The organism is Chromobacterium sp. Ag138, assembly GCF_055181315.1.
Genome location: NZ_JBUPWA010000001.1, coordinates 2,522,732 through 2,564,339, shown reverse-complemented (window position 1 = coordinate 2,564,339; position 41,608 = coordinate 2,522,732). Strand labels below are relative to the sequence as shown.

Sequence of the window (41,608 nt, the reverse complement as noted above, 5' to 3'; positions counted from 1 at the left end):
AACTACACCTTTGACGCCAACGGCGGCATGGGTGGCGACAAGTCGACCTACGCCTGGGGCGAGAAGGGCCAGACCGACCCGGCCCAGGGCGAGACGGTGGCCAGTTCCGGCCAGGTGCCGGCCCACACCATCGCGCCGGCCGACGCCGGCAAGGTGCTGGAGGTTGGGGTGCAGGCGCAGAACAGCGCCAAGGTGGTGGGCAACATCGCCAAGCTGGCGACCGATGGCTCGGCAGCGGACGGCAACGAATCCGAAGGCGGCGACAACGGCAAGCCGCTGGATCCGCAGGCCCAGCCTATCGTCAAGGACCTGAAGCTGCAGGGCAAGCTGGAAGTCGGCCAGGACCTGACGGCGAACTACACCTTTGACGCCAACGGCGGCATGGGTGGCGACAAGTCGACCTACGCCTGGGGCGAGAAGGGCCAGACCGACCCGGCCCAGGGCGAGACGGTGGCCAGTTCCGGCCAGGTGCCGGCCCACACCATCGCGCCGGCCGACGCCGGCAAGGTGCTGGAGGTTGGGGTGCAGGCCAAGAATGGCGCCGGCAAGGTGGGTAATGCGCTCAAGCTGGCGACCGATGGCTCGGCAGCGGACGGCAACGAATCCGAAGGCGGCGACAACGGCAAGCCGCTGGATCCAGAAGCCAAGCCATCAATTATGCAGTTGGAAATCGATGGAGACGCAATGGCCGGGCAAGTCTTGACTGCTAAGTATCAGTATCAAGCGAACTATGGCTTCGGTAAGGACCAATCTCGCTATGCCTGGGGTATGGAAGGGGAGACCAGCGCGGTAGTGGGGCAAGGTCAGAGAATTGAAGAGTCGGGGGTAGTTCCTGGGCATGAGCTTAAGTTTGAGGACGCGGGTACGGTGATTGAAGTGTCCGTCCGGGCGGAAAATTCGAGAGGAAAGGTGGGAAATACAGAGACGACTAAGACTGGAAAGATCAAGTCGGAGAAGTTGCCGGTTCCCGGCGTCGGTGATTTTTACCTGATGTCCGGTTGGGATGATGCCAAGCGTCAGAATTGGTCAGGTGCGGATCAAATGTGTTCGGCAAGTGGGATGAGGTTGCCCAGCAAAGATGAATTGGTAAAGCTTTATCAGCAGTATCCGAATAATACAATTAATACCCAGTATGGTTGGCCCACGGCCTTCACCGGCACCGGCAACACCCTCTACTGGTCGTCCACGTCGGACAGCACGGGCAATCACTACAACGTCAACCTGAGCAGCGGCAACGTCAACTACCACTACGACAGCTACGTCATTCGTGTGGCGTGTGTCCGCTAGCGCTTGATACTTGTTTCTTGATTCTTTGTTTATCCGCCGGGCGTGAGCCCGGCGGGGCGCGTGGGAGGGAGTATGGGATTGCAATGGGGTGAACGTTTGGCGATACAGCAGCGGGATGTGGGCATTGTGCTGTTTCGGGAAGGATTGTTTGCCAGGATGTATGAAGTGGGTGCTTGGCGCTTTGTCCGCCAAGTGCGGCCGTTGAAGATATCGGTGCGAAGGATCAAGAAATTGGGGCAAGACGTAGTGTATTGCGGCTTGCCGATTGCTTCACTGCCTGCAGTGGGCGTGGCGTTGGAGCGTTATGACGAGGTCAACGCTTGCTGGCGGTTGCCTGTGGGCTAAGCGGATGTTGCAGAGTTTGACGAGTGGCGGTGTTTACAGTTGAAAGCGGCGCATGCTGTGGCCGGAGCCGTGGCGGGGTTCCCGCCCGGCAACGGCTCGCTGGCGAGCGCGGGGTGGTTGGAGCGGCTCGCGGCGATAGACCCGACGGATCTATCGCCGATGGAGGCGTGGGCCTGTTTGAACGCATTGCGGCGGGAGGCCTTGTTGAAATTGGGCGAGAGCGGCAGTCCGCAGATTGGAGGCTGTCGCATCTTTAGGAAGTTTCAAGAGAGCTTCCAAGTGGGCGAACCACTATGCATGTAGAGCTGGATTGCTGTACGTTGGATATACTAGATACTGACCTTCGCACCACGTGGATCGAACAGATTCTACACTCGCTTTCCTTGGGGCTCCCCATCTAGCCAAGACTAAGGTCGCGCCCCTGTCAGCAAGGATACAAACCATGCAAAAGCCCGAACCAACCGTCCCCGTGGAGATGTCCCCCTCAACGGCCTATGACGCTTATGTACGCCGAGCAGTCCAAGCTGCCATAGATGATCCTGCACCCGGAATACCGCATGAAAAAGCCAAAATCGATTTTGCCAACAAGCGTGCAGCACTACTGAGCCGCTTGGCTGGTTGAACGATAGTACCCGTAAATTACCAAAGCTCAATGCTCTATCCGGCCACACTGAACTGACCCAGCACTTACCTTACCTGTCCTTTGGTATAAGTCTGTCAATTTTACTGACAAGCTTGCTTGTTACAGTTCTCACAACTCCATAGAATCCTAATTCTCTTTCTGCTCAATGACATACCCTCGCCAACGAGGGTATTTTTGTTTGGGGTGCCGATGGATCTGAATGCACTGTTGGCCAGCTTTGCTTCCGCCTTTGGCCAAGAACACCGAGCCTTGATGCTGCAGCTTGGCACAGGGCAAGTTTCCGCTGAACAGTTGCTGCCGCTCAGCCTGGACGGTGAGGAAGGCGTGTCCCGTCCTTACCGCTACACGCTGACCTGCCTGTCGCCGGATGGGGGGATTGAGCTCAAGACCCTGCTCGGCCAACCCGCTCGAATCGGCGTTGCCGATGCGGATGGCGACGAAGTTATCCGCTGCGGTGTGGTCAGCCAGGCCAAGCTGACGGGATCGGATGGCGGCTTCGCCAAGTACGAGCTGACCATAGAGCCACCCTTCGCTCTACTGCGCCATCGCCGAACTTCCCGTGTGTTCCAAGACCTGTCCGTCCCGGACATCATCAAGCAGATTATTGAAGAGCATCAGGAAGCCAATCCTGCCTTTGCCTGGGTGCAGACGCTGGATATCCAGGTCAAGCCAGCCCAGCCCCGCAGTTACACTTTGCAGTATCGCGAGAGTGACTTCGATTTCATCGTTCGCCTGCTTCACGAGGAGGGCTACGCCTGGCGCTTCGTCCATCTGGACGACGATGGGCCGCAGGTGGAGTTATCTGTATTCGATGACGCTCACAATTTGCCCGCCTCCAAATTGGAAAGGGTGCGCTTTCACCGCAGTGACGCCACCGAGGAAGAAGATGGCCTCACCGGCTGAGAGGCGACACGGCAGATCGTGCCCGGTGGCGTTGCATTAGCCAGCTACGATTACAAGCCGGTCTATACCCAGCAAAGCCGGGATGACAGCCATGTCGATCAGGGCCAGACGGGTAAGACGCTGCAAAGCAGCCTGAATCACTACGATGCGCCAGGCCTCTACTACGCCGGCAACGAGGAACAGCTGGGCCGCTACGCCCAGCTGCGTCAGCAGGCCAACGACCTGCAGGCCAAATCCTTCAGCGGCAGCGGATCGGTGCGCGGACTGCAGCCGGGCGAGTGGTTCCGCCTGGATGATCATCCCGCCCATGATGGTGATACGGCGGAGAGTCGGGAATTCGTCGTCACCGGCCAGGCTTTTCAGGTAAGGAACAACCTGCCGCAAGATCTGGCGCAGCATATTGGCACGGAGACCGATGCCACCCCATTTGCCACGTCCATCCAGGCCCAGCGCCGCGGCATCCCGCTGACCCCAACCTATGCCGGCACTGAGCTGACCAAGCCCAAAGCGCTAGGCGTGCAGACTGCCACCGTGGTTGGCCCGGCCGGCGAAGAAGTCCACACCGACGAACAAGGCCGCATCAAGATCCAATTCCACTGGCAAAGGGCCGACGAACATAAAACCATCGGCGCGGCGATGGACGACAAATCGTCGTGCTGGGTGCGGGTGGCCATGCCCTCGGCCGGCGCCGGCTGGGGCCATCAGTTCCTCCCGCGTATCGGCCAGGAAGTGTTGGTCGACTTCATAGAAGGCGACATCGACCGACCCGTGGTCAAAGCGGTGGTCTACAACGGCAGCCACCCGACGCCCGACTTCAGCGGCGCCGGCGCGCTCCCCGCCAACAAGACGCTGTCCGGCATCAAGTCGAAAGAGCACCAGGGCGGCGGCTACAACGAGCTGCTGTTCGACGACACCCCCGGTGAAGTGCGTGCCAAGCTCAGCAGCGAACCCGGCAAGACCCAGCTCAACCAAGGCTATCTCGCTCACCCCCGCAGCAACGGCAAGGCCCAGGCGCGCGGTGAAGGTTTCGAACTGCGCACCGACAACCACGGTGCCATCCGCGCCGCCCATGGCCTGTTGTTGTCCACTGAAGCGCAGAACGGCGCCGGCGGCAAACAGCTGGCGCGCGAGCATGCGCAAAGCCAGCTGCAATCGGCTTTGGCACTCAGCCAGGCCCTGGCGGAAAACGCTACTGAGCAGCTGGCCGACCCCATGGAAACCGGGCCGGACGAGATTGGCGACGACAATGCCAAGAGCGGCAAAAAGGACCAGGGCCATATGCAGCACCAGTTGGATGCCCTGGAGGCCTGGGAAGCGGGGAGCAATACCGACAAAGATGGCAAAACCGCCAAGGAACAAGCGGGACAGCAACCGCAGCTGATCCTGTCCTCGCCAGCAGGCATCGCCAGCCTGACCGAGCAGAGCCAGACACTGGTGGCCGGAACCAATCTGAACTTGGTTGCCCAGCGCGATGCCAATCACACCACCGGCCGGCGCTGGATTCACAATGTCGGCAAGCACATCAGCCTGTTCGTAGCCGGGGTAAAAGACAAGGTGGCGCTGAAGTTGATCGCAGCCAAGGGCCAGGTGCAGATTCAGGCACAGAGCGATGCGATGGAGATCACCGCGGATAAGGACGTGACCATCACCTCTTGCAAAGAACGCATCACGGTCGCGGCCAAGGAAGAGATCCTGATGACCTGTGGCGGCAGCTACATTCGCATCGCCGGCGGCAACATCGAGGTGCACTGTCCTGGCACGGTCAGCATCAAGGGCGCGCAGCACAACCTGAGCGGGCCGGCCAGTCTGAACTACAGGATGCCCACCTTCGGCAAGGTCTATAGCGGCCGCTTCCAACTGCAAAACCAGAAAACCGGCGAGCCGTTGATTGGCCAGGCATACGCCATCAAGCAAGCCGGCGGCCGCACCATCAGCGGTTACACCGACCAGCAAGGCTGGACGATGACCGCCATGAGTCGGCAACCTGAAGGCATGAACTTGCAGGTCCTGGAAAAGGCTCCGGCCAAAACGGAAACCTTGCACCTGGCAGGCGGCGGCCCGCATGAGCTGGAGCTTGAAATGCGTGATGACGCTCAGCAAGGATAAATCGCATGACCACCCTGACACCTAAAATGGCCGGCAACGGCGTCACGCGTTTGGAAGAGGACCGGCAGTTTGCCAAGCTGCCCGTCTCGGAAAACAAGCCCTACCTGCAACCCAAGGCCGAGGCCGCGATCAAGGCCCCCAGCGTTCGCACCGGGGTGAGCAAGTCAGGCAGGACGATTACCATCAATGCGCGCCAAGTGGTGATGAGCGGCTTGATCATTGCCGATGAGTGGCTGCACGAGTTCTTGTGGTACTACAAGGCTGAGGTCTGTTTTGACATGCCGGTCAATCCGAAGGGTGTGCCCAAACCTTTTCTCAGCACCACCCAAGGCAACGATCCAAACCGCCGACATTCGTTGACGCCTTTCCCGAAAGGCATGCGCAAGGGCTGGTTGCGCCGACCGGACTTGATCATTGTAAAAGACAAGGCGGTGCGTTGGCCTGGGCGCGCAACGGCAGATCATGATGGCGTCGCACATGGGGATAACTTGCATCGCGTTGTCGAAGTTAAATTCCCGGGTGACAGCCTGAGTGATAGCCAGGCCAAAGCCTATGAGAAAATCGCAGGTGGACGTGATCGTTTCACGCTATTGCACGTGATTCCCCCGGGCGAGAAGCAGAGGCAGACTCAGCCCGTTACCAAGCCTACCCCGGTGCTCGTGCCCAGGGCCGACGGCATACCTCGTGGCGAGAACCGTCGGGTGCCAGTGTATGGCCCACAGCCTTTGCCAGATCCGGCCTTTTACGAAACCTGGTTGGATGAGGCCAAGCAGTTGGTACACAGCTTGGCGGAAGATGGCAAAACACTCGCTAAAGACCTGCGCCAAGCGGTTGGCCAATTGTCCGAGAAAGTGCAGAAAGAGTTGAGGCAACATGCGCCGTGGTTGTTTACCGCGGGCCATTGGTTGCAGGATAAGGCCAGTGAGACCTGGCACTTCGTCAATGAGCAGGGACAGCGTATCGCCAGCTGGACGAATGCCCAATTGCGCGCAGCCTGGGCAGAGATTCAGCGTTGTACCGATCTGACCTTGGAAACCTTGCGGCAAATAGACTGGACGCAAGTCCTGCTGGACATTGGCAAGGGCCTGCTAGCCCTGGCGGCCATCGTCGCCGGGGTTGTGGTAGTGTTCATTCTCGGTGGGTGGCTGGTGGCGGCATTGGCCGCGTTGGTCGAAATGGGGGCGGCTGCCTGGGCAGCCGTTGCCGCGATGCTGGGTGGCGGCGCACTGGCTGCCGCCTGACAGCAAAATGGAATAATGAATAATGAGCGTTCAAGAATATCCACGCATGCAGGCTTATGCGCGTATTGCCAGCCAAGCAGACTTCATCGATGGCGTGACCCCGGATGGTCTGGTACTGGCCAAGCTGGGACTGATTTGCACCGTATACTTCCGAAATGGTGGCCAGCGGGAAACCGGCTATAAGGTCTTAGGCTGCTTCGACCGCTTCGTCGAGCAATTCGGCAAGCATCTGCAAGGCCAGTTCCATGACTTTAGTGGCCGCGGTTTTACCTCCTTGCGCAAAGACAGCATCGCCAAGGCCAAAGAGAAGCTATCCGGATCCGTAGATGAGGGTTTGGCTGTTTTCTGGGTTCTGCAAAGTGAGAAAAACGGTGAGGTCGCGGCTGAGTATTCGATTTCAGCGCTGACCTCCAATGCAGAGAGCGATCCCTATGGCGCCATGTCTTGCGTCAAGATCATGCTGCCATGGCAATTGCTAGCCGACGCGGATGGCGAGCAGAAGTTTAGGGAGTGGGCGCGCTACTTCTGCGAAACGCTGGATGTTGATCATGGCTATGCGGGCCTGGCCTGCAATCTCCCCTATGATCGCCATCAATTCCAACCCTACGAATTTCAAATAGCGCAGCGCTATAGCGGACTGATGGTCGACTCATCCGCGCTGATTGACGGGGATAACCTGTCAGACCACATCAAAGGCGTCAGCTGGCTGACATTGCTTGGGCCTCGCTATGTCGAGCAACTTGGAGGTATGGACGTGCTCAAGCAGCAACTCCAATTGCCCGACGTCAGCGTACAAGAAACCAACAACGGCAGGCTGATCGTCCAGGCCGGGGTATTGCCGGATGTCGGGGCGCCCGAAAACGGCCACCCACCCGCCTATGTGGCGGTTAACCGGGTGCTCAAGCCGATCCGCGTGCCGAATCCCGAGCAGTTGCACACCTGCATGGACGATGCGGAAGGTTTTACCATAGCCAACACGCTCGAGTGGTATGCACGTTTTGATGATGCCGAGCCCGTACCGAAAATGCCCGCCGAGGCACCTGCCAGTGGGCTACGTTGCGAAGGTGGAAAAGCATGTCCTGAAGGCGGAATCTGGTGGACGCCGGCACAAGTCGACTCGCGGCAGCCATTCCAGAAAGGGGACATCATGCCGGCCTTTCATGGGTCCAGCTACGGCGCGACGATCTGGTACAAAGAGACAAATCAATCGGCTTCATGAGGCGAAATGCCAAGGGCCAATCCGATCATTGGTTCGGAGCGCCTGCAGGAGCTGGGACAGTCTACCTGAGCCAAGATGCGCCGACGAAGACAGTACAAGTAGTATGGCAAGTCGGCGCAACACAAGATCAAGGGTTTTGTTAGCGGATCGAAGACGCTTGGCTGAAGGAAAGAGATGAGCTGTAACCGCTCAGAGATAATTCTGGAACAAGAGGGCTATCTGAACGTTCCCGTCAAATACGACCGTCGCTATGATTTTTTCGTGTCTGTGCTTTTTCCAGAAATGCAACTGCTACCTTTACGGCGTGAGTGACTTGGTGATATGGAGCTTTTGGCGTCCGGTTGGAGGCAGATATAGAATATTTAGTGATGTATGCATAGGTTAGCAAAAAAAGATAAACTTATAAAAGCTACTAAAAATGACTTTTGTTTAAAACATTTAATTATTAAATGACATGGATTGATTAATTTTGATAGCCCGCACCAGATGATTGTTGAACTGACGTGCTCGGTGTCGTTAGTTTATTTTGCTACTTTAGCTGAACAGCTAAATCAAAGAAAAAGCCTAAAGTAACACGCCAGCATGTGCTCAAAATATCATGCCTTCCTGCCTACCAACCTTAGAGTGGCTAACAAAATTCCTGATGCTGCGTTGCGCCGACTTGCAGTACTCAAGTACTGCCTGCATCGGCGCACCTTGCCTCGGGCGTAAAACTGGTTTTTGCTAGCCGCTCTTAATGTTTGACAGCTGACTGGATCGGCGGCCTGCTTATTTTTCCAGGGCGGCCAACATATCTGCGCGAGCACAAAGATGGCAGGTGGGCGATAAATTTTGTGGTGGACAGTTTGTGGAATGGACGACGCATTCGCTTGCTGGCGATCATCGACATCTGGCATCGTGAGGCAGTTTGGATCTCGTTCTTTGGTGGCAGAGTGGCGTGGGTTTGGAACAGCTGCGCTTGGGCGGCAGTTTGCCCGCGCTGATTCAAGTCGACAGTGGTCCGGAGTTCACCAGCCGGGTACTGGATGAATGTGCGCATCGCCATGGCGTGAAGCTGCAATTCTTCCGGCCCGGCAAACCGGTGGAGAAAGCCTTCATCGAAAGCTTTAACGGCCGGTTGCGCGAGGAGTACCTGAGTCAGCCAGTGTTTCCCAACCTAGCTCGGCGATAGCAGTGATCGAACTTTGGCAGCATGACCGCAATTATGTCCAGCTGCATAGCTCTCTGCAGCACCAGAACCTGATGCAGTATCGGGGAAATCATCCACCCCAATGTGAGAAAAACGCTAACTAATTAGTGGTTCATCGAATGGGAGAAGGCCAATGGAACGAATTTGTGGAGATGCTAGGTAGAGTGCAAATATATTTGTCACTATTAAGTGAGCCAGATATCAAAGAGTACAAACCTTTCCAAGGTAGATGAATGCGATAACGTATTGTTTTTATTGAACAACATGGTGCAAACATATTTGTCATTCCTCAACTCACTAGAGCGAATCAAGTCCGTCGGATCTGAATAAAGTTCGTCGGAGTCTGACAAGAGAGAAGGGGCCGCTGGCCCCTTCTGCTTTGTTATCTCGTATCAATTCTTCAGATGCCCGCTTTTCGGCCAAAGCAGACCTTCCTTAGTTAAGAGTGAGGAGGTCTGCTTCCGACCCGCAACGGCCCTTCGGTTCCGCGAGTACTCAATGGCCGCTTGGGTGAAATGTGTGTCGGCACTTCATCGGCCTTCGTCGGCGGCATTCAGGCGTTGCTAATTACACGGCAAGGCAAAGCTCAGGGGGCTGCTCTACCTTACTGACGGTTATAAGTCTCGTTGGACTGACCCGGGTACCGTAGACAAATTCCTGCCTCACGCTGACGCCCGCTCATCGGAACGGCCGACTTTGTAGCGCTGCAGCTTGAATACCCGGGGAAATGACATATGCCATTCCTCTATTATTGAGTACGGTCAAGAGTATTCATCGCCTTCCGGTTCCAAACGGGTGGCCCGACGTCTCCCTGCTTGGGCGACGAAACCAAGCGCGCTCGCGGCCCTGCGACGGTCATGCCTTTAAAGGCCGCGGCGCTTGTTTATTGACACTCGTCACAGATACTCGCCAGAGTCAATTTGAGCTCGCTTGAAAGCGCCTGTAGTTCCAAGATCTTGTGTTCGATGACCTCAATCTTGTCGGCGATGACCGCGCGCTTCTGTTCCGGCCTTAAGCTGTGGCTGGCCCATGCGTCCAGCAGCTCTTGGATTTCGCCAAGCGAAAACCCCAAAGTCTTGGCCTGCTTGATCAGCCCCAGGCGTCTAACCGCCGACGCGTTGTAACGGCGGTAGCCGTGGCGGCCCTCTTGGCCGCGTTCTGGCTTGATAAGGCCTATCCGTTCGTAGAAACGGATCGCATCGCGCGTCATTCCGATCTGCTCGGCCAACTCTCCGATCCGCACGATCCAATTCTCCCGTTAAATTTAGTCTTGACCTTGGACTATACACCAATGTTTACAGTGTTCTTTCCAACAGTCGTGGCTGACTTCCGCAGCCTCATATGGACTGATGATCAGGGAAAAACATGGCGCAAGAAAAAATCGCATTTGTCACCGGTGCTACGGGATTGCTGGGCAACAATCTGGTTCGTTTGTTGCTGGCGGAAGGTTATCGGGTCAAGGCTTTAGCCAGGTCCGAACAAAAAGCCAAGGAGCAGTTCGGGGAGTTGATAGGCAAGCGCTTGGAGGTGGTGCTGGGCGATCTCACGCGTATCGACGAGTTTGTCCCGGCATTGCAGGGCTGCGATGTCATGTTTCATGCCGCGGCTTACTTTCGTGAAAGCTACAAAGGCGGCCGTCATCAGGCCGCCCTGCGCAAGACCAATGTCGAGGGCACGCGAAACCTGCTTGATGGGGCATACGCGGCTGGAATTCGGCGCGTGGTCCATATCAGCTCCATCGCAGTATTGGGTCGCAATGAATCGGGATTGACCGACGAGAGCATGGCGCTGGCCATCGAAGAGGCGCCGGATGACTATTACCGCAGCAAGATTGAAACCGACGAGGTGATATTCACTTTTCTCGACAATCACCCTGACATGCATATTTCCCTTGTCTTGCCGGGCTGGATGCATGGTCCGGGCGATCTTGGCCCCACTTCGGCCGGGCAGTTCGTGGCGGATTACCTGCAACAAAAGATTCCCGGAGTGATCGATGCGGCTTTCTCTGTGGTGGACGCCCGGGATGTGGCGCAAGTCGCTTTGGCATCCAGTCAAACAGGCGGTCGGGGCGAGCGCTATTTGGCCGCGGGCCACCCCGTCAGCATGGCCGGTCTTTTGCGGACGATGGAGTCTGTCAGCGGCGTGCCAGCCCCGCGCCGCAAACTGCCGCGCGCCATATTGTATGCCATCGCTTTCATGCAGGAGGTTTATTCCCGGCTGACTGGCAAGCCGGTATTGCTCAGCATGGCCGCCGTGAGAAACATGGCAAAAGATTATGGAAGAAAATTCTCGGCGGAAAAAATCAGGAGGCAGTTCGGTCTCGGCTTCAGGTCCATGGAGGAAACGTTGGCAGACGAGGTCAGGTGGATTCAAGAAAGAGCCATACGAGCGAATACGCACCCGCCTGGCAAAGTGACGCCGCGCTGATGAATGCGAGCCGTCGATCATTGCAAAAGGGATGGACGGCCGCTTAGGCCGATCTGCCGCCGGCCAGGCAATGGGATCGCCTGGGCAGATACGCGCCGCTAGGCTGGCAGCGGCTTTGCGGAGCCAAGTTGGCATCTTTAATCCGACTATGTCTTGAATCAAGCACGGGCAAGTCAGGCGGCGGAATTGAGGCGCGGATATCCGCCATGCAAGATTGGAAAAAGAATATTTACTCTAGATAATCGCCGTGACTGGAAGCGAAGGGCGCTAGCCATTGACGGTGCGGACTGGCATGCCCCGCCGGTGCTTCGATATCCGGCGGATATCGGCGGCTGTCGCGTGGGGCCGTCATGCCAGCCGCTTGGCTAGCTCAGGCCGGAAAACTTCAACCCTCTCATTCTGAACAAGCAAGGATTCGACTATGCGTACCCAATACCTGCGGCTCGTTCGGCTCAGCGCGATCTACGACCTGATCGCCACCGCGGCCTTCGCCACCCCGTGGACATTCGCTGCCGTGCATGCGCTGCTGGGAAAGATTTCGCCGCTGCCGGCGTTCGAGCCTATCCATGTTCTGTTCGCCAATCTGCTGGGCAGCGTGGTGGTGGTTTGGTCGGTGCTGCGCCTGCGCCGGCCGGAGGCCGAGTTCGGCCTGTACGACGCCTGTGCCCGCGGCCTGTTTTTCGCCTGGCAGCTGTACTACCTGCTGGCGATGAACGGCGTCGCCATCGTTTGGGGATTCGCGGCGCTGGAGGCGGCGTTTGGCCTGGCGCAGGGCTATGGCTACTGGCTGCTGCGCCAAACCGAAAGCGGCGAGCCCGGCCGTTGCCGGGTGGCGCGGGCGCTGCGCGCGGCGGCCTGACGCGTTCAGCCCTTGTTCTGAGTGGCGGTATTTGATGCGGGCGATGCCGCGCCGGCGCGGTTTCAGGGCGGGCCTAGACAGCGTTTTTTGACGCGGTCCCTGAGGCTGTCCTGTTGCATGGCTAGCCGCGCGGCGTTCAGGCGTGCCACGCGTCGGAGCGCCGTGTGCGGATGACAGGCCAGGTAGCGGTAGCTGGCGGTAAACGCCGCGACCTGGCGCAGCGGGCTCAGGTGTACTTGCTCGGCCTGGTTGTGCAGGCTGGCGTGTCCTGCAAGCCAGCCGCTCTGGCAGTGTTCGCGCATGGCCCGGGCGCTGAGCAGGCCGTTTTTGCTGTGGCCTTCGCAGGTTTTGTCCTGATAGACCAAGTGGGTGACGTTGAACTGGGCTGACCGGGTTCCCGCAGGCATTCCTATCTTATGACCGGACTGGCGCGGGCTTTCTCAACGGAACGTTTTGGAGCTGCTGACCAAATCGATCGGCACACGCTACGCTTGGCCATCATCGACGGGGAGCAGCGCCGCATCCAGCGCGGCCATGGCGGGAACCAGCATGGCCCGCAGGCGTTCGGCGCCGACGCCATCGCGCGCCTGGATCGAAACGCCATGCAACAGCACCGCATAGAAGTCGCCCAGCGCGGCCACGTCGGTATCCGGCTTCAACTCGCCGCGCTGCAGCGCGCCAGCCAGCAGGTCGATGATCGATTGCGTGCGCTGGCGCCGATGCGACGCCAGCCAGGCGATGACCGGATCGCTTTCCAGCCCGCCGCTGGCGGCGGCGGACACCACCAGACAGCCTTGCGGCTGGCCGGTTTGGGTGTAGGTTTCGATCGCATTGACGAACATGCGCTCGATCGCGGCCCTGACCGTTTTCTCCTGCAGCATCGCGCGTTCGGCGAAGCCCCCCTGGCCTGACTCGTACAAGGCGACCGCCTCGCGGAACAATGCTTCCTTGCTGCCGAAAGCGGCGTAGATGCGCGCCGATGCGATGCCGAGCGCATCGACCAGGTTCGCCATCGACGTGCCTTCGTAGCCTCGGGCCCAGAACGCCCGCATCGCTTTTTCCAGGGCCTGGTCTCGATCAAATTCTCTGGGCCGTCCGGCCATAGTTTGCTCACGGTTTGCTGTCGTGCGGTGGATTCTAGCGCATCCGACTGTTGACGCAAGCCATCGCAAGCTCTATTCTTTGTTGATCGGCAAACAATTGAGGTGAAAGAATGAAAACAATCAAGGGTCCGAGCTTGCACCTGGCGCAGTTCAGCGATGCCGCCGCGCCATTCAACAGCCTGCCGGCCATTGCGGCATGGGCGGCGCAAACCGGCTTCAAGGCGCTGCAGATTCCGGCGTGGGACGAGCGGCTGTTCGATGTCGGCCTCGCGGCGGAAAGCCAGGCCTATTGCGACGACATCCAGGGCGCGCTGTCGGAGCATGGACTGGTCGTCAGCGAACTGACCACGCACATCTTCGGTCAGCTGGTCGCGGTGCATCCGGCCTATGACAGCATGTGCGACAACTTCGCCCCGACGGCGCTGCGCGGCAATCCGCAGGCGCGCACCGCATGGGCGCTGGAGAAGCTCGAACAAGCGGCCAAGGCATCGCGCCGGCTTGGCCTGACCGAAATGGGCACCTTCTCCGGCTCCTTCGCCTGGCCGTACCTGTTCCCGTTTCCGCAGCGCCCCGATGGCCTGATCGAAGCCGCCTTCGATGAACTGGCCAGGCGCTGGCTGCCGATTCTGAATGCCTGCGACGAACAGGGCGTCAATCTCTGCTACGAGATCCATCCGAGCGAAGACCTCCACGATGGCGCGAGTTTTGAGCGCTTCTACGCGTTGGTCGGCGAACACCCGCGCTGCAACATCTTGTTCGACCCAAGCCACTTCGTGCTGCAACAGCTCGATTATCTCGACTACCTGGACATCTACCAGGAGCGGATCCGCATGTTTCACGTCAAGGATGCCGAGTTCAATCCTAGCGGCCGGCAAGGCATCTATGGCGGCTACACCTCGTGGCTTGAGCGCGCCGGCCGCTTCCGCTCGCTCGGCGACGGCCAGGTGGATTTCAAGGCGATCTTCTCCAAGCTCGCGCAGAACGACTACGCCGGCTGGGCCGCGCTCGAATGGGAGTGCTGCCTGAAGGATCAGGAAGACGGCGCGCGCGAAGGCGTCGAGTTCATCAATCGCCACATCATCAATGTGACAAGCAAGGTCTTCGACGATTTCGCCGGCGCGGCGGTCGACCGGACCCAGATCCACGCCATGCTGGGCATCGCCTGATAGCCACCGGAGAACATCATGAAACCATCCATCGAACGACTCGATCACGACAACTATATCCACCGCTATGCCCGCATCGACGGTCAGCGCATCCATTGCGTTTCCGCCGGTAGCGGGCAACCGGTGCTGCTGATCCCCGGCTGGCCGCAGACCTGGTTCGCCTGGCGTCATGTCATGCAGGCGCTGGTGGAAAAAGGCTTCATGCCGATTGCCGTCGACCTGCCCGGCACCGGCCATTCGGACCGCCCGCTGGACGGCTACGACACCGGCGCCGCCGCGGCCAGGCTGCATCGCGTGATGGCGCAGCTGGGCCACGAGCAATACCAGGTGGTCGGCCACGATGTCGGCATGTGGATCGCCTACGCGCTCGCCAGCGACTATCCGGACGCGGTCAGCCGGCTGGCGATCACCGAGGCGGTGATTCCCGGGCTGGCGCCGGCGCCTGACATCTTCGCGCCGCCGGAGCAGAACATCTTCCTGTGGCACTTCATGTTCAACCAGGTGGCCGACTTGCCCGAGGCGCTGATCGCCGGCCGCGAGAAGGCTTATCTCGATTTCATGTTCGACCGCTGGTCCCATCGCCGCGACCGCGTGGCCGCCGATGTCTATATCGCGGCCTATGCGGCGCCCGGCGGTTTGCGGGGCGGATTCGCCTACTACCGCGCGATTCCCGAGACGATTAGGCAGAACCGCGAACGCGCGAAACGCAAGCTGGCGATGCCGGTGCTGGCGATCGGCGCCGAACACGCCACCAACGATGCGCCGCTGGCGACCATGCGCGACAAGGCCTCGGATCTGCGCGGCATCGTCGTGCCGGATTGCGGCCACTTCATCATGGAAGAGGCGCCCGAGGCATTCATCGCGCACCTGGCGCCCTTCCTCGAAGGGAGGGCCTGAGCATGCCGCTGGATCCGCGCATCGCCGCGTTTCTCGACGCGCTGCCTGAAGGGGAAGGCGGCGCGTCGCTCGAAGACATCCGCCGCGCCACGGAGCAGGACTTGTCGGCGCTGCATGGCCCCTTGCAACCGGTCGCCAGGGTGGAAACCTTCATCGCGGCGGCCGGCGACGGGCATCCGCTTCGGGTTCGGGCGTACTGGCCGGAACGCGCGGCTCACGCGGAGGGGCCGCAACCGGCCATCGTGTTCGCCCATGGCGGCGGCTGGTGCCTGTGCTCGCTGGAGCTCTACGACAACCCGTGCCGCGCGCTGGCCAATGCCAGCCAGTGCGTCGTGCTGTCGGTCGACTACCGGCTCGCCCCGGAACACCGCTACCCGATACCGCTGGAAGACTTCTACAGCGGCGTGGCCTGGGTTTTCGCGCAGGCGGAGCGACTGGGAATCGATCCCGCGCGCATCGCCGTGGGTGGGGACAGCGCCGGCGGCAACCTCGCCGCCGCGGCGTGCCTGTTGGCGCGCGACCGCGACGGCCCGGCGATTGCGCACCAGTTGCTGCTCTACCCGGCGCTGGACGATAGGCTGACGATGGATTCGCATGCCCTTTATGCCGACGGCTACTACCTGACCCGGGACATCATGGCTTTCTGCTGGGACACCTATCTTGGCGAAACCGGAGGCGGTCGACCCGCTTACGCCGCTCCGATGCGGGCCGCGACGCTCGAGCGCTTGCCGCCCGCCACGATCCTAGTGTGCGAGTACGATCCGCTGCGGGACGAAGGCGAGGCCTATGCGCGGCGGCTGCGGGCCGCAGCGGTGCCGGCGCATGACGAACGGCTGGATGGCATGATTCATGGCTGCATCCACATGCTCGGGCTGACGCCTGCCGCCGAGGCCTTGTTCGCGCGCTCGGGCACGCTGATCCAGGCCGCCCTGTCCGTCTGAGCGACACCGGATGCGTGGATCGGCCCGGCCGCGCCGATCCGCCATCGCCAGCCAGCCGGGGGCTTGCCTCCCGGCTGCTTCAACTGCGGAGTTATGCAATAAAACTGATCTTCGGCAGGAATCTTGTGTAATCTTCATAATGACGTCGGCCATTCTCTCGTCATGCGCAAGGGAATCCGGCCAGCATTGCGTGATGCGGGTAATCGTTCTGCTTGTCAGTGAAATGGATCCCCATGGCATTCGATGGCAAATCATTGCTTTCCGTATTGTTGTGCCGGAGCGGCCCCCGTCTGTGCGCGCTGCCGTTGACGCATGTGCGCGAAATCATGCGCGCCTTGCCGATCGACCCGGTGCCCGCCATGTCCGATTTCCTGCTGGGGCTGGCGCTGATACGCGGCGCTCCGGTGCCTGTGCTCGATTGCGCGCGCCTAGTGGGCTTGGCGCTGTCGACGCGGGTTTCGCGTTTCGTCACGTTGACGCTGGGCGAGCGCCAACTGGCGCTGGCGGTGGATAGCGTGATCGGCGTGCGGCAACTTCCGGCCGCCGCGCTGGCCGACATCGCCCCGTTGCGGGACGCTAGCGACGATGGTCTGGTGCAATCGATCGCGACGCTGGACGCGGAGTTGCTGCTGGTGCTGCGCGCCGGCCGCATGGTTCCGGAGGACATGTGGGAAGCCCTGGCGGCTGGGGATGGCGAGCCATGAGCATCGAGCCATCGGCCGCCCAGGTGGCGCAATTCCGCGATCTGATCGTCGACCGTCTTGGCCTGCAGTTCGACGAAACCAAGCTGGGCAATCTGGCGCGGGTGCTGGCCCGGCATGGGGGCCGGGACAACGCGGCCTACCTGGCCATGCTGGCGGCGGAGCCCGAACCGTCCGAGGCCCTGCATCGGCTCGCGGTCGACCTGACCGTCACCGAAACGTACTTCTACCGGAATGGCGAGCAAATCCAGGCCTTTGCCGAGGTGGCGATGCCTGCCTGCCTGCAGGCGCGCGAAGGCCTGCCGGTACGCGTGCTGTCAGCCGGCTGCGCTTCGGGCGAGGAGCCGTACACGCTGGCGATCGCCGCGCGCGAGACCATGGGCCTGGGCGCGGGCAGCGTGCAGATACGCGCCGTCGACGCCAATCCCGCCATGCTGGCCAAGGCGAGCGCGGCGCGTTATTCGGTCTGGTCGCTGCGGGAAGTGAACCCCGCGATGCGGGCGCGCTGGTTCGCGCGCGATGGCGATCTTTACGCGCTGAGCGATGGCGTGCGCCGATCGGTGCGGTTCGAGCAGCGCAATCTGGCGCGGGAGGACGCCGAATTATGGGCGCCCGGCAGCTACGACATCGTATTCTGCCGCAACGTGCTGATGTACTTCAGCCCCGAGCAGGCCGAGGCCGCGGTGGCGCGGATCGCGGGCGCGCTGGCTCCCGGCGGCTATCTGTTTCTGGGGCATGCGGAAACCCTGCGCGGCCTGTCCAGCGATTTCCATCTTTGCCATACCCATGCCACCTTCTATTACCGGCGCAAATCGCAAGCCGGCGAGCCGGCGCCGGCGATGCAATTCAGTCAGCCGGCATGGGGCGGTGCGCCATTCCAGCCATTGCCGCAGGGTGATCCCGCATGGGTCCACGTGATCGCGCGCGCGGCCCAGCGCATCGACTCGCTGGCGGTGGCGGCGCCGCCAGCGGACTGCCTCCAGTCCGCGCCGGCGCAGCCCGATTTGCACCATGCCTTGTCGTGCCTGCGCAAGGAGCAGTTCGAGCAAAGCCTGGCCCTGATCGAGAAGCTGCCGCAACAGCATGCCGACGATCCGGACGTGTTGTTGCTGAAGGCCGTCTCGCTCAGCCAGAGCGGCGCGCTGGCTGAGGCGCAGAACATTTGCCGCGCCTTGCTGGCGCGCGACGAACTCAATGCCGGTGCGCATTATGTGCTGGCCTTGTGCCGCGAGGAGGAGGGCGACAATCCGGCTGCGCTGACCCACTACCGCAGCGCCGCCTACCTGGACCCGGGCTTTGCGCTGGCGCGCCTGCATGTCGGCGTGCTGGAGCGGCGGATGGCAGAGCTCGACGCGGCGCGGCGCGATCTGGCCCAGGCCCTGGTCCTGCTGCAGCATGAGGATCCATCGCGGCTGCTGCTGTTCGGCGGCGGTTTCCCGCGCAGCGCCTTGATCGATCTGTGCCGCGCCGAGCTGACTGCCCTTGGAGGTCCGCGATGAGCCCCGTTCTCGCGCTGGCCGACAGCGCAGCCAGCTTGCGCGAGGAGTTCGACCGCTCGTTTTCGTTGGCGCCCGCGCCGCCGGCCGCCGGCAGCGTCAATTTGCTGACGATACGGATAGGAAGCGATCCGTATGCGATCCGGTTGGGCGACATCCGCGGCCTGCATGCCGATCGCCGCATTCTGGAGCTGCCTGGCCCGATGCCCGAGCTGCTGGGCGTGACCAACTTCCGCGGCCAGATCGTGCCGGTGTATCAGTTGGCCGCGCTGCTGGGCAAAGCCGCCGGCGCCGCGCCGCGCTGGATGGTGCTGGCGCAGGCCAGAGCGCCGCTGGCGCTGGCCTTCGAGGTGTTCGAGTCGCATCTCTGCGCCGACGCCGGGCAGTTGATCGCATCGGTCGACGCCGCTGGCCCGGGGCGGTCGCGCGAGGGGGTGCGCACCGCCTCCGGCGTGGTGCCGGTGCTGGACATCGGCGCGATGGCCGCGCAGATCGAGGCGCGCGCCTCCCATGCGTCGCAGGGACCGCAGCCATGAGCGCGCGCCGCCTCGCCATTTCGCGCAGCCCGGGAACCCGCCATGGCTAAAGATCCCTACCGCTATTTCAGAATCGAGGCGCGCGAACTGGTCGGGCAATTGAGCAAGGGCGTGCTGGCGCTTGAGCAGGACGGAGGGGGCGAGGAACAGATAGCGCTGTTGCTGCGCTGGGCCCATACGCTGAAAGGCGCGGCGCGGGTGGTGCGGCAGGCGCGGATCGCCGACCTGTTGCATGGCGTGGAAGAGCTGCTGGCGCCGTTGCGGGCGTCCGGCGCGCCGCCGCCGCGCAGCATTGTCGATCAACTGCTGGCCGCCTGCGATCAAGTGAGCGCGCTGCTGGCCCAGTTGCCGTCGGCCGAGGCCGATGACGCCGGCGGCGCCAGTCCTGGAGCGGGAGGCGAGGCCGCGCCGGCGCAGGACGCGCCGCAGCGCATCGTTCGAGCCGATGTGCTGGAAGTGGATGTGTTGCTGGAGGGCTTGGGAGAAATCGGCGTCGAGCTGGCGGGCATGCGGCGCGCCATCGGCGCGTTGGAGGCCCTGCGCGAGCTGGCGCTGACGTCGGGGGAGGCGGCGCCTCAGGGCGGCCGGGCGCTGGCGGCGCAACTCGACGCGCTGGAGCGCAAGATGGCCGGCGGGGCCGAGCGGATCGACCGCGAGCTGCGCCAGACCCGCGACGCCGCCGAACGGCTGCGCCTGATTCCGGTCGGCGGCATTTTCACCACCTTGGAGCGCTGCGCGCGCGACGCCGCCCACAGTTGCGGCAAGCAAGTGGCGTTTGAGGCCAGAGGCGGCGAGTTGCGCATAGACGGCGAGGTGCTCGACGTGATGCTGGGCGCCTTGCTGCAACTGGTGCGCAACGCGGTGGCGCATGGCGTCGAAGCGCCGGAGCAGCGCGCCGCCTCAGGCAAGGCCCCATCCGGCCGCATCGCGCTGGAGGCGTCGCGGCGTGGGTACTGGGTGTGGTTCCGTCTCCGCGACGATGGCGGCGGCATCGATTTGGCCGCGCTGCGGACCGCGCTCGCCAAGCGCGGCCAGCACGCGCCGGCCGATGACGTGGCCTTGCTGGCCCGGCTGCTGGAGGGCGGCGTGAGCACCAGCGGCGCGGTGACCGAACTGTCCGGGCGCGGCATCGGCATGGACGTGGTGCGCGCGGCGATGGGCAAGCTGGGCGGCAAGAGCCGGGTCCGCAGCGATGCCGCCGGCACGACGTTCGAGCTGTGCGTGCCGCTGTCGCTGGCGGCGATGGACGTGTTGCTGGTCGAGGCCGGCGGCCAAGTCATGGCGCTGCCGCTGGACGCGGTGCAAGGCGCGCTGCGGGTGCCGGGGGAACAGGTGGTGCGCTCGTCCGACGGCGACGCCATCGTGTACGAAGGCCAGCTGCTGCCCTTATTGCCGCTGGCCATCGGCTCGGCGGGGAAGGCCGCGCGCCAGTGGTCGCCGCGCGCGTTGACGGCGGTGGTCATCCGCAGCCGGGGCGAGCTGCTGGCGGTGGCGGCCAGCCGCCTGGGCGGGGTGGATAGCGTGGTGCTGCGCGCGCTTCCGCCGCTGATGACCGCCGATCCGATGGTGCTGGGGCTATATCTGGACATCGAGGGCGAGCCGCGCATGGTGCTCGACCCCGAGGAGCTGGGGGGCGCGCTGATCCGCCGCAGCGATAGCGAGGCGGCGGCGCCGCGCCCGCCCATCCTGATCGTCGACGATTCGCTGACCACCCGCATGCTGGAAAGCAGCATCCTGGAGTCGGCCGGCTACCAGGTGGAGCTGGCGGCTTCCGCCGAGGAAGGCCTGGAGCTGGCGCGGCAGAACCGCTACGGCTTGTTCCTGGTCGATGTCGAGATGCCGGGCATGGATGGCTTCGGCTTCATCACGGAGGTGCGCGCCGACCCGCAGCTGTGCGACATCCCGGCGCTGCTGGTGACTTCGCTCGACACGGCGGAGCACAAGCGGCGCGGCAGCGATGCCGGCGCCAGCGGTTACATTGTCAAGAACGAATTCGATCAGACGGCGTTTCTGGCGCAGATCGGGGAGCTGGTGCTGCGATGACGAAATTGCGGGTGCTGGTAGTGGAGGATTCGCTGACGGTGCGCATGTACCTGTGCGAGTTGCTGGCGTCAGACCCGGCTTTCGAGCTGGTCGGCCAGGCCGAGGACGGCAAGCAGGCCATCGAGCTGTGCCTGGCCTTGCGCCCGGACGTCATCTCGCTGGACATGATGATGCCCGTCATGACCGGGCTGGCCGCCACCGAATACATCATGGCTTATTGTCCGACCCCGATCCTGGTGGTTTCGTCCTCGGTCAACCGCGGCGAGTTGTTCCGGACCTACGAGGCGCTGGCCGCCGGGGCGCTGGACGTGATCGAGAAGCCGATGCCCGGGCAGGACCATTGGGGCGAGCACTATCTGGCCATGCTCAAGCTGGTGGCGAAGATCAAGGTGGTCACCCACTTGCGCGGCCGCCGCGCTGGCCAGGAGACGCCGCCGGCGGCGCCTTGCGCGCCTCCGGCGCCGCGGCAGCGCATGCGGCTGGTGGCGCTGGGGGCGTCGACCGGCGGGCCGAGCGCCCTGGTCGAGGTGCTGGGCGGACTGCCCGCCGATTTCCCGCTGCCGCTGCTGGTGGTCATTCACATCGCCGAGCCTTTCGGCCACGCCTTCGTCGACTGGCTGGACGACCATTGCGCGCTGGAGGTGCGGCTGGCGCGGCATGGCCAGCCGCTGCCGGCGCGCGGCGTGGCGCTGGCCGCGCCCGGGCTGCACTTGCAAGTGCGCGACGGCAAGATGGTTTGCGAGGCGGGGCCGGAGCGCCTGTCGTGCCGGCCGTCGGTCGACGTGCTGTTCGAATCGGTGGCGCAGGAATACGGCGCCGCCGCCGCCGCGGTGCTGCTGACCGGCATGGGGCAGGACGGCGCGCGGGGGCTGCTGGCGGTGCGCGCCGCCGGCGGATTGACGATCGCGCAGGATGAGGCCAGTTGCGTGGTATACGGCATGCCGCGAGAGGCGGCGTTGCTGAACGCGGCGCAGCGCATCCTGCCGCTGGCCGACATCGGCCCGGCGCTGGCCGCGCTGGCCGGGAGGCGCGCGCCATGACGGCCCCGGCGCTCATCGTCGACGACAGCCTGACGGTCCGGGCCGATCTCGAGGAGGCGTTCGCGGAGCGCGGGATCGCGACCATCGCCTGCGCCTCGCTGGCGGAGGCGCGCGCCGCGATGGCGCGCCAGGCCGTCGGCCTGATGGTGCTGGACGTGATGCTGCCCGACGGCGATGGCATCGACCTGTTGCGCGAGGTGCGCGCCACGGCCGAGGGCGCCAGCCTGCCGGTTCTGGTGCTGTCGAGCGAAGCCCAGGTCAGCGACCGCATACGCGGCATGCTGACCGGGTCCAATGATTACGTCGGCAAGCCCTATGACCGCGACCGTCTGGTGGCGCGCGCGTTGCAGTTGCTGGAGGCCGCCGGCGTGCCGGTCGACGCCGCGCCGCTGGTGCAGGTGATAGACGACAGCCTGACTTACCGCGAGCAACTGGCGGCCTTGCTGCGCGAGCAGGGCTATCAGGTGGCGCTGGCCCATAGCGGGGAAGAGGGTTTGCGCGCGATGGCGTCGCGCCGGCCGGCGGCGCTGGTGGTGGACCGCGTGCTGCCGGGCATCGACGGCGCCGCCGTGGTGCGCAAGCTGCGCCTCGATCCGGCCTTGCGCACGGTGCCGTGCATCCTGCTGACCGGGGCCGACGAAGAGGGGGCCGAGCTGTACGCCCTGGACGCCGGCGCCGACGCCTTCGTGCAAAAGGATGGCGACGCCGGCATGTTGCTGGCGCGGCTGGCGGCGGTGCTGCGCAATGTCGAGGGCGCAGGCGGCGTGGCGCCGCAGCAGGCCGGACGGCGCATCCTGGCGGTAGATGACAGCGTGACCTATCTGCGCCAGCTGGCCGAGGTGCTCGGCGACGAGGGTTACGACATGATCCTGGCCGAATCGGGCGAGCAGGCGCTGGCGCTGCTGAAGGTGCAAACCGTCGACTGCGTGCTGCTGGACCGCCTGATGCCCGGGCTGTCGGGCACCGAGACCTGCTCCCGCCTGAAGGGCGACCCCGCTACGCGCGACATTCCGCTGATCATGCTGACAGCGATGGAGGACAGGGCGGAAATGATCGAGGGCCTGTCGACCGGCGCCGACGATTATGTGCTGAAATCGAGCGAGTTCGACGTGCTCAAGGCGCGCGTGCGGGCGCAGCTGCGGCGCAAGCAGTTCGAGGACGAGAGCCGCCGCATCCGCGCTGAGCTGATGGACAAGAAGCTGGAGGCGGCCGAGGTGCGCGCGGCGCGCGCGCTGGCGGAAAGCCGCGCCGTCCTTCTGGCCGAGCTGGAGCAAAAGAACCGCGATCTGGAGCAGGCCAGCCGGCTCAAGTCCGAGTTCCTGTCCAATATGTCGCACGAGCTGCGCACCCCGCTCAACGCCATCATCGGTTTTTCCGACTTGCTGTCGCGCGGCGTCATCGGTCCGCTCAGCCCCAAGCAGAGCACTTGCGTCGGCCATGTGCTGGCCAGCGGCCGCCACCTGCTGGGCCTGATCAACGACATCCTGGACCTGTCCAAGGTGGAGGCGGGCAAGATGGAGCTGGCGCTGGAGCCGATCGACGCCAACGCCGTGCTGCGCGGCTGCCTGTCCATCGTGCAGGACAGCGCGGCGCGGCGGGGCATCGGGCTGGAGTTTCTGCCTTGCGAGCCGCTGCAGCCGGTGAGGGTCGATTTGCGGAAATTTCGGCAGATGACCTACAACCTGCTGTCGAACGCCGTCAAATTCAGCCGCGACGGCGGCCGGGTGGTGTTGTCGCTGCATCGCGCGCGGCGCTGCGATATCGGCTGCGGCGAGGAGGAAGCCTGGGCCAGCCGGATGCTGCCGCTGCCTGAGGGGCCCGATCAGGAATTTCTGGAAGTGCGCGTCAGGGACAGCGGCAACGGGATCGCCGCCGCCGACCTGCCGGCGCTGTTCCAAACCTTCAGCCAGCTCGACTCTTCCAGCTCGCGCCAGCATGAAGGCAGCGGCCTCGGGCTGGCGCTGGTCAGCCGGCTGGCTGAACTGCATGGCGGTACGGTCGGCGTCAGCAGCGCGCCCGGCCTTGGGGCGCAGTTCTCGATCTGGCTGCCGCTGCGCAGCGACGCGCTGGCGCCGCCGCCGGCAGGCTCGGCGCGCCGGGCGCTGGTGATCGAGGACAACCCGCAAGCCGCCGAGCTGCTCCAGGTCTACTTGGAGAGCATCGGTTTCGCGGTCGGCATCGCAGGCGATGCCGGCACGGCGCTGGCCATGGCGCGCAGCGAGGCGCCGGATCTGATCACGCTCGATCTGCTGCTGCCTGACGCCAGCGGCTGGGCGGTGCTGGACGAGATCAAGAGCAATCCGCGGCTGGAAAGCGTGCCGGTGGTGATCGTCTCCATCGTGGCCGAAGAGATGAAGGCCTGCGCGATGGGCGCCGCGCAGCTGCTGCAAAAACCGGTGTCGTACCAGAGCCTGCGCGACGCGGTGTATGCGTTGGGACTGGGCAATGAGCGCGCGCTGGCGCCGACCGTGATGATCATCGACGATGCGATCACCTGCGCGCGGCTGAGCGCCGACCTGGCCGCGCTGAATTACAAGGTGCAGTGCCATACCGACGGCGCCGGCGCGCTGGCGGCTTTGCGGGACGCCCGGCCGGACCTGCTGATCGTCGGCCTCGTGCTGTCCGATATCAGCGGCTTCGAAGTGCTCGCGGCGCTGCGCAACCCGCCCGCCGCTGACGTCCCCGTGCTGGTGTTGAGCGATAGCAGCGTTAGCGCGGACGACAGGCGGCGTTTGAGCGGGCAAGCGCTGCGGATCATGGAAAAAGGCAGTTTCGACCGACGGCAGTTTTTGTTTGAGGTCGGCCGCGCGCTCCAGAAATCAGCGCGCCTGTCGACGGACATGACGCCGGCCGACCCGACACGCGAGGTGGACGATGGCACGCATACTGATAGTCGATGACACGCCGGGCAATATGGTGCTCACCAGCATCATGCTGGAAAGCGAGGGCCACACGCTGTTTTGCGCGGAGCGCGCGCTTGTCGGCATAGACATTGCCCGGCGGGAGCTGCCGGATCTGGTGTTGATGGATGTCCAGATGCCGGAAATGGACGGCATCGCGGCGGTCGCCATCCTCAAGGCCGATCCGCTGACGCGGGCGATACCGGTGGTGGCCCTGACCGCCTACGTGATGAAGGGCGACCGCGAGCGCATGCTGGCGGCCGGCTTCGATGGCTACATCGAAAAACCAATCGATTATGTCGGTTTCGTGGCCGAAATCAGGCGCCTGGTCGGACCGCAGCCGTCTTCCGGGCAGGAATGATGCAAGGGCAGGCGGACCGATCCGCCGCTAATGGGAGTGGCTAAATCATGAATAAAAACCGGACTTTTGGCCAAAAGCTGGCATTCGGCTTCGCGGTATCGTCGGCTTTCCTGGTCGTGATCGGGATCGTGGCGTATTGGAGCATCTACGTGCAGATCGCCACCGCCAACTCGGTCACCCATACGCAAAAGGTGCTGGAGCATGTGTCTGGCCTGGTCAGCCTGATGAAGGATGCCGAGACTGGCCAGCGCGGCTATCTGCTCACCGGCGATCCCGCTTATCTGGAGCCGTTCCAGGCATCCGTCGCCGGCGTGCCGACCGTGCTGTCCGAGCTGCGGGCCCTGAGCGCTGACAATGCCGGCCAGCAGGCCAAGATAGGCCAGGCCGAGGCGCTGGTGAACAGCAAGTTCAGCGAGCTCAAGCGCACCATCGAGCTGCGCAAGGCCGGCCATGCCAATGAAGCGCTGAAGCTTGTCCTGAACGGAGAGGGCAAGAAGTACATGGACGCCTTGCGCGCCGTGTGCGACCAGATCAACCGCGAGGAGCGCGAATTGCTGAGGAAGCGCGAGGCGGACGCGGACGCCACTTCCGGCAGCGCCAAGATGACCATCGTCGGCGGCACCGCCCTGTGCCTGCTGTTCGTGATCGCCGCCGGCATTTCCATTACCCGCTCGCTGACGGAGCGGCTGGGGATAGCGGTGGGGCATGTGCAGAGCTCATCGGCGGAGCTGCAGGCCGCCGCCACCCAGCAGGCGTCCGGGGCCAGAGAGCAGGCCAGCGCGATGAGCGAGATCAGCACCACCATCAGCGAGCTGGGCGTGACTTCGCGCCAGATCGCCGAGAGCGCCCAGCGGGTGGCGCAGATCGCCGAGCAGACGGCGGCGGCGGCGCGCAGCGGCGTGGGCACCGTGGAAAGAGGACAGGAGTCCATCGGCGGAATCCGCCGCCAGACCGACCTGGTGGTCAGCCATATGCTTGATCTCGGCCGCAAATCGCAGGAGATCGGCGCGGTGCTCGACATCGTGTCCGAGCTGGCGGAGCAGACCAATATCCTGGCCATCAACGCCACCATCGAAGCCAGCGGCGCCGGCGAGGCGGGGCGCCGCTTCGCCGTGGTGGCGGAGGAGATCCGCAAGCTGGCCGACCGGGTCGCGGCGTCCACCAAGGGCATCCGCACCCAGATCGACGATGTGCGCGGCGCGGTCAACACCACGGTGATGGCCACCGAGAGCGGCGCCAAGGCCGTCGATCTCGGCGCGCGCCAGTTTGCCGAAGTGGCCGCGGCCTTCAAGCAGATTGCCGACCTGGTCAGCACCACCACCGAGGCGGTGCGCGAGATCGAACTGTCGACCAAGCAGCAGGCCACCGCGGCCGACCAGGTGCGGACCGCCGTGTCCGAGGTGGCGCAGGCGACGCAAGAGACTGAAACCAGTTCGACCCAGACCCTGCAAACGGCGTCGCAGCTGGCCGGCTTGTCGATGGATCTGCGGCGCCTGGTCCATCCCCAGGCGGTTTGATCGGACAGGCGCGGCCTATTCTTTGCGCGCGGCGTTCCGGACCCGCCTCTTCAGCAAGCCGGCGCTTGCGGCCGCGCGGTCCGACAGCGCCGCGTCGCCATGCCTGCCGCCGGCGTCGTGAGCCGCGCGCTTTCCGCGCCAAGCCTGGATTCGCCGCCGGATACGGGTGTTACGGTTTCGCCGTTTTACAGCCGGCGGGGCGATTTGTAGATTGATCGCCGCGGCGCGCAGGATGGCCGAGGCGCGGTTTGCAACCGCGCGCATGGCCGATGCGGCTGAGGATTTCCAGTCCGACTCCTACTCTGCCGCCGTCCCCCATTGATTTCAGGAGAGATGAATTGAGCAAGGTTTTTTCATGCGGCAAGCGGATCGGGGCGGCATGCGTTTTATCCGCGCTGCTGGCGCCGGCAGCGCATGCTTTTGACGCGAATGCCTTGGAAACGGCGGTGCGGGCGGAGGAGAAGGCGCTGCAAGCCAGAATCGGCATGGCTGTGCTGGATACCCGCGACGGCGCGGCCTGGAGTTATCGGGGCGATGAGCGGTTTCCGATAAACAGCACCTTCAAAACCTTCGCGTGCGCCGGGCTGCTGGCCAAGGTTGATCGTCAGGCGCTCGCCTTGGGCCAGACGGTGTCGATCGAGAAATCCATGCTGGCGGGCTGGTCGCCGATCACGGAGAAGAAGCTGGCGCCCCAGCGCATGACGCTGGATGAAATCTGCGACGCGGCGGTGAGCCATAGCGACAATACCGCGGCCAACGTCGCGCTGGATCAGATTGGCGGCCCATCCGGTTTGACGGCGTTCATGCTCGGCCTTGGCGATGAAAAGACCCGGCTGGATCGAACGGAGCCGAGTTTGAATGAAGGCACGCCGGGCGATCCGCGCGATACCACGACGCCCAAGGCGATTGTCGGCAGCTTGAACAAGATCATGCTGGGCGATGCGTTGTCAGAGGCGTCCAGAGCGCAGCTGACCCAATGGATGGTGAATGACCGGGTTGCCGACGACTTGCTGCGAGCATCCTTGCCCTCCGCTTGGAAGATAGCCGACAAAACCGGCGCCGGGGGCCATGGCTCTCGAAACATCATCGCCGTGATCTGGCCTCCTGCAAGGCCGCCGGTGCTGGTCGGCATATACGTCACCCAGACCCAAGCGTCGATGCCGGCGCGCAATCAAGCCATCGCCAGGATAGGCGCGGCGTTGGAAAAAGCCGTCCGCTGATGAGGGCGGCGGTTGCGGCGCGTCCCATCCGCGCAAAGCCGCGTCAACCGCATTGCCGGCTTGCCTCGTCTTTGGCCGACCGGGCTGGGCGGGCGCGCCGCAGCGCGAGGAGCGCGGCGGCCATCAGCAGCGCGGACACGGCGAAGACCGCGCGGGTTGCGCAGGCGATGGCTTCCGGCCGGACGTCGTCGATCGGCCCGCCGGCCGCGGCGGCGAAGACGGTGCCCAGCGCCGCCGCGCCGGTCACCAGGCCGAGGTTGCGCGCCAGATTGAGCAGGCCGGAAACCAGGCCGCGCCGGTCGGCCGGCTGCCCGGCCATGACCAGGGTGTTGTTGGCGGCCTGGAACAGCGCGTAGCCGACGGTCAAGGCCGCCAGCGGCGCCAGGTAGCCGGCGACGCCCAGCGCGGCGGGCAGGACGGCGAGGAGCGCCGCGCCGGCCAGCATCGCGGCCAGGCCGGCCAGGCTGACGCGCGTCGCGCCGCAGCGATCGGCCAGGCGTCCGGCCGGCACGCCCGCCAGCATGGAAATCGCCGGTCCCAGCGACATGGCCAGGCCGACGCCCATCGCGTCCAGCCCCAGCGCGCGCGACAGATGGAAGGGGCCGACCACCAGCGTGCCCATCATCACCGCGGCCACCAGCGCCGCGGCGATCAGCGGGCCGCCCAGCGCCGGATCGCGCAGCATGTCGATGCGCACCAGCGGGGCCGCGCCGCGCGCCTCCACCCGGAGGAAGGCGGCGACGCCGACGGCCGCCGCCAGCAGCCAGGCCAGGTTCTGCGTGCCGAAGCGGCCGCGCCCCAGCGTCATCGCCAGCGCGTAGGCGGACAGCGTTAGCGCCAGCAGCAGCGCGCCGGCGTAATCGAAACGGGATGTCCGCGGCGTCGGCGCGTCCGCCGGCAGGCTGCGCCGCGCGAGCAGGAAGACGGCTGCGCCCAGCGGCGCGTTGAACAGGAAGATCGCCGGCCAGCCCCAGGCGGCGATCAGCGCGCCGCCCAGCGAGGGGCCGAGCGCGGTGCCGACGGCCGACATGCTGCCCAGCCAGCCCATCGCGCGGCCGGTTTGCGCCTTGGGCGCGACGTCGGCGACGAAAGCCATCGCCAGCGCCAGCATCGCCGCGGCGCCCAGGCCCTGCAGCGCGCGCGCCGCCAGCAGCCCGCGGAAGGAAGCCAGCCCGGCGGCCAGCGAGGCGAGGCTGAACAGCAGGATGCCGGCCAGCAGCAGCCGGCGCTTGCCGATCAGATCGCCCAGCCGGCCGACGCCGACGACCAGCGAGGTGACGGCGAGCAGGTAGGCCAGCACCACCCATTGCACTTGCTGGAAGGAGACGCCGAAGGCGCGGGCCAGCTCCGGCAGAGCGACATTGGCGATGCTGGTGCCCAGCGAGGACAGCAGCACGCACAGCGACAGGCAGGCCAGCGCGCCGCGCTGGCTGGAATGGGTGATGTTCAATCGAATGCTCCATCAGGTTTGCGATGGCGCGGCGGCGGCTTGCCGTCCGCGCCTTGTCCATGTCCGCAGCCTAGGCCGGCGCGGGGCATGGCGGAAGACGCGCGGCATGCACTCGATAGCTGCATGCGACGCCATGCCTGGCCGTGCTATGGTGGACGGATGAGCACACCCGATCTGAACCTGCTGATCACCCTGAACGCGCTGCTGGCCGAGGGCAGTGTGGCCGGCGCCGCGCGCCGGCTGGGCCTGAGCCCGTCGGCGATGAGCCGCGCGCTGGCGCGGCTGCGCGCGACGATGGGAGATCCCTTGCTGGTCCGCGCCGGGCGCGGCCTGGTGCCGACGCCGCGGGCCCTGGCGCTGAAGGAGCGGATCGGCCCGCTGCTGGGCGAGGCGGAAGCGGCCCTGACGCCGGCGCGGGAGCTGGACCTGTCCACGCTGGAGCGCACCTTCACCTTGCGCACCAGCGACGGCTTCGTCGAGAACTTCGGCCCCCGCCTGCTGGAGCGGGCAGCCCGGGAGGCGCCGGGCGCGCGCTTCCGCTTCGCGCTCAAGGCCGACAAGGACAGCGCGCCGCTGCGCGACGGCAGCGTGGATCTGGACACCGGCGTGGTGGGCGCGTCGGCCGGGCCGGAACTGCGGGTGAGGATGCTGTTTCGCGACCGTTTCGTCGGCGTGGCGCGCGCCGGGCATCCGCTGCTGGACGGCGAGATCAGCGCCGAGCGCTACGCCGCGGCCCGGCATGTTTGCATGTCGCGCAGCGGCCAGGAGCGGGGGCCGATAGACGCGGCGTTGAAAGCGCTGGGTTTGCGGCGCAACGTCGCCACCCTGGTCGGCGGCTTCACCGCGGCGCTGGCGCTGGCGCGCGCCACCGATCTGGTGGCCTCGGTGCCGGAGCGGCATACCGGCTTTCTGCGCGACGGCATGCAAAGCTTTCCGCTGCCGGTGTCGGTGCCCGGCATCGTCATCTCCATGATCTGGCATCCGCGGCATGACGCCGATCCCGCCCACTGCTGGCTGCGCGGCTGCGTCAAATCGGCATGCGGCGAAGGATGGGAGGAAACCGGGGCAGGCGGCGCGGAGGACTAACCGCCGGAACGCCGCCAAGCGCCCCGGCCGCCGTCAGCGAGAGGCCCGCTTGTGCACGTCGTGGGTGACGAAGGGCCGTTCCGGCGACGGCATGCTCAGCCATTCCGGATGGGCGAGGGTGGCGCGGATGTCGGCCAGGCCGCTAGCCCAGTGCTCGCGCATGGTGCGGGCGCCGAACTGGTAGTCCTTGTAGTGGCCTTCGCTGGGCTTGTCCTGGTAGATCAGGTGGATCACGTTGAACAGGCGATCGCAAGCCTGGCCGGCGGCGCGGCGATAGGCGGGGCTGCCGCGCGCCGCTTCCGGCACCAGCTCCATCACCTCGCGCAGCAACTGGCGGTACTGCTGGCTCTCCCGCATGTAGTCGGTGATCATCCGCGTGCGGCTGGAGAACTGGATGTCTTTCTGCCTGAGCGCGACCCGCGACAGGTCGGACGGCAGCTCCCCGCGCGCGCTCCACAGGTCCACCTGGAATACCAGCGAGTGCTGGCGCGGCCGCTCGCTCAGCACCGGCTGCAGCGGCGTGTTGGACACCATGCCGCCGTCCCAGTAGCGCTCGCCGTCTATCTCCACCGCCGGAAAGCCGGGCGGCAGCGCGCCGGAGGCCATGAAGTGCTCGGCGCGCAGCCGCTGGCGGGTGTTGTCGAAATAGACGAAGTTGCCGCTTCGCACGTTCACCGCGCCCACCGACACCCGCATTTCGCCGCTGTCGTTGATGCGGTCGAAGTCCGCCAGCCGCTCCAGCGTGTCTTTCAGCGGCGAGGTGTCGTAAAAGCTGGCGGTGCCGCCGTCATGGGGCGGCAGCGGCGGGCGCGGCTGGAAGAAGCCGTTCTGGCCCTCGATCAGCGCGCGCCAGGCTTCCAGGCCGTTCAGCCAGCCTTGCAGCGGCGGCGGCAGCGCCTGGGCGTCGTCCAGCAGATTGTGTGGCGTCGGCGGCAGCAGCGGCTGGCGGCTGATGGTGCGCCAGAACTGCTCCAGCCGCTCGGCGCGCTTGTCGGGCGGATTGCCGGCGATGATGGCGGCGTTCAGCGCGCCGATCGAGATGCCGGCCATCCAGTTGGGATGCAGATCGGCCTCCGCCAGACCCTGGTAGACGCCGGCCTGGTAGGCGCCGAGCGCGCCGCCGCCTTGCAGCACCAGCGCCACCACCTGGTAGCGATGGTCCGGCGGCAAGGCCGGGCTGCGGTAGGGCGCGGCGTCGACATGGCAGGCCGGATCGAGCTTGTCCTTCGCCATGCGCGCTCCTTATTGCATGAACCAGCCGTGACTGACGACGAAGGATTGGCCGGTGAGGGCCGCGCTGGGGAAGGCGGCCAGGAACAGCGCGGTCTGGGCCACGTCGTCCACGGTGGTGAACACGCCGTCCACGGTATTGCCCAGCATCACCCGCTTCACCACTTCCTCTTCGCTGATGCCCAGCTCCTTCGCCTGCTCCGGAATCTGCTTGTCCACCAGCGGCGTGCGCACGAAGCCGGGGCAGATCACGTGCGAGCGCACATTGTAGGGCGCGCCTTCCTTGGCCAGCACCCGGGCCAGGCCCAACAGCGCGTGCTTGGCGGACACATAGGCCGATTTCAGCGCCGAGGCCTCGTGCGAGTGCACCGAGCCCATGTAGATCACCACGCCGCCGCGCTTGTCCTGGTACATGTGCTGCAGCGCGGCCTTGGTGGTGAGGAAGGCGCCGTCGACGTGTATCGCCTGCATCTTCTTCCAGTCGGCGAAGCTGTAGTTGACGATGGGATTGACGATCTGGATGCCGGCGTTGGACACCAGGATGTCGAGATGGCCGAAGGCGTCCACCACTTGCTGGGTGCCCTGGTTGACCGCGTCCTCGTTGGTGACGTCCATCGCCACGCCTATCGCCTTGCCGCCGGCGGCGCCGATTTCGTCGGCGGTTTTGCGGGCGGCGTCGAGGTTGATGTCGGCGATGGCCACCGCCGCGCCGGCGCGGGCGTAGACCAGCGCGATCTCCTTGCCGATGCCGCTGGCGGCGCCGGTGATCAGGGCGACTTTTCCGTTCAATTGCATGGCGCTTCTCCTGTCGTTTCTGGAAGGGGAACAACTGGCAAAACCGGGTTGGAGCGCGGCGTCTGGCCGCTCTCCGGGCAATCGAGGCTTACGGGTACGAGGCCGCGCGGCGCGATGAGTTCCCCGCGGCCCGGCGGAGGCTTTTAGATATAGCCGAAGCGGCGGGCGGCGTCGAGCATGACAATGGGCTTGCGGTCGCCGGCTGGCTTCATATCGGATCCGCTTGTTCCAGCCAGCGGCAGAAGGCGGCGACGGCCGGGTGGCCGTCGCGCGTTTCCGGCACGTAGGCGAAGTAGCGCCAGTCCTCCAGCCGCGGGCCGGCAAACGGCTGCACCAGGCGGCCGCTGGCTAGATCGTCGGCGATCAGCCGGCTGGGCCCCAGCGCCACGCCCAGCCCGTCCAGCGCCGCCTGCAGCGTCAGGTAGAAGTGCTCCAGCGTCAGGCTGGCCGCCGGCTGCAGGCCGGGCGCGCCGGCGGCGTCCAGCCACTGCGGCCAGAACTCCGGGCTGCCTGCGGTGTGCAGCAGGGTGTGGCGGGACAGGTCGGCCGGAGAGACGAGCGGCAGGCGCTCGAGCAGGCTGGGGCTGCACACCGGCAGCCGGCTTTCCTGCAGGAATTCGTGGGCGATGAAGCCGGGCAGCGCCTGCGGGCCGCCGCGTATCGCCACCTCGAAGCTGTCGGCCAGCTGGGCGACAGGCTCGCTGGAGGTGGTCAGTTTCACCTCCACGTGCGGGTGCTGCAACTGGAACCGCGACAGCCGCGGGATCAGCCAGCGCAGCGTGAAGGTGGCCGGCGCGTTCACCCGCAGCGGCAGCGGCCCGCGCCGCAGCCTGGCGCTGGCGGTCTCTATCCGCTCCAGCGCCGCGCGGACGTCGGCGAGGTAGTCGCGGCCGGCGTCGGTGAGCCGCACCTGGCGGTGGCGGCGCTCGAACAGCGGCGCCCCCAGCCACTCCTCCAGTAGGCGGATCTGCCGGCTGACGGCGCCGTGGGTGACGTGCAGCAGTTCGGCGGCCTGGCTGAAGCTCTGGCGGACGGCGGCGGCCTCGAACGCGCGCAAGGCGTTCAGCGGCGGGAGATCTCGTTTCATTTGCGTGAGTTTTCCTGACATGAAAAGCCAGAATAAGTCGTTTGTCCATCGGTCGGCAAGTTGCGTAAGGTGTTGTCGCAACAGCATCAATTTTCATTTCTGGAGAAACGCATGAACAAGGTGATTGTGACAGGCACGCAATGGGGCGACGAGGGCAAGGGGCGGATCGTCGATCTGCTGGCCGAGACGGCGGACTGCGTGGTGCGTTTCAACGGCGGCCACAACGCCGGCCACACGCTGGTGGTGGGCGGCAAGACCTGGAAGCTGGCCTTGCTGCCCTGCGGCCTCTTGCGCGGCAAGCTGGGGGTGATCGGCAACGGCGTGGTGGTGGACCCGCAGGCGCTGCTGGCCGAGATCGACCGCATCGGCGCCGAGGGCCTGGAAATCACGCCGGACCAGCTGGCCGTCGCCGACAACGCCACCTTGCTGTTGCCATCCCACATCGCGCTGGACGCGGCGCAGGAGGCGGCGCGGACCCAGGCCATCGGCACCACCGGGCGCGGCATCGGGCCGGCGTTCGAGGACCGGGCCGGCCGGCGGGCGATCCGGCTGGCCGATCTGGCCGATCCGGCGGTTTTGCGCGGGCGGCTGGAGGAGACGTTGCGCTACCACAACGCGGTGCTGGCCGCGCTGGGCCGGCCGGTTTTCGAGCTGGAGCCGATGCTGGCGGCGTTGCTGGAGCAGGCGCGCCGCATCCTGCCTTACCTGCGGCCGGCGTGGAAACTGTTGAACCAAGCCGACGAGGCCGGCCGGCGCATCCTGTTCGAAGGCGCGCAGGCGATGCTGCTGGACGTCGAGCATGGCACCTATCCCTTCGTCACCTCGTCCGGCACCGGGCCGGCCCAGGCGGCCTCCGGCTCCGGCCTGGGCAGCGCCGCGCGCGGCCACGCGCTGGGCGTGTGCAAGGCTTATGCCACGCGGGTGGGCGGCGGGCCGTTCCCCACCGAGCTGAGCGACGCCGTCGGCGACCGCCTGCGAGAGCGCGGCGGCGAGTACGGCACCAACACTGGCCGGCCGCGCCGCTGCGGCTGGCTGGACGCGGCTTTGCTGCGCCAGAGCGTGCGGGTGGGCGGCATCGCCAGCCTGGCGCTGACCAAGCTGGACGTGCTGGACGGCATGGACGAGCTGAAGATCTGCACCGGCTACCGGCTGGACGGCGCGCCGCGCGACGACTATCCGGCGGGGCTGGCCGAGCGCGGCCGGATCGAGCCGGTGTACGAGACGCTGCCGGGTTGGCAGGAAAGCACCCGCGGCGCGCGCAGCCTGGACGCGCTGCCCAAGCAGGCGCGCGCCTACGTGCGGCGGATAGCGGAGCTGGCCGGCGCGCCGGTGTCGCTGATCTCCACCGGCGCCGAGCGCGACGATGTGATCCGCCTGGCCGATCCGTGGATGCTGGGCGGCTGAGTCCGGCGGCTTAGCCGCCGGCGTCCAGATAGAAGCGGATGCGCCGCCGGGTGAGCTCGTCGCGCTGGGCGGCGATGGCGTTCCACAGGCAGTCCACCTGCCTGGGATGGCTGGCGGCGTAGCGGCGCGAGACCGGCAGGAAGTAGGGTTTGGTGCTGATGGGCAACGCCAGCTTGCGCACCGGCAGCGCTGGATTGCGCGCCAGGTAGGCGTCGCCCAGCGTCTCGTGCACCGCGTAGGCGTCGATGCGCTTGCTGGCCAGCTTGTCGAAGTTCTGCGCCACGCTGTTGGCGGTTTCCGCCGGGATGCCCAGCCGCCGCAGATCGGTGTTGATCGACCAGCCGGCGTTGGCGCCGACGCTGCGCCGCAGATGGGACAGCTTCTTGCCGTCCCAGCCGACGTCGCTGTCGCGGCGCACGTAGAGCGCGTAACTGAGCGTGGCCAGCCGCCGCGCCTCGTCCGGTTTGCCGCCTTGCAGCGGAAAGGCGGCATAGGCGGCGCGCTCGGCGGTGTAGGAAAGCATCATCACGGCGTCCAGCGAGCCGTGCTCCAGCTCCTTCAGCAGCCGCGCGCCGGGCAGCAGACGGATGTCGGCTTTCAATCGGCAGCTGCGCGCGGCCGCCCGCACCAGCTCCACCGACAGGCCGGGGCGGCGCGGGTCCAGCGTGTCGTTGCCCATCTTGTAGGGCGGAAAGGCCTGATCGCCTATGCCCACCGTCAGCGTTTCCGCGGCGGCGGCGGCGCTGAGGCCGCAGGCGAACAGCAGAATCAATGGTTTCATGCCGGGAAGCCTACCCTTCTGACATTACCGTCAATGTAACGTTTTGGGTCTTGTTAGGATAGTCCGCCAGGCGGGGAGGCCTGGCGGCTTGTCCGGGTAGGCGGGATGTTTCCATGTCGCAGGCATGAGCGCATGTCTTCGGCCTCAATTCAGATAAGGAAACGCAGCGTGCAAATGCCGAAGCTGGGAGTGGGCGCCTTCCGCCTGAAGGCGCAACAGGCGGCGCTCAGGTCGCCTTGCCCTGGCTGTTGCGGCAGGATATCGCGGTGATTCCGTCGTCGACCAAGCGGGCCAATCTGGACGCGCTGACGCTGCGGCTGGATGAGGACGACATGGCGCGCATCGCCCGGCTGGAGGATGGCGGCCGCATCGCCAACCCGGACTTCGCGCCAGCCTGGGACGCCTGATCCACCGCTCGCCGCGCGGAGTACAATGGCGGCTTTCGCCCCGCGCGGCGTTTTGTGGATGAAGAGCATGAGCGAAGAGCTGAAGATCGAGGACCTGGTAGTGGGCGAGGGCAAGGAAGCAGTGCGCGGCGCGCTGATCACCAGCCATTACACCGGTTGGCTGGAGGATGGCCGCAAGTTCGACTCCTCGCTGGACAAGGGCCGGCCGTTCCAGTGCGTGATCGGCACCGGCCGCGTGATCAAGGGCTGGGACCAGGGGATGATGGGCATGAAGGTGGGCGGCAAGCGCAAGTTGTGGGTGCCGGCGCATCTGGCCTATGGCGAGCGCCAGATCGGCGACCGCATTCCGGCGAATTCCAATCTGGTGTTCGAGATCGAGTTGCTGGAAGTGCTGACGCGGGACGATTGATCAGGCTGCGAGCGTAGCGAGACGCTCATCCGAGTCAATTTAAGGTGGAACATTTCGTAGAGTCCGCTGCGCGGACGATGATTAGGGCGGTTCCGCCCGCGCTAAGGGCAAGAGGGCTGTCCGGCCAACCCTCTATCGCTGAGCGGATCAAAGATTCGCACGCAGACAACTCCAGGCTGCCTCTGCAGGCCGCGATTTCCGCCCGGAAAGCCAAGGGCAAGGCGCTGGCAAACTCGGCGCGCGCTAACGTCGCGGGCCTCAAACAGTCGCCAGCTTAAAACCTTGCCCTCGACTTTTCGGACGGCGCGTCCTGAAAGGGGAAATATGGCGCGTCGCACGGATTGGAGCTTAGGGAACCCAAGCCGCGTCGCGCGGGTTCGCCTGCGGCGATGCCGCGGCCAGATGAGGCGCGGCATCGGGAGTCGAGTGTGAAAAGAGGCCCATCCGGGCCTCTTTTCGTTTCAGCCGTCCATCAATAGCCGATGTTCTTCACCGCCTGCGGGCCCAGCCGCTGGCACAGCTGCATCAGGTACAGGCTGTCTGGACCAACGCGGACATTGGGCGAGTCCACCGCGCCCAGCTTGGGCGGCACCGGCACGCCCTGGGCGTCCGGAACATTGGGCGTCAGCGCGCCGCTGCTGCCTATCGCCCAGTTGGTCGCGCCCGGCGGCGCGGCGATGGCCAGCTGGTCCGCCTTCGAGTTCCACGCTACGCCCCAGCCGATGCTCCAGCCGTGGCCGCTGCCGTCGGCGCCGCGGTTGCCCAGCGCGATGGTGCCGCTGACGTCGGCGTTGTCCACCAAGAGGCCGGTGGCCCAGCGCTGGTGCGGCTCGATATTGCCGCAGGCCTCGGCGCGGCCGCTGAAGTTCAGCAGCACGTTGGGACCTCCGGCCTGGGCCTGGGTGGCGTAGTAGAACGATTTTTTGCTGCCGTTGGACGCGCTGCGGTCCACCAGCACCTGGCTGCCGGCGATGCTGAACTCGAATGCCTTGGCGCCGGAGCAGTCGACATTGTTGTGATCGTGGTTCAGCGCCACTTTCTCCAGCGTCAGCCGCCGTCCCTGCTTGCCGACCACCACGCCGTTGGTGAAGTTGCGGGCCTGGATGTCGTTGAGCCAGCCATCGCTCAGATTGTCCAGATTGGCCACGCCGTAGTCGACGCCGCCGCCGTTAGGCAGGCCTTCCAGCGCCAGGCGCTCGGCGCCGATCTGGCTGGCGATGCCGCTGGCCGCGTATTTCTGCACGCTGCCGCCATTCGGCCCCAGATAGCCGCTGTCGAAGGAGTCGGACAGCGGGATGTCCAGCGTCAGCTGCGATCCTTTCACCGCGGTGACCGTGCGCAGCCAGATTTCGTTGTTGTTGCCGGCGTTGATCCAGGTTTGCGGCTTGCCGTCGCGGACCAGCTGGTCCATGTCCATGAAGTGGATCCATTCGGCGCCGGCGCGGCGGCGGATCATCACCGCGTCGCCGGGCTTGAAGCCGGAGGCGTCGGAAACATGCAGCGTGTCGCCGCCGGACGGCAGGTAGCCGTCGGCGATGGCGGCGGCTGCGCCGACCGGCGTCAGGCTGGCGCTGGCTCCGCCCAGGCTCAGCATGACGTGGCCGGCGCCTTGCGCCTTCAGCACGGTGCCGCCCGCGCCGGATCCGCTGCCGCGCAGCACCACGCCATCGCTGGCGACCTGGATCGGCGATTCGAGCAGAAAGGTGCCGGGCGTCAGCAGCACTGCGCCCCGTACGCCGTTCACCGCCGGCAAGGCGGCTACCTTGGCGATGGCGGCCTGGATGTCGGCGAGATCGCTGGCGGCATTGCCGCTGGGCTTGACTGTCGCCTTCACCGGCGCGGCCGGCAGCGCGACGCCGCCGCCCATATAGCCGGCGCTGGAGAAATCTATGATGCGGTCGCCGTTGCCGTTCAGCGGCGCGTAGGCGAGGCCGCCCTGGCCATCGTCCTTCACCCAGCGGCTACGCGCGGTTTCCTTGCCCCACAGCGCCTGGCAGGACTGGGCGAAGGCGTCGTGGCGGATGGGCTGGAGCGGCGCGGCGGCGGCGGCCTGGCAGGCGAGCGCGGCGGCGGTTGCGCATGCCAGCCGCTTGATCGAATGCTTCATTGCTGAGGGTTTCCTGTCTGCGTTGAATGAAAGGCGGAGGCGCCGCCGGCCGAGCCGGTCTGAATTATTGTCGTGGCATATTGATAGCACGCCGCATATGTAAGTGTCTGTTACGAGATGGAGGCGGTATGTAAATCCTGGCCGGGAATACAGGGCGAAAAAAAGCCCCGGCCACAAGGGCGCGGGGCAAGTGGTGAAACGCGGGTCGAGAAACTCAGTGGGCCTGGCTGGTGTCGGCGACGCGGCTGGGCCTGGGCGCCAGCCAGATGGCGCAGGCGGCGACGACGAAGGACAGCCCCGCCAGCCAGAAGATCTGGTTGGTGGACAGCATGATGCTTTGCGCCTGCAGCGTCTGTTCGATCACCGCGCGAGCGGTGTCGCTGCCCATGCCGCCGGCGCTCAGCGCGCGCAGCGCGTCGCCGCCGCTGTCCACCATGCCGGCCAGCTCGGCGTGGTTGTAGCTGGCCTTGTCGTCCCAGGCGGTGGTGACCAGCGAGGTGGCGAAGGCGCCGGACAGCGTGCGCATGAAGCTCATCAGGCCGGCGGCCGAGGCCACTTCCGCCGGCTCCACGCTGGCCAGCGCCAGGCCGGTCAGCGGCACGAAGAAGAAGGGCATGCCCAGGCCCTGGAACAGCAGCGGCAGCGCCACTTGCCAGAAGCCCATGTCGGTGGTGGAGAAGCTGCGGTACAGCGTGACGCAGCCCAGCCACATCACGCCGCAAAACACCAGCTTGCGCGGATCCAGCCGCGAGGACAGCTGGGCGGCGATCGGCGCCACCATCACCGCCAGCACGCCGCTCATCGCGGTGGCGTAGCCGGCCTGGGTGGCGGTATAGCCCATATAGGACTGCAGCCACTGCGGCGTCAGCACGGTGGCGCCGAAGAAGGAGCCGAACGCCAGCGAGATGGTCAGCACGCTGGCCCAGAAGCCGCGGTGGCGGAACACCCTGAGGTCGACGATGGGCTGGGCGTCGGTCAGCTCCCAGATCAGGAAGGCGGCGAAGCCGATCGCGGCGACGATGGCCATGCCGACAATGGCCGGCGAGGCGAACCAATCCAGCTCCTTGCCCTTGTCCAGCATCAGTTGCAGCGAGGCCACCCACACCATCAGCAGCGCCAGTCCGATCACGTCTATCCGCAGCTTGAACACCTGGCTCTGGTAGCGCTTGAGCAGGTTCCAGCCGAGGAGGCCGCAGCCCAGGGCGATCGGCACGTTGATGTAGAAGATCCACGGCCAGCTGGCCTGGTCGCACAGCGTGCCGCCCAGGATGGGGCCCATGATGGGGGCCACCAGCGTGGTCATGCTCCACAGGCCTATCGCCGCGCCGGCTTTCTGTTTGGGGAAAATCTGCAGCAGCAGGGTCTGCGACATCGGCATCAGCGGGCCGCCGGCCAAGCCTTGCAGCACGCGGAACAGCACCAGCGTCTCCAGCGAGCCGGCCAGTCCGCACAGCATGGAGAACAGGCCGAACAGCAGCATCGAGCCGACGAACAGCCGCACGGTGCCGAAGCGCGCCGCCAGCCAGCCGGTCAGCGGCACGATGATGGCCTCGGCCACCGCGTAAGAGGTGATGACATAGGTGCCCTGGCTGGACGACACCGCCAGCCCGCCGGCGATATTGGGCACCGACACGTTGGCGATGGTGGTGTCCAGCACCACCATGAAGTTGGCGGCGGCCAGCACCAGCGCCGCCAGCCACAGCATATTGCCGGTCAGCGGTCGCTGGATTTCGCCGACCGCCGGATTCGCGCTAGACATGGCGGCCTCACTCGCTGACGTCGACGGTGGCTTCCATCGACAGCCCCACCTGCAGCGGATGAGCTTTCAGCTCGGCCGGGTCCAGCGCGATGCGCACCGGCAGCCGCTGCACCACCTTGATCCAGTTGCCGGTGGCGTTCTGCGCCGGAATCATCGAAAACGCGGCGCCGGAGCCGCCGGACAGGCCGGCCACCTTGCCGTGGTACACCACCTTGCCGCCGTAGAGGTCGGCGGTCAGCTCCACCGGCTGGCCGACGCGCACGCGGTTCAGCTGCACTTCCTTGAAGTTGGCGTCGACGTGGGCGTTCTGCAGCGGCACCACCGACATCAGCGGTGTGCCGGACTGGACCCGCTGGCCCACCTGGGCCTGGCGCTTGGCCACCACGCCGTCCACCTGGGCGCGGATCACCGTGCGCGCGAGGTCCAGCCGGGCCTGGTCGCGCTTGGCGCGCGCCAGCGCCACTTCGGGGTTGTCATCTACCGTGGCGTCGGCGGTCAGCGTCTGGTTGGCTTTCAGGCTGCCGATCGCGGCGCGGTAATTGGCTTCGCTCTGGCGGCTGGCGGCCTCGGCGGCCTTCAGGTTGGCCTGCGCGGTGGCGTAGGCGTTCTGCGCATTGCTCAGTTCCTCGCCGGACACCGAACCGTTTTTCGCCAGCGCCTGGCGGCGCTGCAGGTCGAGTTTCGCGCGCTCCAGGTCGGCGCGGGCCGAGGCCAGCTGCGCGGCGGAGCGGGCTTGGTCGGCGCTGCGGGCCTGGGCCTGGGCGCTCAGGCCTTCGTCGTTGGCGAAGTAGCCCTTCACCCGGCGTTCGGCGCGGGCGAGGTCGGCCTCGGCCTGGGCCAACGCCAGCTTGGCGTCGCTGTCGTTCAGCACCACCAGCACGTCGCCGGCCTTCACCGCCTGGGTGTCGACCACCTTCACCTGCTGGATGGTGCCGGCCACTTCGGGCGTCACT

Annotated in this window: 35 protein-coding genes and 1 pseudogene; 25 read left to right on the top strand and 11 right to left on the bottom strand. The window is 65.3% G+C overall.

The window, feature by feature from the left end:
• The 7 genes and pseudogenes from ACY3GB_RS11765 to ACY3GB_RS11735 form a co-directional block, all read left to right on the top strand.
• Positions 1-1,287, top strand: a 1,287-nt coding sequence (locus tag ACY3GB_RS11765; RefSeq protein WP_463088908.1) for an adhesion domain-containing protein, incomplete at its 5' end; no start/stop codon positions are given.
• Positions 1,288-1,359: 72 nt separating this feature from the next.
• Entirely contained in the window at positions 1,360-1,632 is a 273-nt protein-coding gene (locus tag ACY3GB_RS11760; RefSeq protein ID WP_463088907.1) for a hypothetical protein, read from the top strand.
• Positions 1,633-2,074: 442 nt separating this feature from the next.
• Positions 2,075-2,254 carry an antitoxin PaaA2 family protein gene (locus tag ACY3GB_RS11755; RefSeq protein ID WP_463088906.1) on the top strand — a complete coding sequence of 60 codons (180 nt, stop codon included), beginning with the start codon at positions 2,075-2,077 and terminating at the stop codon, positions 2,252-2,254.
• 210 nt (positions 2,255-2,464) lie between these two features.
• Positions 2,465-5,284, top strand: a pseudogene (locus ACY3GB_RS11750) (type VI secretion system Vgr family protein).
• A 5-nt stretch (positions 5,285-5,289) separates the two neighbouring features.
• Complete coding sequence (locus ACY3GB_RS11745; protein ID WP_347371469.1) at positions 5,290-6,525, top strand: VRR-NUC domain-containing protein; 1,236 nt, start codon at positions 5,290-5,292, stop codon at positions 6,523-6,525.
• Between the two features lie 22 nt (positions 6,526-6,547).
• A complete protein-coding gene (locus ACY3GB_RS11740; RefSeq protein WP_463088905.1) occupies positions 6,548-7,744 on the top strand; it encodes a DUF3396 domain-containing protein in 1,197 nt (398 codons plus the stop codon).
• 943 nt (positions 7,745-8,687) lie between these two features.
• On the top strand, positions 8,688-8,915 hold the full coding sequence (locus ACY3GB_RS11735; RefSeq protein WP_463088904.1) for an integrase core domain-containing protein: 228 nt from the start codon (positions 8,688-8,690) through the stop codon (positions 8,913-8,915).
• A 901-nt stretch (positions 8,916-9,816) separates the two neighbouring features.
• Here the strand turns inward: ACY3GB_RS11735 and ACY3GB_RS11730 are convergent.
• Positions 9,817-10,161, bottom strand: a complete 345-nt coding sequence (locus ACY3GB_RS11730) for a MerR family transcriptional regulator (RefSeq protein ID WP_463088903.1) — start codon at positions 10,159-10,161, stop codon at positions 9,817-9,819.
• Between the two features lie 137 nt (positions 10,162-10,298).
• Here ACY3GB_RS11730 and ACY3GB_RS11725 point away from each other — a divergent pair, with 137 nt between their 5' ends.
• Positions 10,299-11,360: an SDR family oxidoreductase gene (locus ACY3GB_RS11725; RefSeq protein WP_463088902.1), complete on the top strand. Its 1,062-nt coding sequence runs from the start codon at positions 10,299-10,301 to the stop codon at positions 11,358-11,360.
• 421 nt (positions 11,361-11,781) lie between these two features.
• Positions 11,782-12,219 (top strand): hypothetical protein, encoded by a 438-nt coding sequence (locus ACY3GB_RS11720; protein WP_463088901.1) that lies wholly within the window; start codon positions 11,782-11,784, stop codon positions 12,217-12,219.
• Positions 12,220-12,281: 62 nt separating this feature from the next.
• Here the strand turns inward: ACY3GB_RS11720 and ACY3GB_RS11715 are convergent, their stop codons facing one another.
• Together ACY3GB_RS11715 and ACY3GB_RS11710 are read right to left on the bottom strand one after the other, a co-directional pair.
• The gene (locus ACY3GB_RS11715; RefSeq protein ID WP_463088900.1) at positions 12,282-12,626 is read right to left on the bottom strand and encodes a DUF3734 domain-containing protein; all 345 of its coding nucleotides are present in this window, start codon (positions 12,624-12,626) and stop codon (positions 12,282-12,284) included.
• A 78-nt stretch (positions 12,627-12,704) separates the two neighbouring features.
• Positions 12,705-13,271: a TetR/AcrR family transcriptional regulator gene (locus ACY3GB_RS11710; RefSeq protein WP_463088899.1), complete on the bottom strand. Its 567-nt coding sequence runs from the start codon at positions 13,269-13,271 to the stop codon at positions 12,705-12,707.
• A gap of 161 nt (positions 13,272-13,432) precedes the next feature.
• Here ACY3GB_RS11710 and ACY3GB_RS11705 point away from each other — a divergent pair, with 161 nt between their 5' ends.
• The 12 genes from ACY3GB_RS11705 to bla all read left to right on the top strand — a co-directional run bounded on the left by ACY3GB_RS11705 (position 13,433) and on the right by bla (position 28,140).
• Positions 13,433-14,488, top strand: a complete 1,056-nt coding sequence (locus tag ACY3GB_RS11705; protein WP_463088898.1) for a sugar phosphate isomerase/epimerase family protein — start codon at positions 13,433-13,435, stop codon at positions 14,486-14,488.
• 18 nt (positions 14,489-14,506) lie between these two features.
• Positions 14,507-15,385: an alpha/beta fold hydrolase gene (locus ACY3GB_RS11700; RefSeq protein ID WP_463088897.1), complete on the top strand. Its 879-nt coding sequence runs from the start codon at positions 14,507-14,509 to the stop codon at positions 15,383-15,385.
• A 2-nt stretch (positions 15,386-15,387) separates the two neighbouring features.
• Complete coding sequence (locus tag ACY3GB_RS11695) at positions 15,388-16,326, top strand: alpha/beta hydrolase (protein WP_463088896.1); 939 nt, start codon at positions 15,388-15,390, stop codon at positions 16,324-16,326.
• Positions 16,327-16,559: 233 nt separating this feature from the next.
• Positions 16,560-17,030 carry a chemotaxis protein CheW gene (locus ACY3GB_RS11690; protein WP_463088895.1) on the top strand — a complete coding sequence of 157 codons (471 nt, stop codon included), beginning with the start codon at positions 16,560-16,562 and terminating at the stop codon, positions 17,028-17,030.
• A complete protein-coding gene (locus ACY3GB_RS11685) occupies positions 17,027-18,526 on the top strand; it encodes a CheR family methyltransferase (RefSeq protein WP_463088894.1) in 1,500 nt (499 codons plus the stop codon). Before ACY3GB_RS11690 ends, ACY3GB_RS11685 begins: the two co-directional genes overlap by 4 nt.
• The gene (locus ACY3GB_RS11680; RefSeq protein ID WP_463088893.1) at positions 18,523-19,059 is read left to right on the top strand and encodes a chemotaxis protein CheW; all 537 of its coding nucleotides are present in this window, start codon (positions 18,523-18,525) and stop codon (positions 19,057-19,059) included. The genes ACY3GB_RS11685 and ACY3GB_RS11680 overlap by 4 nt, the downstream gene beginning before the upstream one ends.
• Before the next feature lie 42 nt (positions 19,060-19,101).
• A complete protein-coding gene (locus tag ACY3GB_RS11675; RefSeq protein ID WP_463088892.1) occupies positions 19,102-21,102 on the top strand; it encodes a response regulator in 2,001 nt (666 codons plus the stop codon).
• Positions 21,099-22,142 carry a chemotaxis-specific protein-glutamate methyltransferase CheB gene (gene cheB / locus ACY3GB_RS11670; RefSeq protein WP_463088891.1) on the top strand — a complete coding sequence of 348 codons (1,044 nt, stop codon included), beginning with the start codon at positions 21,099-21,101 and terminating at the stop codon, positions 22,140-22,142. Before ACY3GB_RS11675 ends, cheB begins: the two co-directional genes overlap by 4 nt.
• Complete coding sequence (locus tag ACY3GB_RS11665) at positions 22,139-25,042, top strand: response regulator (protein WP_463088890.1); 2,904 nt, start codon at positions 22,139-22,141, stop codon at positions 25,040-25,042. Before cheB ends, ACY3GB_RS11665 begins: the two co-directional genes overlap by 4 nt.
• Positions 25,017-25,403 carry a response regulator gene (locus tag ACY3GB_RS11660; protein ID WP_463088889.1) on the top strand — a complete coding sequence of 129 codons (387 nt, stop codon included), beginning with the start codon at positions 25,017-25,019 and terminating at the stop codon, positions 25,401-25,403. Before ACY3GB_RS11665 ends, ACY3GB_RS11660 begins: the two co-directional genes overlap by 26 nt.
• A gap of 47 nt (positions 25,404-25,450) precedes the next feature.
• Positions 25,451-26,920, top strand: a complete 1,470-nt coding sequence (locus ACY3GB_RS11655; protein ID WP_463088888.1) for a CHASE3 domain-containing protein — start codon at positions 25,451-25,453, stop codon at positions 26,918-26,920.
• Between the two features lie 338 nt (positions 26,921-27,258).
• Complete coding sequence (gene bla / locus ACY3GB_RS11650; RefSeq protein WP_463088887.1) at positions 27,259-28,140, top strand: class A beta-lactamase; 882 nt, start codon at positions 27,259-27,261, stop codon at positions 28,138-28,140.
• A 43-nt stretch (positions 28,141-28,183) separates the two neighbouring features.
• Here the strand turns inward: bla and ACY3GB_RS11645 are convergent, their stop codons facing one another.
• A complete protein-coding gene (locus tag ACY3GB_RS11645; protein WP_463088886.1) occupies positions 28,184-29,590 on the bottom strand; it encodes an MFS transporter in 1,407 nt (468 codons plus the stop codon).
• Between the two features lie 159 nt (positions 29,591-29,749).
• Here ACY3GB_RS11645 and ACY3GB_RS11640 point away from each other — a divergent pair, with 159 nt between their 5' ends.
• Complete coding sequence (locus ACY3GB_RS11640; RefSeq protein ID WP_463088885.1) at positions 29,750-30,676, top strand: LysR family transcriptional regulator; 927 nt, start codon at positions 29,750-29,752, stop codon at positions 30,674-30,676.
• 33 nt (positions 30,677-30,709) lie between these two features.
• Here the strand turns inward: ACY3GB_RS11640 and ACY3GB_RS11635 are convergent, their stop codons facing one another.
• The 3 genes from ACY3GB_RS11635 to gcvA form a co-directional block, all read right to left on the bottom strand.
• On the bottom strand, positions 30,710-31,909 hold the full coding sequence (locus tag ACY3GB_RS11635; protein WP_463088884.1) for a patatin-like phospholipase family protein: 1,200 nt from the start codon (positions 31,907-31,909) through the stop codon (positions 30,710-30,712).
• Positions 31,910-31,918: 9 nt separating this feature from the next.
• Positions 31,919-32,701, bottom strand: coding sequence for a 3-hydroxybutyrate dehydrogenase (locus ACY3GB_RS11630; protein ID WP_463088883.1), 783 nt, complete (start codon positions 32,699-32,701; stop codon positions 31,919-31,921).
• Between the two features lie 208 nt (positions 32,702-32,909).
• On the bottom strand, positions 32,910-33,788 hold the full coding sequence (gene gcvA / locus ACY3GB_RS11625) for a transcriptional regulator GcvA (protein ID WP_463088882.1): 879 nt from the start codon (positions 33,786-33,788) through the stop codon (positions 32,910-32,912).
• Between the two features lie 111 nt (positions 33,789-33,899).
• Between gcvA and ACY3GB_RS11620 the strand changes: the two genes are divergently transcribed.
• Positions 33,900-35,192, top strand: coding sequence for an adenylosuccinate synthase (locus ACY3GB_RS11620; protein ID WP_463088881.1), 1,293 nt, complete (start codon positions 33,900-33,902; stop codon positions 35,190-35,192).
• 10 nt (positions 35,193-35,202) lie between these two features.
• Here ACY3GB_RS11620 and ACY3GB_RS11615 read toward each other — a convergent pair whose 3' ends face one another.
• On the bottom strand, positions 35,203-35,973 hold the full coding sequence (locus tag ACY3GB_RS11615) for a substrate-binding periplasmic protein (protein ID WP_463088880.1): 771 nt from the start codon (positions 35,971-35,973) through the stop codon (positions 35,203-35,205).
• Between the two features lie 236 nt (positions 35,974-36,209).
• Between ACY3GB_RS11615 and ACY3GB_RS11610 the strand changes: the two genes are divergently transcribed.
• Both ACY3GB_RS11610 and ACY3GB_RS11605 read left to right on the top strand, forming a co-directional pair.
• Positions 36,210-36,380 carry a hypothetical protein gene (locus tag ACY3GB_RS11610; protein WP_463088879.1) on the top strand — a complete coding sequence of 57 codons (171 nt, stop codon included), beginning with the start codon at positions 36,210-36,212 and terminating at the stop codon, positions 36,378-36,380.
• A gap of 67 nt (positions 36,381-36,447) precedes the next feature.
• A complete protein-coding gene (locus tag ACY3GB_RS11605) occupies positions 36,448-36,789 on the top strand; it encodes an FKBP-type peptidyl-prolyl cis-trans isomerase (protein WP_463088878.1) in 342 nt (113 codons plus the stop codon).
• A gap of 472 nt (positions 36,790-37,261) precedes the next feature.
• On the opposite strand, the gene ACY3GB_RS11600 is transcribed toward ACY3GB_RS11605, so the two are convergent.
• The 3 genes from ACY3GB_RS11600 to ACY3GB_RS11590 all read right to left on the bottom strand — a co-directional run.
• Positions 37,262-38,896 carry a hypothetical protein gene (locus tag ACY3GB_RS11600; RefSeq protein ID WP_463088877.1) on the bottom strand — a complete coding sequence of 545 codons (1,635 nt, stop codon included), beginning with the start codon at positions 38,894-38,896 and terminating at the stop codon, positions 37,262-37,264.
• Positions 38,897-39,110: 214 nt separating this feature from the next.
• A complete protein-coding gene (locus ACY3GB_RS11595; protein WP_463088874.1) occupies positions 39,111-40,655 on the bottom strand; it encodes a DHA2 family efflux MFS transporter permease subunit in 1,545 nt (514 codons plus the stop codon).
• A gap of 7 nt (positions 40,656-40,662) precedes the next feature.
• The coding region (locus ACY3GB_RS11590) for an HlyD family secretion protein (protein ID WP_463088876.1) at positions 40,663-41,608 on the bottom strand (946 nt) is incomplete at its 5' end.

What these genes read in the sequence shown, in the direction of transcription:
- ACY3GB_RS11760 (WP_463088907.1), top strand. Translation starts at nt 1,360, where the DNA reads ATGGGATTGCAATGGGGTGAACGTTTGGCGATACAGCAGCGGGATGTG.
- ACY3GB_RS11755 (WP_463088906.1), top strand. Translation starts at nt 2,075, where the DNA reads ATGCAAAAGCCCGAACCAACCGTCCCCGTGGAGATGTCCCCCTCAACG.
- ACY3GB_RS11745 (WP_347371469.1), top strand. Translation starts at nt 5,290, where the DNA reads ATGACCACCCTGACACCTAAAATGGCCGGCAACGGCGTCACGCGTTTG.
- ACY3GB_RS11740 (WP_463088905.1), top strand. Translation starts at nt 6,548, where the DNA reads ATGAGCGTTCAAGAATATCCACGCATGCAGGCTTATGCGCGTATTGCC.
- ACY3GB_RS11725 (WP_463088902.1), top strand. Translation starts at nt 10,299, where the DNA reads ATGGCGCAAGAAAAAATCGCATTTGTCACCGGTGCTACGGGATTGCTG.
- ACY3GB_RS11720 (WP_463088901.1), top strand. Translation starts at nt 11,782, where the DNA reads ATGCGTACCCAATACCTGCGGCTCGTTCGGCTCAGCGCGATCTACGAC.
- ACY3GB_RS11715 (WP_463088900.1), bottom strand. Translation starts at nt 12,626, where the DNA reads ATGCCTGCGGGAACCCGGTCAGCCCAGTTCAACGTCACCCACTTGGTC.
- ACY3GB_RS11710 (WP_463088899.1), bottom strand. Translation starts at nt 13,271, where the DNA reads ATGCGGGCGTTCTGGGCCCGAGGCTACGAAGGCACGTCGATGGCGAAC.
- ACY3GB_RS11705 (WP_463088898.1), top strand. Translation starts at nt 13,433, where the DNA reads ATGAAAACAATCAAGGGTCCGAGCTTGCACCTGGCGCAGTTCAGCGAT.
- ACY3GB_RS11700 (WP_463088897.1), top strand. Translation starts at nt 14,507, where the DNA reads ATGAAACCATCCATCGAACGACTCGATCACGACAACTATATCCACCGC.
- ACY3GB_RS11695 (WP_463088896.1), top strand. Translation starts at nt 15,388, where the DNA reads ATGCCGCTGGATCCGCGCATCGCCGCGTTTCTCGACGCGCTGCCTGAA.
- ACY3GB_RS11690 (WP_463088895.1), top strand. Translation starts at nt 16,560, where the DNA reads ATGGCATTCGATGGCAAATCATTGCTTTCCGTATTGTTGTGCCGGAGC.
- ACY3GB_RS11685 (WP_463088894.1), top strand. Translation starts at nt 17,027, where the DNA reads ATGAGCATCGAGCCATCGGCCGCCCAGGTGGCGCAATTCCGCGATCTG.
- ACY3GB_RS11680 (WP_463088893.1), top strand. Translation starts at nt 18,523, where the DNA reads ATGAGCCCCGTTCTCGCGCTGGCCGACAGCGCAGCCAGCTTGCGCGAG.
- ACY3GB_RS11675 (WP_463088892.1), top strand. Translation starts at nt 19,102, where the DNA reads ATGGCTAAAGATCCCTACCGCTATTTCAGAATCGAGGCGCGCGAACTG.
- cheB (WP_463088891.1), top strand. Translation starts at nt 21,099, where the DNA reads ATGACGAAATTGCGGGTGCTGGTAGTGGAGGATTCGCTGACGGTGCGC.
- ACY3GB_RS11665 (WP_463088890.1), top strand. Translation starts at nt 22,139, where the DNA reads ATGACGGCCCCGGCGCTCATCGTCGACGACAGCCTGACGGTCCGGGCC.
- ACY3GB_RS11660 (WP_463088889.1), top strand. Translation starts at nt 25,017, where the DNA reads ATGGCACGCATACTGATAGTCGATGACACGCCGGGCAATATGGTGCTC.
- ACY3GB_RS11655 (WP_463088888.1), top strand. Translation starts at nt 25,451, where the DNA reads ATGAATAAAAACCGGACTTTTGGCCAAAAGCTGGCATTCGGCTTCGCG.
- ACY3GB_RS11640 (WP_463088885.1), top strand. Translation starts at nt 29,750, where the DNA reads ATGAGCACACCCGATCTGAACCTGCTGATCACCCTGAACGCGCTGCTG.
- ACY3GB_RS11635 (WP_463088884.1), bottom strand. Translation starts at nt 31,909, where the DNA reads ATGGCGAAGGACAAGCTCGATCCGGCCTGCCATGTCGACGCCGCGCCC.
- ACY3GB_RS11630 (WP_463088883.1), bottom strand. Translation starts at nt 32,701, where the DNA reads ATGCAATTGAACGGAAAAGTCGCCCTGATCACCGGCGCCGCCAGCGGC.
- gcvA (WP_463088882.1), bottom strand. Translation starts at nt 33,788, where the DNA reads ATGAAACGAGATCTCCCGCCGCTGAACGCCTTGCGCGCGTTCGAGGCC.
- ACY3GB_RS11620 (WP_463088881.1), top strand. Translation starts at nt 33,900, where the DNA reads ATGAACAAGGTGATTGTGACAGGCACGCAATGGGGCGACGAGGGCAAG.
- ACY3GB_RS11615 (WP_463088880.1), bottom strand. Translation starts at nt 35,973, where the DNA reads ATGAAACCATTGATTCTGCTGTTCGCCTGCGGCCTCAGCGCCGCCGCC.
- ACY3GB_RS11605 (WP_463088878.1), top strand. Translation starts at nt 36,448, where the DNA reads ATGAGCGAAGAGCTGAAGATCGAGGACCTGGTAGTGGGCGAGGGCAAG.
- ACY3GB_RS11600 (WP_463088877.1), bottom strand. Translation starts at nt 38,896, where the DNA reads ATGAAGCATTCGATCAAGCGGCTGGCATGCGCAACCGCCGCCGCGCTC.
- ACY3GB_RS11595 (WP_463088874.1), bottom strand. Translation starts at nt 40,655, where the DNA reads ATGTCTAGCGCGAATCCGGCGGTCGGCGAAATCCAGCGACCGCTGACC.